This is a genomic window from Bradyrhizobium murdochi (assembly GCF_000472965.1).
GTDB classification, from domain to species: domain Bacteria; phylum Pseudomonadota; class Alphaproteobacteria; order Rhizobiales; family Xanthobacteraceae; genus Bradyrhizobium; species Bradyrhizobium murdochi.
In genome coordinates, this window is sequence record NZ_AXAU01000013.1 from 111,276 (window position 1) to 167,484 (window position 56,209).

Below are 56,209 nucleotides of genomic sequence, written 5' to 3' on the forward strand. Positions count from 1 at the left end.
GCGGCGGGCGCTGCCTTGCGGAAATCGGCGGACGGAATGGGCAAGCTGATCGGCGGGGTGCCCGGCGTGGCGCCAAGCAGGATCGCGGTGATCGGCGGTGGCGTGGTCGGCACGCATGCCGCGCGGATGGCCGCAGGCCTTGGCGCCGATATCGCGATCCTGGATCGCTCGCTGCCGCGCCTTCGCGTTCTTGACGAGATGTTCCAGGGCCGCGTCCGCACGCGCTATGCAACGCTGGAAGCGATCGAAGAGGAAGTCATTGCGGCCGACGTCGTCATCGGTGCCGTGCTGGTGCCGGGCGCCAGCGCGCCGAAGCTCGTCTCGCGCGCGCATCTCGGCCGCATGAAACGCCGTGCCGTGCTAGTCGATGTCGCGATCGACCAGGGCGGCTGCTTCGAGACGTCGCGGCCGACGACCCATCAGGCGCCGACCTATCTCGTCGACGAGATCGTGCACTATTGCGTCGCCAACATGCCGGGCGCGGTGCCGGTGACGTCGAGCCATGCGCTCAACAATGCCACGCTGCCGTTCGGCCTTGCGCTGGCTGAAAAGGGCATCCGCGCGCTGATCGAGGATCCGCATCTGCGCGCCGGACTCAACGTGCACCGCGGACAGATCACCAATCGCGCGGTCGCCGACAGCCAGAATTTGCCTGCAGCGGCACCCGAAAGGATTTTGGCGGCGTGACGCCGACTCGCCTTACGAAGATTCTTGGCCCGCCTTCACGCCGCCCAGCACTGTCCTCCGCCGTCCACGCGCAGCACCTGGCCTGAGACGAACGCGCCCAACGGACCTGCGAACACTTCGACGACGCGCGCGACTTCGTCGACGGTCGCGATGCGATCGAGTGTGCCGGCTTCCACCATCCGGTTCTGATCCACCGCGCGCGTGCCCATGAAGCGGCCGGTGCGGGTGTCGCCGGGGGCGATGCAGTTCACCGTGATGTCATAGGATCGGAGCTGATCGGCGAGGCAACGCGTGTAATGCGTCATGCCGGCTTTCGCAACCGCATAGATCGAGCCGTTTGTGCGGCCCTTGAAGGCTGCGACCGAACCGATGGTGACGATGCGGCCCTGACGCCTCGGCATCATTTCCTTGGCCACCGCCTGGCAGGTCAGGATGGTTGAGAGCAGGTTGCGATCGAGCACCGCGCGAACATCCTCTTCGTGAATGCCGACGGCGTCGTTCGGGTCCGGCTTGCCGCCTTTGGCCGCAATATCGCCACCTGCATTGTGGACCAAAATGTCGATCGGACCCAATTGCTTCGTCGTGGTCTCGACGACACGCGCGATGTCGGCGCCTTGCGTAAGGTCGCCGAGTACGCGGATGGTGCGTACCCCATGCGCCGCGGCCACCGCTTCCGCGACCGCCGTCAGCGTCGATCCCTCGCCGTATTCGGCTGGGCCGTGTTCGCGCATCCCGTGGATGGCGACATCGGCCCCCATGGCCGCCAGCCGTTCGGCGAACGCGCGGCCTAGCCCGCGGCCGGCACCGGTGACCAGCGCAACCTTTCCCTTCAGCGACCGCGCGTCGTCCCATGATGCCATGACGTTCTCCTGATTTTGCCGAAATGTCAGTCTGCGGCGAGATCGAGGCCAATCGCGAGCGCCTGCACGAGGCACATCGGCGCGACCAGAGTGCGCAGCGCCGGCTCCGGCATGTCCTGAATTTCGAACACGACCGAGGCGCCCTCAACGATCGGGCTCAGCAGACTGTCGGTGATGGAGATCGCCGGCACGTTGCGCGCCACTAGTTCGGGAAATAGGCGCGCCGTATCAGGGTAATAGTTGCGGAAGCTGATCGCGACCAGCGCGTCTTCGGAAGTGGCCGGATGCGATTGTTCGTGGATGCTGCCCCCGGTCCCGTCCAGCAACACCACGCGCCGCCCCAGTTTCCGCAGCACATAGGCCAGATGCGTTGCTACTGGAAACGAGCCGCCGAGGCCCAGCAGATAAATGTCGCGCGCCTTCGCCAATATCATGATGGCAGCTTCGAGTTGGCGCTCATGGGCGGATTGGCTGAGCGTTACCAGGGCCGATTGCGCTTCCGCCACGAAGCGCCCCAGCACTGCCGCGGGCTTGCGGCCGAGGGCGGATTTCTCCTCGCTCTTCATCCGCGCCAGCCGCGCCTTGTAGCTGGGCGCCACGCCGGCCACGAGGCGCGAGCGGAACACTTCCTGCATCTGACTAAAGCCGCCGAAGCCGAGGGCATGCGCGAAGCGGACGATGGCCGACGGCGGCACGCCGGAACGCTCCGCAATCTCCGCGACCGTGCCCAACGCGACATCGATCGGATGATCGAGCACGAATTCCGCGATCTGCTGCAGGCGTCCAGACAAGGCGCGATGCCGTTGGGCGATCGCCCCACGCAACTCGTCGTAACTGATCGCCGTACCGGCAGGCTTGTTCATGGTGTCAACCTTACCCGATTGCGGCCGTTTCGCCGCTTGGTTCTAGTCTCTGGTTCAAATATTCCACTTTACATTTAGAATAGAACGTTCATTCTATGAACCGCAACAACAAAATAAGCGGTTGGGAGGGAGCCATGAAACGACGTGAAATTTCGCGGCGGAGCGTTCTGAAGGGCAGCCTGATGGCCAGCGCCTTTGCCGGAACGGCGAGTTACTTCGGACCGTGGAAGGAAAACCGTGTCTGGGCGCAAGGCGCCGCCAAGCCGATCAAGCTCGGCCTGACCTGCGATGCCAGTGGTCAATACGGCAACAGCGGGCAGGACGATTTGCGCGGAATCCAGATGGCGATCGACGAGGCCAACGCCAAAGGCGGCGTGCTCGGCCGCAAGATCACCTGGATCACGGCTGATACCGAAACAACGCCGGCCACCGGCAGCCGCCTCGCCGAGCGGTTCATCACAAGGGAAGACTGCACCATCCTGATCGGCGCGGTGCATTCAGGCGTGGCCAATGCCATCACTCAGGTCGCTGCCAAGAATGGCGTCATCTACCTGAACACGAATTCGTCCGCCCCCAGCGAGGCAGGGGAGAACTGCTCGCGTATCAAGTTCGTCTGGGACGGCAACGGCACCAATTTCTCCAAGGCATCGGTCGCGAACGCCGTTAACTCGATCGGCAAGAACTGGATGCTGCTCACGAACGATTATGTGTGGGGCCATACCACCTCGGCGGCGACGAAAGCGCAGGTCGAAGGCGCCGGCGGCAAGGTCATCGACAATCTGCTGGTGCCGCAGAACACCCGCGACTTCACGGCCTATCTCTTGAAGATCCAGCAGGCGAAGCCGGATGTCGTGGCGACCGCCATCGGCGGCGACGACATCAAGGCGCTGCGCGAGCAGGTCGCCCAGCTCAAGCTCGACGGTAAACCTGCCTGGATCAACAACCAGCAGGACTGGCCTGACGTCTGGGGCTCGCCCGGCAGCCTGTTCGGCGTGTTCGGCACCACCTGGTATCACAAGCTGGCGCTGCCTGGCGTCGCTGACTTCGTCAAGAAATGGCAGGCCAATAACAAGGAGGGCTCGATTCCGGTACCCGGCAACGTTTCCTACAACGGCTACATGGCCACACGGGAATTGCTGCGCGCGATCGAGCGCGCCGGCTCGACCAACAACGTCAAGATCATCAAGGAGCTTGAGAATCTGAAGGTATCGGCGACTGACCGCATGCAGCATTTCGATGCCTATATGGATCCAGTGACGCACCAAATGCAGCAGACGATCTATCTGGCGCGGCGCAATCCCAAGCCTGCGGACAAGACCGATCTGTACGAAATCATCAGTTGGACCGAGCCAAAGGCTGTGGCCGATACCGATGCGCAGGCCAAGTGCAAGCTGGTCCCCTACGAGCAGGTTCCTACGGTTGATTCCTGAGTTCGCCGCTTGAATACGCAGCGGGCGCGTCGTGTGCCCGCTGCCCTGCAACAGCAATACGAGAACGCAGCTTGTTCGATCTTCTGCCGCACATCCTCAATGGCCTCACGCTCGGGCTCCTGTTCGCGTTAATCGCGCTCGGCTTCATGCTGATCGTAGGCCTCATGGAGCAGATCAATCTCGCGCACGGCTCGCTGTTTGCGCTCGGCGCCTATTTCGCCATGCAATTGATGGGGCCGCGCCCGCCGTTCCCAGCTGACCTTGCGCAGTCCTGGCTGGCATTGCCGCTCGGCTGGCGCTACGCCGCGACGCTGATCCTGGCGCCGGCTGCGGTCGGCCTCGTCGGGATCGCCATCGAATTCTGCATGCGCCGGACCTACGGCAAGGATCCGCTTTACGGTTTGCTGCTGACCTTTGGCGCTGCGATGGTGATCGAGGAGATGATCCGCCTGACCTGGGGCACGCGCGACTACGTGTTGCAGGTGCCGCAAGCGGTCAATGGCGGTTTTATCTTCGGCGATCTGATCTGGTCGACCTACCGCTTCTATGCTGCGGGCATAGCAGTCGCGGTGATCGGACTGGTCTGGCTCCTGATCGAAAAGACCTCGTTCGGCGCCACCGTGAAGGCGGGTGCGCATGACAGCGAAATCGTGCGCGCGCTCGGCATCGACCTGACGCGCCTGCGGCTGCTCGTCTTCGTGTTCGGCACTATGCTAGCGGCCGTCGCCGGCATTATCGTGGCGCCGATCTGGGGCATACGCCCGCACATGGGCGTCGACGCCGTCATTCCGGCATTCCTGGTAATCGTGCTCGGCGGCGTCGGCAGTTTCTGGGGCGCCGTCGTTGCCGGCCTTCTGGTCGGGCTCGCCGTCGGTCTGTCCGGCGCCTACGCCTCCGAGTGGTCGTTGCTATCGATGTACGTGTTGCTGGTGGCGGTCGTGACGTTCAGGGCGCGCGGGCTCTGGGGCAAGAAAAGCATGCTCGAGGCCTGAAGATGATCCCAACACCGCAATCCGATTCCGCGCGGCTCATCACGCCGACCATGCTGGTGCTGTGGCTGGTGCTGGCCACCGTGCCGTTCTGGATCGCGCGCGTCGGCCTCTATCCCTATCTCGGGATCGAGATCCTGATCTGGTCGCTCTATGCGCTCGCGTTCAATCTCGTGCTGGGCACCGCCGGCCTGCCGTCGTTCGGCCACGGCGCCTATTTCGGCATTGGAGCCTATGCTTTCGGCCTCTGCCAGTTCAATGTCGTCGCCAATCTCTGGGCCTGCCTTGCGGCTGCATTGGCGGTCGCGGGTTTGGCCGGCGCGCTGGTCGCGCTATTCATCTCGCACCGCCGGGGCATCTACTATGCCTTCATGACTATCGCCTTTGGCCAGATTTTCTGGACGGTCGCGATCAAGTCGCACAAGGTCACGGGCGGCGAGGATGGGCTATTGAAGATCGCGCGGCTGCCCGCCGATTTTGGGTTTGCGTCGTTCGATCTCGCCGGCAATGTGGCATTCTACTATTTTGTCCTCATGGTCTTCGGAATCGCTGTTATCGTGCTGTGGCGGCTGGTGCATTCGCCCTATGGCCGGGTTATCGCGGCGATCAAGCAGAGCGAAACCCGCGCTGCGCATCTCGGCTATAATGTGTGGCTCTACAAGGCGTCGATCTTCGCGCTGTCGGCGGCAGTATCAGGATTTGCCGGCGGCCTGTTCGCGATGGCGCAGCTTGCGGCGTTCCCTGATGTAATGAGCCTGCATCAGTCCGGCTACGTCGTGATGATGACGTTGGTCGGCGGCGGCCTCGTCAGCTTCTGGGGTCCTGTCATCGGCGTGTTTCTGTTCCTGATCGCGCGCGACGTGATCGGCGCCATGACGAACGCCTGGATGCTTTATTTCGGGCTGCTGTTCATCGCGGTCGTGCTCTTCCGGCCTGAGGGGGTTGCTGGAGCCATCATGGCCGCGTGGCAGAACCGGTCGCTGAATTCGATGCGGCAGCAAGGCGGCACTGCGCTGCGTCTCTTGCTCGGAGGCGGACGATGGCGCTGATCGAAGTTTCCGGCGTTCATGTTCGCTTCGGCGACCGCGTCGTGCTTGAAAGCATCGACCTGACAGTGCCCGAGGGGGAGTTCCACGGCCTGATGGGGCCGAACGGCGCCGGTAAGACCACATTCTTCAACGTGCTTACCGGCCGCGTCAAGCCGAGCCGTGGCTCGATCCGGTTCGACGGCGAGGATGTGACGGGGCTGAGCTCGCATCGCATTGCAGCCAAAGGCGTCGCCCGCTCGTTCCAGATCATGACACTGTTCGACGAGTTTTCCGCGAGCGAGAATGTCATCGTCGGCCTGCCGGGCTTTCGCGCCCGCGGATTCGATATGCACCACGCCGCTGCCGGCGATCGCGGGTTTGCCGAGAAGGCTTCCGAGATACTTGTTACCGTTGGCCTCGCCGCCAAAAGCGATACCCGCGCCAAGGATCTCAGCTATGGCGACCGCCGTGCGCTCGAGATCGCGGTCGCGCTGGGGCAGGGACCCCGCGTGTTGTGCCTGGACGAGCCAACCTCCGGGCTTGGCTCCGACGGCGTACAGCGCCTCGCGACGCTGGTCGGCCGGCTCAAGGGCAAGCTAACGATCGTGGCCATCGAGCACGACATGGAATTCCTGTTCTCGCTGGCCGACCGCATTTCCGTGATCCATTGGGGCCAAGTCGTCGCGCGCGGCACGCCGCACGAGCTGCAGCAGAACGAATGGGTCAAGCGCTCTAACCTCGGGCGGTTCGCATGATTCTCCAGGTAGAGGCGGTCGATACGTTTTACGGTGAGACGCAGGCGCTGTTTGGCGCATCGCTATCTGTCGAGCGCGGCAAGGTATTTGCGCTGTTGGGCCCTAACGGCGCCGGCAAGACCACGATGCTGCGCTCGATCCTGGGATTGACCCGTCCGCGCCGAGGCGCCGTCAGGTTCGACGGCCGCGAGGTCACGCATAGCCCGACGCATGAAATCGCGCGCGGCGGGATCGGCTGGGTGCCCGACGACCGGCGGCTGTGTCCGACGCTCTCGGTGGCGCGCAATCTCGGCATTGCGCAGAAGCGGACGAAATTCCGGAGCTGGACCGTCAAGGAGGCGTGCGAAATCTTCTCGCCGCTCGAATACCTGATGGAACGCGAATGCGAGAACCTGTCGGGCGGCGAGATGCAAATGGTGGCGATCGCGCGTGCGCTTGTCGGATCGCCCGGACTGATCCTGTTCGACGAGCCGAGCCAGGGGCTGGCGCCGAAAATCGTTGGTGACGTGCTTGCGACTATCCGCAGGCTGCGGAACGAGGGCGTCGCCTCGCTCGTGGTCGAGCAGAATGCCGAGATCGCGCTGTCGGTCGCCGACCAAGCCGCCGTTATCGATCGCGGCCGGATCGCCTGGAACGGAGAGGCCGCGACGCTTCGTGACGACCGCGGCTTGCGCCAACGCCTGCTTGGAGTTCACTGATGGCCTCGCCGCTGCTCGTCCTCGATCAGGTCCGCAAGGTCTACACGCGTGGCCACGTGGTGCGCCGCCCGACGTTCACACTTGAAGCCAATCTCGTGATCGACCGACCCGCTGTTATTGGCGTGGTCGGCCCGAACGGGGCCGGCAAGACGACGCTGTTCGAAATGATGACTGGTTCGAATGCGCCATCGTCTGGCCGCGTTTATGTCGCCGGCACAGATATCCATAAGGTCAAGTACCGCGAACGCGACCGCCTCGCGATCCATTATCACCAGACCTATCAGGTACGCCGCTTCCGCAAGCTGGTGCCATCGATACTCCTCGAAAAGTCGCCGACGCCGGCGCCGATGGTGCATCTGTTCGACGAGCCGCAATTCAACCTGCAGGACGGCTATATCGGTTTTATGCTCGATTTCTTCCGCAAACTGCGCGCGGAGGGACGGCTCGTGGTGGTGTGCCTGCATCCGACTGCGGCCTGGCACCTGGAAATCCTGGCCGAAATCGCTGAACAATATCTGCTGGTGGCGGACGGTGGCGTGACGCGACAGCCGGATTTTGCAACGCTCACCCGCGAGCCCCGGTTCCGGAGCTATCTGGGCTCGGAATTGACGCGGGCCGCGGAGGCGCTATGCGTCGGCCGCGCGGCCGCACACTCTTGAATCGGCTTTGCAATTCGATCGGGCTTCCATCATATAGGCGCCTGATTTCCGCCGCGCGCGCCATTTGGCGACTAATAAGCTCAGGGAGAAAGTCTCGTGGCATATTCGAATACCCAACTCTTCATCAACGGCAAATGGCGTCCAAGCCAGTCGGGCAAGACCATCGCCGTGCTCAACCCGGCGACCGAGGAGACGATCGGCACCGTTGCGCATGCCAGCCGTGCCGATCTTGACGAGGCGCTGGAAGCCGCCGCCAAGGGTTTTAAGGTCTGGCGCGCAGTGGCGCCGTTCGACCGCTGCAAGATCATGCGCAAGGCGGCCGCGATCATGCGCGAGCGCAATGAGGAGATCGCGCCGCTGTTGACGATGGAGCAGGGCAAGACGCTGGCCGAGGCGAAGATCGAAGCGATGGCGGCGGCCGACATCATCGAGTGGTTCGCCGAGGAAGCCAAGCGCGCCTATGGAAGGGTGATCCCGGCCCGTGGTCCCGGCATTTACCAGATCGCAGTCAAGGAGCCGGTTGGCCCGGTCGCGGCTTTTTCGCCCTGGAATTTCCCGATCAACCAGGTCGTTCGCAAGCTCTCCGCGGCTCTCGCAGCCGGTTGCTCCATTATCGTCAAAGCGCCCGAGGAAACCCCGGCATCTCCGGCGCAACTGATCAAGGCGTTCGCTGACGCTGGCGTGCCCGATGGCGTGATCAACCTGGTCTTCGGCGTGCCTTCGGAGATTTCGGAATATCTCATTCCGCATCCGGTGATCCGCAAGATTTCCTTCACCGGCTCCACCGTCGTGGGCAAGCAGCTCTCGGCATTGGCGGGCTTGCACATGAAGCGCGCCACCATGGAGCTGGGCGGCCACGCGCCGGCCATCGTGTTCAAGGACGCCGATGTGTCGTCGGCGGCGAAGATTCTGGCCGCAGCGAAGTACCGCAATGCCGGCCAGGTCTGCATCTCGCCGACGCGCATGCTGGTGCAGGACGACGTGTTCCGTGAATTCGTCGACAAATTTGTCGAGGGCGCCAAGTCGATGAAGGTCGGCAATGGTCTCGATCCTGACTCGAAGATGGGGTCGCTCGCCAATCCGCGCCGCGTCACCGCCATCGAGGGCATGGTGCAGGATGCGGTCGGCAAGGGCGCCAAGCTCGAGACCGGGGGTCACCGCGTCGGCAACAAGGGCTACTTCTTCGAGCCGACGGTCGTCAGCGACGTGCCGAAGGATGCGCGCGCCATGAACGAGGAGCCGTTTGGCCCACTGGCGCTGATCTCGCGGTTCTCGACCTTCGACGAGGTGGCCGAGGAGGCCAACCGCCTGCCGTTCGGTCTCGCGTCCTACGCCTTCACCAGCTCGACCAAGACGGCGACCGCAATCGGCGCGGCGATCGAAGCCGGCATGGTCTCGATCAACAGTTTTGGTCTGGCCCTGCCCGAAGTGCCGTTCGGCGGCGTCAAGGATTCCGGCTACGGCTCGGAAGGCGGCACCGAGGCGATGGAGGGTTATTTCAATACCAAGTTCATCACCCAGACCGGGGTGTGAACCAGGCTGGCGAAGCCAGCCCTGTTTGCTTCGCTCATGATATGGCCCGACGCTCCACCCCGAGCGTCGGGCTAATTTTTTACGATCCATGCAAGCAGCAGGATGACGAGCACGATCAGGCCCGCCGACAGGCTCTTCCAGAACACCAGCGGGTCGCGCTCGTAGAGCGAGCGCCGTGACGTGACGGCAGGTTTCGCCCACATCGCGCCGTTTTCGAGTTCGTGCGAGAATTCGATGACGTCGCCGTATCGTTGCGCACGATCGACGTTGAGCGCCTTGCCGACCACCGCGTCCAGCCAGGCCGGCAGATCGGGGCGATAGCGCGAGAGATAGGTCGGCTTGCCGAAGCGAGGTCGCGAGAACGGTTCGATTTCGCCGTAGGGATAGGCGGCAGTGAACATCCGGTACACGGTGACGCCGAGTGCATAGAGATCGGAAAATTCGTCGCCGGGCCGCCCGCCGAACAACTCCGGCGCCATGTAGCTTGGCGTGCCCGGAATATCCTCGGCCGGGAAGTCCTCGAGCAACGGCACGCGCGCGACGCCGAGATCGACCAGCCGCAATCCGCCGCCCTTCAACAGGATGACGTTGTCGGGCTTGATGTCGCGATGGATGATGCCGGCGCGGTGCAGGGTGGCAACCGCGCGCGCCAGCTTGGTCGCGATGCCGATGCCTTCGGCCAGCGAAAGCTGCGGCGAACGATTGAGGCGCTGTTCCAGCGTCTCGCCCTCGTAGAGCGGCATCACCGAATAGAGACGGGACTGCCGTTCGGCAGGCAGTTCGATGATCTCTCCGATCCAAAGGCTACGGACGCGGGCCGCGACCCATGCCTCGCGGACGAAGGCGAGGCGATAGGAGCCCTCACTGGCAACGCGCGGATGCGGAAACTTCAGCACGACTTCGCGGCCCTGCCGCTTGTCGATCGCCTTGAACAATCGGCTGTAGCGGCCGTCCGACAATACTTCGCCGAGCGTGAAATCATCGATCACGTCGCCCGTCTCGGGCAAATCCAGGATCGGCAACGTCGCGATCGAATGGGTGAGCTCGTCGCGGTCGGCGGGCGGCAGGTCGACGACATCGAGCACCAGTGCGGTCATGTTGTCGGTGGAGCCGGCATCCAGCGCCGCGTCGACGAGCGCGCGAGCGGATTCTTCCGGCGAGGTGCGCTCGCTCAATAGTAGCTGCAGGCGGTGATCGGCGAGTACTCCATGGACGCCGTCGCTGCAGATCAGCAGCCTGTCGTGCTGCCGTAACCCGACGGTGGCGTAGTCGAAGCGGGCAAAATCCTCGAAGCCGATGGCGCGGTTGAGCAGGTGAGCGAGATCGCCGCGTCCGGCGATGTGGTCGGTGGTCAGCCGCTCCAGCCGCCCCTCGCTCAGACGATAGGCGCGGGTGTCGCCGATGTGGATGATGTGGCAAAGCCGCCGCGACAGGATGATCGACGAGAAGGCGCAGCTCATGCCGCTCAGCCGGGGATCGGTGCGGCCTTGCGTATAGATCCAGCTATTGGCGGCTTCCAGCGAGCGTGACGCCCGGCGGCGTACGCCCAGCGTCTCGGGGAGGGAATAATAGGCGTCGATGAAGCAACGAACCGCGAGCTCGGCGGCTTCGCGTCCGCCCTTGTGTCCGCCGACACCGTCAGCAACGGCGGCGACGATGTCGCGGGTGCTTACACCAGACCGACCGAGACAGGTCCCGACATAATCCTCATTGGCGGAGCGCTTGCCGGTTTCGCTGACGAAGCCGACACGAACCCCGAGATTCCGCTGCGAACCGATTGTCACCCGCGCGACCTGTCAATTTAGCAGCGCGCGCCGTCAGACCCGCGCTCCCGATGCGGCGCCCCATGTGGTGCGCCAGCGCACCTTGACCATGGCAAGTCCGAGGAAACCAAGCAACGCCAGTAGGCCGAAAAACAGAAAGCCCGCGCCGAAGCCGCCGGTCATGCCCTTGGCGACGCCGAGGGCCTTGGCAAGGAAGAAACCGCCGATACCTCCGGCGCAACCCACCATACCGGTCATCAGGCCGATCTCCTGCCGGAAGCGGAGCGGAATAAGCTGGAACACGGCGCCATTGCCCATGCCGAGCGCAAGGACTCCGATCGAGAACAAGAGCACCGAGATCCAGGCAATCCGCGGCATTTCGGTGAGCGCCCAACCTCCAGCCGCCGGCGCGGCCGGCCCCTCCGGCATGAAGGCGATGACGAGATACGCTGCCACGACGACGCCAAAGAACATCGATAATGAACGGATGCCGCCGATGCGGTCGGCGATCAGGCCGCCGACCGGGCGGAAACCCGAACCGAAAGCAACGATCAAGGAAACCAGCAGACCCGCCGCGACGCCTGATACGTGATACTGCACCGTGAAATACAGCGGCAACGCGTTGGCCAGTCCGACGAAGCCGCCGAAGGTGATGAAGTAGAAGAACATGAACCAGCGGCTGTCGGGGTCGCGCAGCAGCGTGCCATAAGCCTTCAGCGAAATCGGTTTGCGCTCTCCGGGCGCGTCCTTGGCGGCATAGGCGTAGTAGGCGAGGATCAGCACCATCGGAACGAGCAGCACGCCGAACACGGCTTGCCAGCCCCACAGCTCGGCAATCGTCGGCGCGAACATCGTGTCGAGCACGACACCCATATTCCCGGCGCCGGCGATCCCCATCACCACGCCCTGATATTGCGGCGGATACCAGCGGCTCGCCTGTGGCAGCGCCACCGCGAACGAAGCGCCGCCGATGCCGAGCGCGAGACCGAAGATTTCGACCGACAGCTTGCTCGGGAGTCCGAAATAGCAGACCCAGGACGTCGCGGCGATGACGACGAGTTGCGCGACAATTCCGGTCCGCTTGGCCCCGAACAGATCGGCGAGAATGCCCATTGGCACGCGCAGCAATGCGCCGGCCAGAACCGGGATCGCGACGAGCGTGAACTTCTCGTCGACGGCCAGGTTCATGTCGTGCACGATGTAGACGATCAACGGACCGAGCGCGACCCAAGCCATGAAGCTTATGTCGAAATAGAGAAAGGCGGCGAGTAGCGTAGGCCAATGGCCGGCCTTCTTGAATTCAGCAAACTTCATCAAGCAGCCTCGAACAACGGCGTGTGACCCCGCGCGGGCCGCGCGGTAGTCTCGGCACAAAGAGACGGAATTTGGGAAGCGAGTCGGCTCGTCGTTGAGACGCACTCTAGGTCTCAGCGTCAGCAATTCACGTGCCAGACAAACAAGCGCGCCACTTAGCGTGTATTTGCAGTACCTTGTCAGGGCGCCCAAACTGCCGCGAATGCGGCCGCTGCTCCGTTTGTTGGCAAAACCAGCCGCTCGAACGTGCAGTGTGGTGTTTTATTATGCTGTGCGAAGTATTAACGGAGAAGGCTCTCCTGAAACCCGCCAGGCGGCGCCGTGCTATTTCCACAGGCATATTGCCATCGAGTCACGGTGAAGTATTCGCGTTGTGCACAATGGATAGCCCTTACGGGTGATTTTTTGGGCATCCATACGCACGCGAAGGTGCAGCCAGTTCACGATTTATAGGCTGAAGCGCTGTGTTGCGCCCGAAGAATTACGGGTTCGGCGTTGGCACGTCTCTTGAATACATGAGATATCGATCGTCATAGTCGACGATACTCTGCCCGCCGATGGGCGCTCCTCAATCATCAACAATTCTCGCCGATCGACGATGCAGAGTTGCGTCGCCGAGCGGGGCCATCGGAACCTGAATTAGAAGGCAGAGCATGCTCGACAAAGTAAACAAGCCGAAGTTGGTGGTGATCGGCAACGGCATGGCCGGCATCCGCACGGTAGAATTGCTGCTGGACCGTGCGCCCGATCTCTATGACATCACCGTGTTCGGCTCCGAGCCATACGGCAACTACAACCGAATTCTGCTGTCGCCCGTGCTTGCCGGCGAGAAGACCGTCGACGACATCATGCTCAACACGGAGCAGTGGTACGAGGACAACGGGATCACGCTGCGCAAGGGTGAAATGATCGAGATGATCGATCGGCGGACCTGTGAAGTCGTGACGAGAGAGGGCGCGCGGGTACCCTACGATCGCCTGCTGATCGCCACCGGCTCGAACCCGATCATGTTGCCGCTTCCGGGCAAGGATCTCCGGGGCGTCATTGGCTTTCGCGATATCCAGGACGTCGAGCATATGGTCCAGGCCTCGACGAACTTCAAGAACGCCGTCGTGATCGGCGGCGGTCTGCTCGGCCTCGAGGCCGCCAACGGCCTGATGAAGCGCGGCATGAACGTCACCGTCGTGCATCTGCTCGACACGCTGATGGAGCGCCAGCTCGATCAGGTCGCGGGCGGATTGCTGCGCAAGTCGCTGGAAGAGCGCGGCATGGTGTTCAAGATGCCGGCGCAAACGGAGGCTATTCTCGGCGAGGATCGCGTGACCGGTGTGCGCTTCGCCGACGGCGAGGAGATCCCTGCGGATCTGGTCGTGATGGCGGTCGGCATCCGCCCGAATGTCGAGCTGGCGCGCAAGGCAGGCCTCTATTGCGAGCGCGGCATCGTGGTCTCCGACACCATGCAGACCTACGATGGGCGAATCTACGCCGTCGGCGAATGCGTGCAGCACCGGCGCCAGACCTACGGGCTCGTGGCCCCCCTGTTTGATCAGGCCAAGGTCTGCGCCAACCACCTCGCCATGAAGGGATTCGCCACCTATGACGGGTCGGTGGTTTCGACCAAACTGAAGGTGACCGGGATCGACCTGTTCTCCGCCGGCGACTTCGCGCCGGGTGCGGACAAGGAAGAGATCGTCATGCAGGACGCCTCCCGCGGCGTCTACAAGCGCATCATCCTGCGCGATAAGAAGATCGTCGGCGCCGTGCTCTATGGCGATACCATCGACGGCCCGTGGTACTTCCAGCATCTGCGCGACGGCACCGACGTTTCGCAGATGCGCGAGCGGCTGGTGTTCGGCGCTGCCAATCTCGGCGACGGCGGCCATAGCGGCAAGAACTCGGTCGCCGCCATGAGCGATGATACGGAAATCTGCGGATGCAACGGCGTCTGCAAGGGGACGATCGTCAAGGCAATCAGCGAAAAGAAGCTCTTCACGATCGACGACGTACGTGCCCACACCAAGGCGTCGTCGTCGTGCGGCTCCTGTACCGGCCTGGTCGAGCAGGTTCTCGCTTTCACGCTCGGCGGCGACTATTCGGCGGCGCCGAAGGTCAAGCCGATGTGCGCGTGCACCGATCACAGCCACGATGACGCGCGCCGAGTCATCGTCGAGAATGGACTGAAGACCATCCCCGATGTCATGAAGTTCATGGACTGGAAGACGCCGAACGGGTGCCACTCCTGCCGGCCGGCCCTGAACTATTATCTGCTCGCCACCTGGCCCGGCGAGTATCGCGACGATCAGCAGTCGCGCTATATCAATGAGCGCGTTCACGCCAATATCCAGAAGGACGGAACGTATTCGGTCGTACCGCGGATGTGGGGCGGCGTCACGACGCCGGATGAATTGCGCGCCATCGCCGACGTCGCGGACAAGTTCAAGATTCCGACTGTCAAGGTGACCGGCGGACAGCGCATCGATCTTCTCGGCGTAAAGAAGGAGGACCTGCCCGCGGTCTGGGCCGATCTCAATAATGCAGGCATGGTGTCGGGCCATGCCTATGCCAAGGGATTGCGCACGGTGAAGACCTGTGTCGGATCGGAATGGTGCCGTTTCGGCACGCAAGATTCGACCGGCCTCGGCATCAAGCTCGAAAAGTTCATGTGGGGCTCGTGGACGCCGGCCAAGGTGAAGCTTGCGGTCTCCGGTTGTCCGCGCAACTGCGCGGAAGCGACCTGCAAGGACGTCGGCGTCGTCTGCGTCGATTCCGGATTCGAGATCCATTTCGCCGGCGCTGCCGGTCTTCACATCAAGGGAACCGAATTCCTGGCCAAGGCAGCGACGGAGGAGGAGACGCTCGAAATCATCGCTGCGCTGACGCAGCTCTATCGCGAACAGGGCTGGTATCTGGAGCGCATGTACAAGTGGTGCGATCGGGTCGGCCTCGATGCGATTCGCAAGCAGGTGGTCGACGATGTGGCCAACCGCAAGGCGCTGTTCAGCCGCTTCGCCTATTCGCAGCAATTCTCGCAGAGCGATCCGTGGGCGGCGCGCGCCCAGCGCGGCGTCGACCGTAACGAATTCACCCCGCTGGCGGAGCTCGAACTCGCATGACCAAATGGATCGAAATCGGGGCGTTGAACGACATTCCCGTTCTCGGCTCGCGCGTGGTGAGGACGGCCTCCGGAGACATTGCGGTATTCCGGACCAGCGAGGACGAGGTGTTCGCGCTCGACGATCGCTGTCCGCACAAGGGCGGACCGTTGTCGCAAGGCATCGTCCACAACAAGCGCGTCACCTGTCCGCTGCACAATTTCGTCATCGAGCTCAGGAGCGGCATGGCGGTCGCGCCCGACGAGGGATGCACGCGCGCGCATCCGACCAAGGTGGAGAACGGCATGGTCTGGCTTAGCGTCCAAACGGCAGCGGTTGTGCCCGCCGAGTGAGGTGATCGTCCGTGGCAGTGAAGACAACCTGTCCGTATTGCGGGGTCGGCTGCGGCGTTGTCGCTGACAGAGGTCCCGCCGGCGCCGTGACCGTCCGGGGCGATCCGCTTCATCCCGCCAATTTCGGGCGGCTGTGCGCGAAAGGCTCGGCGCTCGCCGAGACCATCGGCCTCGAGGGGCGGCTGCTCGCCCCTGTGGTCAACGGGCAGGAAGCGAACTGGGATACGGCGCTCGACCATGTCGCGGAGGGATTTGGCAGAATCATCCGCGAGCATGGACCGGATTCGATCGCGTTCTACGTCTCCGGCCAGATTCTTACCGAGGACTATTACGTCATCAACAAGCTCGCCAAGGGCTTCATCGGCACTGCGAACATCGACACCAACTCGCGGCTGTGCATGGCCTCGAGCGTGGCGGGCCACAAGCGTGCGTTCGGCAGCGACACCGTTCCGGGTTGCTATGAGGACCTCGAAACCGCCGATCTCCTGGTCCTCGTAGGCTCCAATGCCGCCTGGTGCCATCCGATCCTCTACCAGCGCATGGTGGCGGCCAAGGCTAGCAACCCCGCGTGCCGCATCGTCGTGATCGACCCGCGGCGGACCGCGACATGCGACGGCGCCGATCTGCACCTGCCGCTTCGCTCGGGCAGCGACTCCGTGCTGTTCAACGGGTTGCTCGCGCATCTTACATCGCGCAATGCCATCGATCGCGCATTCGTGGATGGCTTCACCACCGGCGCCGAAGCAGCCCTGCGGCAGGTAGCCGGCCAGACGGTCGCGCAGACGGCCGACATCTGTGGCCTGGGCGAGGGCGCCGTGGCGTTGTTCTTCGACTGGTTTGCCAAAACCGAGCGGGTCGTCACGCTCTATTCGCAAGGTATCAACCAGTCGAGCAGCGGCGTCGACAAGGTCAATTCGATCATCAACTGTCATTTGTTGACCGGCCGCATCGGGCGGCCCGGTATGGGGCCGTTCTCGCTGACCGGACAACCCAACGCCATGGGCGGCCGGGAAGTCGGCGGGCTGGCCAACCAGCTCGCCGCCCATATGGAGGTCGAGAACCCGCAGCATCGCGACATCGTTCAACGCTTCTGGCAATCGCCTGTGATCGCGGACAAGCAGGGCCTCAAGGCCATCGACATGTTCGACGCGATTGCCGATCAGCGCATCAAGGCGGTCTGGATCATGTCCACCAATCCGCTGGTCAGCCTGCCGGAGGCCGATCGTGTACGCCACGCGCTCGAGGCATGCGAGCTTGTCGTCGTGTCCGATTGCATGCGGCATACCGACACCACGCGTCACGCTCACGTGTTGCTGCCGGCGCTTACCTGGGGCGAAAAGGACGGCACCGTCACCAATTCCGAACGCCGCATTTCCCGGCAGCGATCGTTCCTGCCGGCGCCCGGCGCCGCAAGGGCCGATTGGCGGACCGTCTGCGACGTCGCCCGGCGCATGGGCTTTTCGGGGTTCGACTATCCGAGCGCTGCGGCGATCTTCCGCGAGCACGCCGGGCTTTCGAGTTTTGAGAATAACGGGACGCGCGATTTCGATCTGTCCGCCCTAAACACGCTCGACGACCGCGCTTACGATGCGCTTACTCCGATCCAATGGCCTGTGACGCGCGAATATCCGACCGGCACGCCACGGATGTTCGAAACGCGCGAATTCTTCACTGCCGACCGCAAAGCCCGGTTCGTGCCGGTGACGCCGCGCGCTGCCGTCAACGCGACCAGCCGCGACCATCCGCTGGTGCTCAATACCGGGCGGGTCCGCGATCAATGGCACACCATGACGCGGACCGGGAAATCGGCGCGGCTGCTGGCGCATGTTTTCGAGCCGCATGCCGAATTCCATCCCGATGACGCGCGCATGGCCGGCGTCGAGAATGGCGGGCTTGCGCGGCTGACCAGCCCGTGGGGCGAGATGGTGGCGCGCGTCGTCGTCACCGCCGAGCAGCGGCGCGGCTGCGTGTTCGTACCGATGCACTGGAACGGTGAGTATGCCGGCGAGGGCCGGGTCAACGCGCTGGTCAATCCGGCGACCGATCCGATCTCCGGACAGCCAGAGTCCAAGCATACGCCGGTCAAGGCAGCCGCTTACTTGCCGAAATGGCATGCCTTCATCCTCAGCCGTCGGGAGATCGAGCGTCCCGCCGCGGGTTACTGGGTCGGCGGGCTTTCAGGGACGTGCTGGCGGATGGAGCTCGCCGGCGACGAGCGGCCGCAGAGCTGGCGCGATTGGGCGCGGGCGCAACTCCGCGTCGGGCACGACATCGAATGGATCGCCTATCGCGATCCGAAGGTTGGCCGCTTCCGCTACGCCGCTGTTCGCGACGGCCGGCTGGAAGGCTGCGTGTTCATTGCGCCCGATCACAGGCTGGTTTCGCGGTCGTGGCTCTCCGGCCTGTTCGCGGAACAGGAATTGTCACCGAGTGCGCGGATGTCGCTGCTGACGGGGCAGCCGCTCGATGCCGCTCAGGACGTCGGGCCCATCGTCTGCTCGTGCTTCGGTGTCGGGCAGCACCAAATCTCGGCCGAAATCCAAAAGGGAGCGGCTAGCGTCGATGACGTCGGCCGGCGCCTGAAGGCCGGCACAAATTGCGGCGCCTGCAAGCCGGAGATCGGGAAGCTTTTGCGCGGCGCGGCCGTGCGCGACCCGCATCCGGCATGAAACCGGCCGCACCCGCCGCTAATTCTTGATCGCGTAGAGCGGTGTTCGGACCGTTAGCTGATAGGATGGCTTCGGCGTCCAGGCGATCTGCGCGGTGATGCCGAACAGCCGATTATCGTCGTCATCCATGCGGTCGAGGTCGAACCGCACGATCGGCTGCGTGAACGCGGGAAACGGCGTCAGGTTCAGAAGCTGCGCCCCGCCGAAGGATTGCACGCCGAAGCGGCCCGTTAGCTTCCAGTTGTTGTCCCACTGATAATAACCGCCGACATAGCCCATGACATCGGGGCTGACGCGAGCGAGCGGGGTATCGACGAAGACTCTGGCGTATTGCGCGCCAGCGAGCAGCCCGCGCGTCTCATCCGCGTTCAGTGCGTAGTCCGCCTCGAGGATGGTGTTGTAGGCCGTCGTGGCCAGCGGCGCGTCGGAAATCGATCGCGTCGCGTTGGCTTGGATGGTGATGGTCGGAAACGTTCCGCCGTTCTGCTGATAGATGTCGGCCTGAAATCCGACGGTGAAGGCGTAGATCGAGAACGTCGTCCAGGGATCGGTACCCGCCTGCGAGGTGGCACCGCTGACGCCGCCATAGACCGAGAGCCGATCGTTGACATCGACGGTCAAGGGCAGGTCGATCGAGAGGCTTTGGCTGGACGGCGAGGTAAGGGTTCGGAGCGAGGAAAGGTTCGCCAGCCTCGATAACAACGGAGGCGCGCTGAATCCGATCGAGAGCGAGCCGGCGGGCAGCGTCGAGTAGATGGTTCTCATGTCGAGGTAGAAGTTCGGCAGGGCGGGCTTGGTTGTTGCCGCATCTTCTTCATCGTCGTCTTTGTCTTTTCCGAGGGCCAGACCTGAAAGGCAGAACGACACCAGCACGCCGAGAGCCACGCTTCTGACAGATCGCGCTGGCGCGAACCTCAGCCGCCGAGGTGCAGTGGACTTGGTAATATTCGTGCTCAATCGACGCCGCCTTTGACCGGCCCACATGACCATTTGGTCGCGGCGAATACAAGCAGCGGTCGTCGCGCGGGCCCTCGATCTTGCGGCAGGTGTGGCGCGTTTGCTCCGCGTGACAAACCGAGCTGGCGCCCGGGGCAGGGCAAGGACGTCATGCGTCGGTGACGAGTTCGCCGGATATTTCCGTCATTTCGAAGAAATTCCGCTGGACTTCCCGATGATGGAGAACATCACGGCCGCTATGATGCCAGACAGCAGAGATGCCAAGAGAACGCCGAGCCGGACCTGCGCGAGGACGGTTTCGTCGTCGAACGCCAGCGTTCCGATGAAGAGGCTCATGGTGAAACCGATGCCGGTCAGGATGGCCGTGGCATAGAATTTCGCCGTCGTGGCCCCACCCGGCATCGCAGCGAGGCCCAGCCTGACGGCGAGCAGCGAAGCGCCGAAGACGCCGAGCTGCTTGCCGATGAACAGCCCCGCGATGATCCCAAGTGGTATCGGCCCTGTCAGCTTTTCCAGGGTCAGCCCATGAAACGATACGCCTGCATTGGCGAAGGCAAAGAGCGGCACGATGGCGAAACTCACCCAGGGCTTGAGTGCATGTTCGGTGTCCTCGAGCAGGCTGTGGCCATTATGCCGGGTCAGCGGCATCGCGAAGCCGACAGCGACACCGGCAAGTGTCGCATGCACGCCGGATTTGAGTACGCAGACCCAGGTGAAAAGGCCGGCGATCAGATAGAAAGCGGGCCTTCGCACGTCGAGCAGGTTGAGGACCACGAGCGCAGCGATGCCGAGTGCGCCGAGCCCCAGCGCCAGAACCGAAAGGTCGGCAGCATAGAACATCGCGATGACGATGATAGCCATGAGGTCGTCGATGATCGCAAGCGCCAACAGAAAAGTCTTTAGCGAGGCTGGTACCTTGCGTCCCAGCATGGCGCAGACGCCGAGCGCAAAGGCAATGTCGGTGGCTGCAGGTATGGCCCAGCCGCGCAACGCCTCGGCATCGCTCCAGTTGATCGCGGCAAAAATGGCGGCCGGCGTGACAAAGCCGCCGAACGCGGCGATCACGGGCAATGCCGCTTTCTTCGGGCTCGCCAGCGCACCCTCGATCGCCTCGCGTTTGATCTCGAGGCCGACCAGCAGAAAGAATACCGCCATCAAGCCGTCGTTGATCCAGTGTTCGAGCGTCTTGCTCAGTCCGATCGATCCGATCCGCACCTCGCCGGTCGTATGCAACAGCGCCTGATAGTGCGGCCCGAGCGGCGAGTTAGCGACGATGAGCGCTGCGGCTGCGGCGATGCCAAGCGCGATACCGCCATAAAGGTCGGTATTGTCGGCAATGTGAGGTGTGGCCGTCGGAGTCTTGGCCGTCATGAGCCAGCCTTGCTGGCCTTCTCGATGGCAACGGACAGCGCGAGCTTGGTTTCCTGCACGATGTCCTCGACCAGTTCTTCCCGGCTGACATGGGCAGCCTGGCCGGTGAGCAATCCCTGTTCGGCGAGCATGACCACGCCGTGTAGCGAGGCCCAGATCTTGAGAGCGCTCCGCTCGCGCAACAGTTCTACAGCGGGCGCCTCCAACGCCTCTACCAGGAGCTCGAAGGTCTCCATTGCTGCACTATGCAGCTCGCTGCCTTTCGGCGCGCATGCCATGGTTCGAGACGCGAACATCAGGCGATAGATGCCGTTGCGGCGCAGGCCGAAATCAAGCGTGAGCTGCGCGAAGCGCGACAGCTTCGACTGCTTCGACGGCTTTTCAAGCGCCGTACGCATCATGGCGCTGAACTGACGGAACGCTTCGGCCGTCACAGCCGTCAGCAGCGTCTCGCGATCGGCAAAATGCTTGTAGGGCGCCGGCTGCGAGACGCCGAGTTTCTTGGCCAGCGCGCTGATGCTGATCGCTTCGGGGCCGCCCAGTTCCACTTCATGCAACGCGGCTTGAACCAGGGCATCACGAAGATCCCCATGGTGGTAGGCTTTCAGCGCTTTACGTGCGGGTCGAGGCGACATTCAGTTCCATGATCTATAACTTTTGCCTTGACAGCACAACGGCAACGCGAATGTAATATGATATAACTTCGCGGTGCTGCGGCCGATCTGCGCTGCTGCGCCGACAGAAAGGCAGCGCGAGACAATGCGCGCCACAAAGAGGGGAACGCTGCGATGGCTGCAAAGCTGAAGGTCCGCGTCGACCAGGACAAATGCCAGGGACACGCGCGCTGTAAATCACTGGCCCCCGAACTGTTCGACCTCGACGAATTCGGCAACGCGCACGAAACAGGCGACGGTTCTGTGCCTGCGGGCCTGGAAGACAAGGCCTGGCTCGCCCAGAGTAACTGTCCGGAAATTGCCATCGAGGTGACCGAAGAATAATCCGGTCGCGGATCTTTCATCCATCACGATCTGAACGAACCAAGCAGAGGAATTGCTCCGATGTCCGATTCCGCCAGCATCATGCCCGAGCATCCGCCAGTCACCGACTGGATCAACGATTTCGACCATACCGACCCGGTGTGGACGGAAGATCCATTTCCGATCTGGGAAAAGCTGCGCGCGGCTTCGCCGGTCGTTCATACCGAGCGCTTTCTCGGCTGCTACATGCCGACCACCTACCAGGCGGTGAAGGAAATCGCCTACGACACCGAGCACTTTTCTTCCCGACGTGTGATCGTGCGCGACGTTCGTCCGGAGATCACGGCCCGCGCGCCGCCGATCACCTCTGACCCGCCCGAGCACAAGCCGGCCAAGCAAATTCTGCTGCCGCCCTTCACCCCGGACGCGATGAAGAAGCTGGAGCCGCGGGTCCGCGCGATCTGCAACGAGCTGATCGACGAGTTCATTGCTGACGGCAAATGCGACGCCGCCGCCCGCTACACCAAGCACATTCCGGTGCGCGCCATCGCGCACATGCTTGGGATTCCCGAGAAGGACGGCGATCTCTTCATCAAATGGATTCACGGCATCCTTGAACTCGGCATCAAGGACGATAACGCGCTGATGGAGGCGGTGAAGGAGATGACCGGCTATTTCGCCGGCCATCTCGAGCAGCGCAAAAAGCAACCGACCGACGATCTGATCTCGACCTTGATGAAGGCAAAGGACAAGGACGGAAACCCGCTCACGGACGAACACGTGCTGGGTTCGCTGCGGCTGCTGTTGATCGCCGGCATCGACACCACCTGGAGCGCGATCGGCTCCTCGCTGTGGCATCTGGCGAAAACGCCCGCGGACCGCGAGCGCTTGGTCAAGGAGCCGGAGCTGATGCCGCTCGCTGTTGAGGAATTGCTGCGCGCCTACTCGCCGGTGACGATGGCGCGCGAGGTGATGAGGGAGACGACGGTCAGTGGCTGCCCGGTCAAACCCGGCAACATGGTGCTGCTGTCGTTCCCGGCCGCCAACCGCGATCCCGCCATGTTCCCCGATGCCGACAAGGTGGTCATCGACCGCAAGGAGAACCGCCACGCCGCGTTCGGCCTCGGCATTCATCGCTGCGTTGGCTCCAATCTCGCTCGCATGGAAATGACGGTTGCGATCGAGGAATGGCTGAAACGGATTCCTGAGTTCAGGCTCGATCCGGCCGGCAAGGTCACATGGTCGGAAGGCACCGTTCGCGGCCCCCGTCAGTTGCCCCTGCTGTTCGGGAAGGCGAACTGAGCATTCGGTGCTAGATAGGCATCGTGTCCCGGACGCAGCGCCGAACAGGCGCGGCACCGCGTCCGGGATAGCGGTGCTCTGAACGGCAGGATCAAGACACATAGAAGATACACCGCCGGCAGCAGACGGGAGGTCGTGATGAGCCGTATCTTTGGTGCAGTCTGCCAGAACGGATATGTCGTCCGCGATATCCGCGCCGCCATGGATCATTGGATCAATGTGATGGGCGTCGGGCCCTGGTACTACATCGACAAGGTCAAGACCGATTACTTTCGCCACCGCGGCCAGGACGCCGCCATGGAGATGAGCGTAGCGCTTGCCAATTCCGGCGATCTCCAGATCGAGCTGATCCAGCAGCGCAACGACGCGCCCTCGATGTACAAGGAGTTTCTCGATTCCGGCCGCGAGGGCTTGCAGCACATGTCGTACTGGACCCGCGAATATCAGGTCCTCTACGACCGCGCGCTGTCGCTTGGCTATAAAGTGGGACACGAGGGCCAGATCGGCGGCGAAAAAGGCCGCTTCGCCTATTTCGATACCCAAGCCCATCCCGGCACCGTGGTGGAGATTTCAGACATCAGCGGAAGCAAGGGAAGTTTCTTCGAGCACATCCGCCGGGTTGCCGCCGATTGGGACGGCTCCGATCCGATCCGCGAAGTCGGCGGCCGCTGAGCGATGCGCGATCCGGCAACCGTGAAGCAACCAGAGCGCGAAAGCGTCCGCAATGGCAATAAGAACGGCAAGAAGGAGAGGCGAATGGCCAGACTTCCCCTGATCGATCCGGCGACAACCAGCGGTGACGTGCGTGCGTCCTTCGATCGGATGCCGGTCGTATTGAATATCTTTCGCATGATGGCGCATGCCGAGGCCAATTTCATTCCGGCGATGCGGTTCGCCAATTCGATCCTGCACCGCCAGAAGCTCAGCCACGTCAATCGCGAATTGCTGATTCTTCAGGTCGCGCAATGGGAGCACGGCGAATATGAGTGGCGGCAGCATGTTCCTATAGCACTCGGCGTCGGCGTTACCCAGCGGCAGATCGACTGCATCGAACAGGGCAAATACGAGGACGCCGCCTTCAATGCTGCCGAAAAGGCGCTGCTGGCGTTCGGCCGCGAAGTGATCGAGAACGTGCGCGTTTCAGAACCGGTCTTCGCCGCTATGCGCAGGCATTTCAGCGAGCAGGAGATCGTCGAATCGATTCTCGCGATCGGCTTCTACATGACGATGGCGCGGCTGACGGAAGCGACCGAGGTTGATCTCGACCTCGCCGCTGGTATGACCGTCTTCGAGGGCGGCCAGAAGCGAACGGGCTGACATTGACCACGCCCCCGGTTGCAGCGATCATCGGCCGGTCCAATGATAGCGTGGAGCACAGAGATGATGAGTGAGCCCGGTTCGAGCGGTCCGCGACCACTAGGCGAAATCGCCAGCTATCACGCCCACATCTACTACGATCCGGCGACCACGCGGGCCGAGGCCGAGCAACTGCGCACGTGGATCGGCGAGCGCTTTTCGGTCACGCTCGGACGGTGGCACGACGTCAAGGTCGGCCCGCACGATCAGGCCATGTACCAGGTCGCCTTTGCCCGCGAGGTATTTTCTGAGCTGGTCCCTTGGCTGATGCTCAACCATGGCAAATTGAGTGTCCTGGTCCATCCGAATACGACCAATCCGCGGCGGGACCATCTCGCCGATCCGGTCTGGATCGGGCCGGCGCTGGCCGTACATGGCGATAAGCTGCCAGAGCACGCCGAGATGGAAGAGGCGCCGGCACCGAATACCAATCCAATTCTCCGGCCTTGAGCCGCGGCTCCGCCGGTCGAAAACCCCGGCCCGTTTACCAATACAAGGCTTGAACCTGTGAATTCGGCCGGTCATGATGGCCGTGAGCGCCTGTCTCGATTATGCCTTACTTTGGTTTGCATTATGGTGGGACTTATTCGGTGAATCCCTTAGGAGTCATTCGATTCCGAAGCGCCGATCCGGGGACGAATGGATAGAGTCAAGACCAGCACAGCCGGGCTTGCGTCAAGCCGCGGTACCCGATTGCTCCGTGAGATGGCATTCGGGACGGCGGCGCTTGCCATGGCATTGGGGTTGGCCGCCTGGGTGACCGATTTCGATGTGGTCGCCTTGATCAAGCCCGCATCCGCGAATGTCGGCAGCACATCCTCGTTCGACGAGCGCTTCGGCACCGCCTCGGTGCGGCGTTCGCTGACCATCAACTATCCCTGGCGTGCCGCCGCCCGCCCCCAGCGCGCGGACTTCGATGCGGAGTTCGCCTACATCGAAATCCTGTTGGGCGGACAATCGCGCGAGGAGCAATCGCGTGAGGAGAACGTGCAGTCCCCGCCGCCCGCCCCGACGGTCGAGGCAGCCATCCCGCTCCCGAGGTCCCGGCCGGTCCTGGCCAACCTTCAGTCGGCGAGAAACGATCCGCCGCCGGTCTCGTCCGACAACCGCACCATGTTCGACAAGCTTGCCGATCTGGTGCCGATGCGCTTCTCGCTAGCCTCGTTGACGCCGGGGGATGGGCTGCTCAGCGAGCGCAAGGATCTGGCGGCGCTAGGCTATGACAGTCAGACCGCCGTCTATGACATTTCGGCCCGCGCCGTTTACCTGCCGAGCGGCACCAAGCTCGAGGCACACTCAGGGCTGGGCAGCCTGATGGACAATCCGGCACATGTCGACCAGCGCATGGTCGGCGCGACGCCGCCCAACGTCTACGATTTGAAGCCGCGCGAGAAACTGTTTCACGGTGTCGCGGCGCTGCGCATGACCCCGATCGGCGAAAACGAAATGCACGGGCGGACGGGCCTGCTCGTGCACAGCTACCTGCTCGGGCCCAACGGCGACTCCAACGGTTGCGTCTCGATCAAGGACTACGACAGGTTCCTGCAGGCCTACCGGAACGGCGAGGTCAAGCGCCTCGTCGTCGTGCCGAGTCTGCGCGAAGGCCTCACCGCGTCGCGGCGTTCGCCATCTCCGTCATGACCGCAGTTGCGGGCGATGCCGCCGATTCCGACACCCCGCTGCGGGCGGTCTTCAACATCAGCCTGAACGGCAGGACGGTCTCGATCGCCACCGTCGGTCAGGCCTATCGCTTCATCACCAATCTCTCATCGATCGAATGGATCGAATTCCGCGCGCTGCACGCCAATGCAGTGCAAGCACTGCAGGGCGCCGCTGATAACGCGATGCTGACCGTACAGGCGACCAACGCCTTGCGTGCGCTGTTCGTCCGCGCGAAGCTGTTGTGAAGGCGCCGGCCTGTCAGTGGAAGCCCCATGGTTATGGCTCATGGACGCTTGAGAAAATATGTCCCAAGGGAAAATGCCCGCATGCCCGTAAGTCACGCCGAGATTGAAGACGATCGCCTGATCCGGGAATTGGTGCAGAACTGGGCGATCTGGCGCGATGCCGGAGATTGGGAGCGTTTCCGCACGGTCTGGCATCCGGACGGCCGCATGATGGCGACCTGGACGCAGGGCACCGGTGACGAGTTCATCGAAATCAGCAAGCAGGCCTGGGCCAAGGGCGTCAGCATCCTGCATTTTCTCGGCGGCATCTCGGTCGACTTGGCGGGAAATCGCGCGATTGCGCAGACCAAGATGACGATCTCGCAGCGTGCCGAGGTCGAGGGCGTGCTGTGCGACGTGCTCTGCACCGGGAGATTCTACGACTTCCTCGAAAAGCGGGAGGGACGCTGGGGCATCGTGCTGCGCCAGCCGATCTATGAGAAGGACCGTATGGATCCCGTCACGCCGGGTACGGCGCCGGTGCTGGACAAGGCTCTCCTCGAGCAATTCCCGCCGGGCTACCGCCATCTCGCCTATTTGCAGACCCGCATCGGCTACACGGTCAAGCGCGACATGCCCGGCCTGAAGGGACCCGAGGTCGAGGCCTTGTATGCGCGCGGCGCGGCGTGGCTGCAGGGCAGGCCGCTTAGCTGACCTCCTTGCGCACCGTCGCTGCGGCGCCGCACATCGCCTTCAATTTCCCAAACGCGACATGGCGCGGCATGTATTTCATGCCGCAATCGGGCGCGATGACCAGCCGGTCGGCGGCGACGTGCTTGAGGCCGTTGCGGATGCGGCCGGCCACCACATCGGCAGATTCGATCTCGGGATTACCGAGGTCGAGTACGCCAAGCATGATCTTCTTCGACGACAGGTCCTTGAGCACGCCGAGATCGAGTTTCGGCTGCGCCGCCTCGATCGAAATCTGCTCGGCACTGGTGTCGGCGAGCTCGGCGAGGAACGAATAGCCGGCCGGCTTGGTCGAGCCGGGGACGACCGCGGCATAGCCGAAGCACAGATGCACAACGGTCGGCACGGTGATGCCTTGCAGGGCGCGGTTGATTGCCTTGACGGCGTAGCGGCGGGCAAGGTCCGGGTTGTTGCGCACCCAGGGTTCGTCGAGCTGGATCACGTCAGCGCCGGCCTTTTGCAGATCGAGCGCTTCGGCGTTGACGGCTTCGGCAAATGCCATCGCCAGCTCTTCATCGTCCTTGTAGTACTCGTTCTTCGCCTGCTGGCTCATCGTGAACGGGCCAGGCAGGGTGATCTTGGCCGCGCGATCGGTATTCTGGCGCAGAAATTCCATGTCGTGCAGCTCGACCGGGCCGCGGCGTTTTACCGGACCGACCACACGCGGCACCGGCGTTTCGTGTCCGCTACGCGAGGTGATCATCGCCGGATTTTCGTCATCGATGCCTTCAAGCGCGGTGGCGAAGCGATTGGAATAGCTCTCGCGGCGGATTTCGCCGTCGGTCACGATGTCGATGCCGGCGCGCTCCATGTCCCTGATCGCAATGATGGTGGCGTCGTCCTGCGCTTCTTCCAGGTGCTCCGCAGGCAGCCGCCACATCGCGTGCAGGCGCGTGCGCGGCACCACTTTTGACAACATCGCGCGATCGACCAGCCATTCCGGCTGCGGGTAACTGCCGACGACGGTGGTCGGCAGAAGATGTTTCGGCAGGTTCATCAGTATCTCCTTGCTCTTATTGTTGTTCCTCTCACATCAAGCCGCGCGTGTCGCAGCCGCCGCAACCTCGTCCTTTACGGGATTGCGCAGCACGCCGATGCCGGATACCTCGATCTCGACCACGTCGCCATCCTTCATCCACAGCGGCGGCGTGCGGTAGGCGCCGACGCCGCCGGTGGTGCCGGTGACGATGACGTCGCCGGGGACAAGTTCGGTGAAGGTCGAGCAGTAGGCGATCAGGGCAGGGACGTCGAACACGAGGTCCGAGATCGGCGCGGCCTGCACTTCGACGCCGTTGAGGCGGGTCGCAATGGTCTGCTTGCTGATGTCGGGGATTTCGTCCGTCGTGACCATCCATGGGCCGAATGCGCCGGTGCCGACAAAATTCTTTCCCGGCGCGAACTGCGAGGTGTGGCGCTGCCAGTCGCGGATGCTTCCGTCATTGTAGCAGGCATAGCCCGCAACATGCGCCAGCGCCTCTTCCCGCGAAATCCGGCGGCCGGCCTTGCCGATGATCACGGCCATCTCGCCCTCAAAGTCGAAACGTTCGGATTCCAGCGGCCGGATCATCGGCTGGCCACCGCCGACCTGGCTATTGGCGAAACGCGTGAAGATCATCGGGTGCGGCGGCGTGGGGTGGCCGCTTTCGGCAAGGTGCGTAGCGTAGTTGACGCCGATGCAGAAGATCTTGTCCGGGTCGGGCACGGTCGGAAGCAGCTCGATTTCGGCCAATGCATAATCGGGACGCTCACCCTGCAGCGCTTTCAGTTCGTCGAGCAACCCCTTGGCGAGCAGCGACTTCAGGGTCGGATAAGCCTTAAGCCGTTTTCCGGCATCGATAATGCCTGCGTTCGTGACCAGGCCGTAGGTTGCCGTTTGACCTGCCTTGAAACTCGCGATCCTCATGTTGTGACACTCTCTTCGATGTTGGAAACGTAGGGCTGTATGGGCAGCACGATCTTACCCGACCGGATCGGGACGCAGTCGGGCGGAAAGTCCTGGTGGAAGCGCGCGCCGGCTTCCTCTACTCGGTCGAGAAAGCACTCAAGGTGATCCATGGCACCGCCAGGCAGATCGTGCAGCACCATCAGGCTCCACGGCTGCGAGCGGCACAGGTCGAGGGCTCGATCGACCCAGCCATCGGGATCAACCCAATCGCGCGGGATGGCGTTCCAGAGCACGCAGCTATGCCTGTTGCGGATGAGGTAGTCGACCACGGAGGGCTTCAACAGCCGCCGATCGAGATTGCCGCCGCCGCCGAACGGCCTGAACCAGCGCTCTGCATGGGCGAGGTTGCCGATTGCATCTTGCGTCCGGCCGATCTCGCTTTGTGCCGCGTTCGGATCGCGTTGCTGCCCGAGCGGCACGGTGTGCGTAAAGGTGTGATTGCCGATCCAGTGGCCTTCATCATGCGCGCGTGCGGCCAGCCGGCGGCGCTCGCCATCGCCGAGCTTTTCGCCGATCACGAAGAACGTCGTCTTGATACTGCGCTCGCGTAAGATATCGAGTACGCGCGGCGTGACGCCGGGCTCGGGACCGTTGTCGAATGTCAGCGTCAGGTCGAACACGCTTGCACTCCGTCAGGTCGCAGGCTGCAGGGCAGCGGGCGCGACTTCGCCCGCGGAGTCTTGCCCGGCGCGTGTGCCGGTCTGCCAGATCGCGGCCTTGCGCTCGATCCATTTGATGGCGGCGTTGAAGGCGATCGCCATCGCCAGAACCAGCAATACGCCGGCGAAAACGTGCGGGCTATCGAGGATGGTGCGATAGCGCGAGATCAGATAGCCGATGCCCGCCGACGAGATCAGCATTTCCGACACCACCACACCGACGATCACAAGCGCGCCACCGACGCGCAGTCCCGACAACACGGTCGGGATCGCCGCCGGGATGATAACGCGAACCAGCCGCTGGCTCAGCGTCGCGCCCATGCTGCGGGCGGCCAGCAGCAATTGCGGATCGATGGTCTGGATGCCTGCGGCAGTCGCCAGCATCGTCGGCAGAAAACCATAGATCGAAGCGAAGGCGATCTTGGATTCCGAGCCGATGCCGAGCCAGACCGTGAAGACGGGATAGAGGATGACCAGCGGCACCGCATAGAGGCTTGAGACCATCGGCATGATCAGGATGCGCGGCCGCGGCAGGCTGCCGACGATGGCGCCGAGCAGGATGCCACCGCCGCAGGCGAATGCCATCGAGATCGCGACCTCGTAGAGCGTGACGGCAAGGGCGTGGCCGTATTCGCCAGCCTCGTTCCATCCAGCCGCGAGCGTCGAGGACAGCGACGGCAGAAATAGTTCCGGAATGAAGCCGGCACGCGGCAGGATTTCCCACAGCGCAATGAGCCCGAACACGATCAATCTGCGAAGTGTTGCCGCGCTCATGCCTACCTCACGCCGATTTGCGGATGTGCCGCCAGATGCGGTCGCGCAGGCTGCCGAACGCGTCGCCGCTCAGCATCTCATAGGTGCGCGGGCGGGGCAGCGAGACCTGCAGATGATCGACGATGCGGCCGGGGCGCGGCGACATCACGATCACCTCGTCGGCGAGATAGACCGCTTCCGTCAGGCTATGGGTCACGAATACCACCGTCTTGCCGGTCGCCGCCCAGATCCGCAGCAGCTCGTCGCCCATGGTCATGCGGGTCTGTTCGTCGAGCGCCGCGAACGGCTCGTCCATCAGCAGCACCGGCGGATCCTGCACCAGGCCGCGCGCAATCGAGACGCGCTGCTTCATGCCGCCCGACAGCTCATGCGGATGGCGCTTGCCGAAGCCGTCAAGTCCAACCAGCTTCAGCGCGTCTTGCGCCCTGGCGCGGCGATCGCTTTTTGTAACGCCGCGCAGCGCCAGCGGAAACTCGACGTTTTCTTCCGCCGTCAGCCAGGGAAACAGGCTGGCCTCCTGAAATACCACGCCGACCCGGTTCGGATCGGGCTCGGGGATCGGCGCGCCGCTGATGGTGATGGTGCCGGAGGTCTGCTGGCGCAGGCCGGCCATCATCATCAGAAGCGTCGACTTGCCGCAGCCGCTCGGGCCGACCAGCACCACGAAGCGGCCGGGCCTGACGTCGAGCGAAACGTCTTCCAGCGCGACGACGTCCTGCGTCGTGGTCTTGAAGATTTGCCCGACATTGCGGACTTCGATCGCGCCGGCCGGCTTCAGCGGGGTTATGTTCGCCAATGGCTGCATCGTGTCTCCACCCATCTGACCAGTTCATTGAAGGCAATCGCGATGGCGGCGATCATCACCACGCCGGCCAGCAATTGCTTCATCTGGAAGTTCTCGCCCCAAGTCGCAATCTGATGCCCGATGCCGTCGCGCGAGGCGTACATCTCGGCGAGAATGACGCCGGTGAGGTTGAAGATCATCGAGATCCGCAGCGCTTCCAGCAGGACGGGGAGCATGCTCGGCAGGTAGACGCGGAACGCGGTCTGAACAGGCGTCGCGCCATAGGAGCGGGCGACCGTCAAATGCTCGACCTTGACCGACTCCACCGCCGTCGTGGTCGACATGATCACAATGAAGATCGTAGAGAAGAAACCGAAGCCGACCTTCTGCGAAAAGCCGACCCCGAACACCAGGATGAACATCGGCAGGAAGATCGACTTCGGAATGCTGAAGGCGAAGAACAGCAGCGGCTTTGCCACCTCGGCAAAATAGCGGTTCTCTGCGATCAGGAAGCCGATCAGCGCTCCGACGGGAACGGCGAGGGCGAATGCGGTTACCACCTCGGTTGCGGTGACCGCGAGATCCTTGCGCACGCTCGCGCGCTGCAAGAGTTCGCCAAGCGTTGACAGCGTGTCGGAGGCGGAGGGGAGCAGGCGCGGATTGACGATGCCCGTCCGCGACAGGATTTCCCATATCGCAAACAGCGCCACCACAATGGCGACCCGCGCCGCCTTTACCGCTAGCCCGCTTTGCATCGCGCGTGTCTCAGAACTTGGTCGGAACCGGCTTGAACTGCGTCGAGATAATTTCCGCGGCCGGCCCAAGATCCTTCATGCCGCCCGCCTTGGCCATGTCGAGCGCGAGCTGGAGCTGTTCCGGAATTTTCGGACCGTCCATGCTGCCGTCGGTTTCCAGCTTCATGATCGTGTTCTCATATTCCAGCGCCGCGATCTCGGCGGGAATTTCATAGAGTTCGGTAATCAGCTTGACGGAAGCGTCCTTGTTGGCGCGCATGTACATTAGTGCGCCATAGAGCGCGTTCAGCGTCTTCTGCACGAGCTGCGGCTTGTCCTGCACGTATTTATCGAGCGCGATCCAGCCGGCGGCGAGGTTCGGCGGCACTTCCTTGGAGAAATCGAGGATGGTGCGCGCTTCGCCCGATCTGGAGATCTGGAAGCTCAGCGGCGAATAGACGACGGCCGCGTCGACGTTACCGGCGAGCAGGTTCGGAACCAGGCCGCCGCCGCCGACGGGAACGCGGGTGAATTCGATCTTCTTGTCCTGCTGGGTCCATAGCGCCAGCAGGTCGGAGCCGGAGCCGGCCGAGGTGATGGCGACCTTCTTGCCGTTCAGGTCCTTCACCCCAAGCGTCGATTTCGAAAGCGTCATCAACTGCCAGCCGTAGTAGCCCGTGGCTGCGCTCGCGAGCACCTTCGAATTCACGCCCTTCTTGCGCCCGGCCGATACCAGCGAAGTCGCGTCGAGGATCACGTCGGCGGCGCCCGCCGCCATCGCCTCGAAGGTCTCGGCGCCGCCGCGATAGATCGTGAGTTCAGCCGCGATGCCTTCCTTCTGGAACAGTTTTTGGCGCACCGCGGTTTCCGCGATCGTCGTGGGCCAGTAGGTTTTCGTCGGAAGCCCGATGCGCACGGTATCGGCAGCTTGCGCCATGCCTGATGCGCCAAGCACGGTGGCGGCCGCAATCGTTCCCAATATTTGGCGTCGCGTGATTTTCATTTGTGACGTTTCCCTTTGCTTTTCTTGATTTGATTTTCGAACGGTCGATCAGGCCGGGTCGCCACCTCCGAACGGTTTCGGTGTCGCGAGCTCGACGAGATGCATGGTCGTCATGAAATGCTTCGAGAGCGCCGCGACCGCGGCATCGCCATCGCGCTTGAGAACGGCATGCACGATTGCCGCGTGTTCGGCCTCGACATTGCGGGATTCTTCGCTGTTGCGCCGGATCGCAAGCCTTCGATAGCGTTCGCTCTGCTCGTGCAGGACGTCGCGAAAACCGAGCAACCATTGCGAGCCGCAGGCGTTCACCAGCGTACGGTGAAAGACTCTATGCCGCACCACCCACTCCTCATAGTGATGGGTCGGATCATCGGGGTAGGTGTAAGGCACGGCGCAGAGTGCCGCGAAAGATTTCTCCACCGAGGCAAGCCATGCCGCATCGCCACGCTCGATCGAACGGCGCAACGCCAGCCCTTCGATATCGACGCGGGTTTGCGTCACGTCTCTGAGGTCGGCGGGCGAAACCGGGCTGACACGAAAGCCGCGCTGGTCGGATGCCTGCACCAGCCCGTCCGCGACCAGCCGCGACAGCGCCTCGCGCACCGCGGCGAGGCTGACCGAAAACTGCTTGGCGAGACCGGCGATGTGCAGCTTCTGGCCAGGTAGTAGCCGGGTCGAGAGAATATCCGCGCGCAGCCGTTCCTGAACGGCGGACGTCAGGCTTCGCGGCCGTTCGTCGGCAAGGCGCTCGCCAAAACTCAACCCGATACTGCTCATGGCGGGCAGCTTGGCGAGAGTAGGTGAGATCGTCAATCGAAAATCGATTTTTTAGCTAAACCACTGTCGATACTTAATTTTCTTCCTCGCCAGCCCGTTTCAAGCCGCCGAGCCCCGAATATCTCTCGATGAGCCGGATCAAAAATCGTCGTGACAAACCTCCTTGCAATTGCTTAGATAGTTCGCATGCGAAATAAATTGATCTCATCGACATGAGCCCGCGTCGCGAGCACCGGCTGGTGTTCCTGCTCACCGTCGCGCAGCGCCGGCTGCAGCGCTGGATGGCGGCGCGGTCCCCGCACACCGGCGTGACCGCCGCGCAGTCCGGCCTGCTCTTCGTCCTGGGCCAGCGCGACGGCGTCCTGATGGGCGAGGCGGGTGCGGCGCTCGATCTTGGACCACCTGGCATCAGCGGATTGGTGGACCGGATGACGGCGGCGAACCTGATCGAGCGGCGGGCCGATCCGGATGACGGGCGTGCGTGGCGTCTCTGGCTAACGCCGGCCGGCCGCGCGGCGATGGCGCAGTCGAAGGCTGGGCTCGCCGACGTCAATGCGCGGCTCACAGAAGGGTTTACCGACGCCGAGATCGATGTCGTTGCGCGCTGGCTTACCACCATGCAGAGCAGATTTCCCAAAGGAGAAGACGAATGACCGAGCACATCAAGATCGAGAAGAGCAACGGGATTTTAAGCCTGACGATGGCTCGGCCCGACAAGAAGAACGCGCTGACGAATGCGATGTATGGCGCGCTTGCGGACGCGATCGAAGCCGCCGAGACGGATTCATCCGTCCGCGTGCTGCTGATCCGCGGCGAGGGCGACATGTTCACCGCCGGCAACGACGTCGGCGAGTTTGCAGCCATTGCGACCGGCGCACTTCAGGGCGAGCGCCATGTCGGCCGCTTCCTGCAGGCGCTTGCACATTCGAGCCGCCCGCTGGTCGCAGCCGTTCAGGGACGCGCCGTCGGTATCGGCACCACGATGCTCTTGCACTGCGATCTGGTTGTGCTGGCCGAGAATGCGCTGTTGTCGACGCCGTTCGTTAATCTGGCGCTGGTGCCGGAAGCCGCTTCCAGTCTGCTGATGCCGCTCCGCATCGGCTATGCCCGCGCCTTCGAGATGTTCGCGCTCGGTGAGGCGGTCGATGCAAAGTCCGCATTCGCCTGGGGACTTGCCAGCCGCGTGGTGCCGCTCGACAAGCTCGATGCGGAAGCGAAGGCTTTCGCATCCCGGTTGGCGAAACTGCCGGCGGGCGCCGTCAGCACGACCAAACGGCTGATGCGCAATCCGGAACTTCTGATGGCGCAGATCAAGGCCGAGAGCGAGCAGTTCGCGGCTCGCCTGAAGACGATGGAGGCGCGTGAGGCTTTCGTCGCGTTCGCCCAGCGCCGGCCGCCGGACTTTTCGAAACTGGCAAGCTAACCGGCGCCGGCCGCATTGAAGATGGTTTTTCGTCGCCTGCGACTGCGAGGCAATTGACCGCCCGTGGCGGCCCAGCTACCTCTTTGGGCCGCCCGCGGGGGAAACAAATGAACAAGAACAATGACACTTCCGAATTCGATTACGTGATCGTCGGCGCCGGCTCGGCCGGATGCGTGCTCGCCAATCGATTGACGGCCGACGGCAAGCATTCCGTTTTGCTCTTGGAGGCCGGACCGAAGGACACCAATCTCTGGATCCACGTGCCGCTCGGCTACGGCAGGCTGTTCAAGGAAAAGTCCGTCAACTGGATGTACCAGACCGAGCCCGAACCGGGATTGAACGGGAGGCAAGTGTTCCAGCCGCGCGGAAAAGTGCTTGGCGGCTCCAGTTCCATCAACGGCCTGCTCTATGTGCGGGGCCAGCATGAGGATTACGATCGATGGCGGCAGCGCGGCAATGCCGGCTGGGGCTATGACGACGTGCTGCCCTATTTCAAGAAGGCCGAGAACCAACAGCGCGGCGCCGACAAATATCACGGCGCCGATGGTCCGCTGCCGGTGTCCGACTGGCGGCATCACGATCCCCTGTCGGAAGCCTTTGTGATCGCTGCGGCCGAGACCGGTATTCCGACCAATCCCGATTTCAACGGCGCCACGCAGGAGGGCGCGGGATTTTTCCAGACCACGACAAGGCGTGGGCGCCGGGCCAGCACGGCGTTCTCCTACCTTCGTCCCGCCAGGAAGCGGCCTAACCTGCACATCGAGACTTCCGCGCTGGCGCAGCGCATCCTGTTCGAAGGACGCCGCGCCAAGGCGGTCGAGTACAAGCAGGAAGGCCGCGTGCGTACCGCACGGGCGCGCAAAGAAATTCTGGTCTCCAGTGGCGCATACAACTCGCCGCAACTACTGCAGCTCTCCGGCGTCGGACCAGCGGATCTGTTGAAGCAGCACGGCATCGAGATCGTGCTCGACGCGCCCGGCGTCGGCAGCGATCTGCAGGACCACATGCAGGTCCGCCTGATCACCCGCTGTGCGCAAAAGTGCACGCTCAACGATGTCGTCAACAGCCCGATCCGCACGATGATGGCGGGCATTCAGTACGCAGCCCTGCGCAAGGGGCCGCTGACGATCGCGGCCGGCACGTCAGGCGCTTTCTTCAAGACCAGCCCACGGCTGGCGTCGCCCGACATCCAGATTCACTTCCTGCCGTTCTCGACCGACAAGATGGGCGAGAAGTTGCACGCGCTTTCCGGTTTCACCGCCTCCGTCTGCCAGTTGCGCCCCGAAAGCCGCGGCTCGCTCCGTATCAGGAGCGCGGACCCTTCAGTGCCGCCGGAGATTCGCATCAATTACCTCGCCACCGAAACCGATCGCCGCGCTTTCATCGACGGCATCCGCATCCTGCGCAAGATCCTCGCAGCCCCAGCGCTGAAGGCTTACGCGGTCTCAGAAGTCGATCCGGGTTCGAAGGTGCAGAGCGACGACGAACTGCTGGATTTCTGCCGCCGCACCGGCAGCACGGTCTATCACCCCACCTCGACCTGCCGGATGGGCAGCGATGCGCTCGCGGTCGTCGACCAGCGCTTGCGCGTGCCCGGCATCGAGGGCCTTCGCGTCGTCGATGCGTCGATCATGCCGGACCTGATGTCGGGCAATACCAACGCGCCGACGATTATGATTGCAGAAAAGGCGTCCGACATGATTCTGGAGGATGCAAGGTAGTTTTCTTAACCTCGCCCCGCTTGCGGGGAGAGGTCGGCGCGAAGCGCCGGGTGAGGGGGTACAGGTCTATCAACTCGCACTACCTGGTGGAGACCGCCCCTCACGCCAACCCTCTCCCCGCAAAAGAGCGGGGCGAGGGACAGACCTCAGCCCTTATACCCCCGCACCCGCTTGAGCATTTGCTCGACATGGGCGATCGGGGTTTCCGGCTGGATGCCGTGGCCGAGGTTGAAGATCAGCCGTCCTTGCGCGTAGTTCGCCAGCACGTCGTCGACGGCGCGGTCAAGCGCGGCGCCGCCTGCGATCAACGCCAGCGGATCGAGATTGCCCTGCACGGCGACACGGTTCTGCACGCGCTCACGGATCATGGAAGGCTCGGCCGCCCAGTCGATGCTGACCGCGTTGACGCTTGTTGCCTCCACATAGGCCGGCAGCAGCGCGCCAGCGCCGCGCGGAAAGCCGATGATCTTGGCGTCCGGCACTTGCGCGCGCACGCCGGCAACGATGCGCTTCGTCGGCTCGATCGACCAGCGCTCGAATTCACGCGGCGGCAGCACGCCGGCCCAGGTGTCGAAGATCTGCAAGCAGTCGGCGCCGGCCTTGAGCTGGCCGAGCAGATACTGGATCGAATTCTCCACCAGCACGTCGATGATTTCAGCGAACGCCTCGGGATGACGGTAGGCCATCATCCGCGCCGGCGCCTGGTCCGGCGTGCCCTGTCCTGCAACCATGTAGGTTGCCACCGTCCAGGGCGCGCCGCAGAAGCCGATCAGCGCGATCTCAGGTGCAAGCTCGCGCTTCACGCGGCGTAACGCTTCATAGACCGGTTCGAGTTTGCCGAAATCGGCATGGCGCGCGAGCGCCGTCACTTGCTCCGGAGTATCGAGCGGATCGAGCCGCGGACCTTCGCCGGCCTCGAAGCGCACGGAGCGGCCGAGCGCGTAGGGGATGACGAGAATGTCGGAAAAGATGATCGCCGCATCGAAGTTGAAACGGCGGATCGGCTGCAGCGTTACCTCGGCGGCATATTCCGGCGTGAAGCACAAATCGAGGAAACTCCCCGCCTTGGCGCGCAGCTCGCGATACTCCGGCAGATAGCGGCCGGCCTGTCGCATCATCCAGACCGGCGGCACCTTCTGCCTGCGGCCGGAGAGCACTTCGACAAAAGGTTTCACGACGGATTTCTGAGACAAAACGTGGATTCCTGCGGGCGCGGCTGATGCGCCTCTGATACACGCAGGTTCCCTCGAGGCCAAGGACGGATAGCAAGGGCAAACGTGGAACCGGCGTAAAACGGGCCCGTTATCTCATTCATGGAGGTTCCTATGGCCCAGAAGTTCAATCCTGCTGCGCATGACAAGCACGCCGACGATCCCCGCGAAGCGCTGAAGGCCGACCGGGAAATCCATGAACAACTCGAGGCCGGGCTGGTCGACACGTTTCCGGCATCGGACCCTGTGAGCGCTGCGCAACCGGCGCCGTCGAAAGCCGATCACGAACATCAGAATCCATCGCGCTAATGCAAGAATGGCGCGAATTGTTTCGCGTGGCGAACGGCCTCCCCAAGGGAGGCCGTTTCTGTTTGTACTTCAATAATGCGGCGGCGGCTCGTTCGCCGGGCCGGGCAAGTTGCTTTCGGCTTCGCGCAGGCGCTCCTTCAGTTCAGCCAATTGGCGCGTCAAGGAATCGATCTGGTGCCACTGTGCGGTAATCGTGTGATTCAGCACCTCGATCGTCTCATCCTGGAACGTCGCCCGTATTTCCAGTGCGTCGAGGCGCTCGCTCAGTGCGGTGACGTCATTCGTGCGCGCCATCGTTCCCTCGTCGCTGCCGTAGGCCGTGGCCCAGCGCCACGCGTTCGTCGAACACGAAGCATTCGCCGCGCCAGCGGCTCTCATTCTCCGGTACGCCTTCGAGATAGCGGAGGATGCCGCCCTTGAGATGATAGACCTCGTCAAATCCATGCGCCAGCAGATAGGCGCTGGCCTTCTCGCATCGGATACCGCCGGTGCAGAACATCGCAATCTTCCTGTGCTTCGCCGGATCGAGTTTCTGTGCGGCGAATTCCTTGAACTGCCCAAAGCTCTTGATGCCGGGGTCGACCGCGCCTTCGAACGTGCCCATCGCCACTTCGAACGCATTGCGGGTGTCTATCACCAGCGTGTCGGGCGCTGCGATCAGTTCGTTCCAGTCTGACGGCTCGACACAGGTGCCGACCTGTCGGGTCGGATCGACCGCCATATCTCCGAGCGTAACGATTTCCTTCTTCAGCCGGATCTTCAGACGCCGAAACGGCATCTCGGAAGCGGTCGAGAACTTGAGTTCGAGATTGCTGAGCCGCCCGCCGAAAAGGGCGCCGCGCTGCAATTCGCCGACGAACGCGTCGATGCTCGCATCGCCGCCCGCAACCGTGCCGTTGATGCCCTCATGCGCCAGCAGCACGCTGCCCTTCAGCCCGAGGCCTGCAGCAAACGAGCGCAGCGGTTCGCGCAACTCCCGGAAGTCCGATAGCGCGGCGAATTGATAGAAGGCGGCGACTTTGAGCAGCATGGCGATCGTTTATCAGGCGGGCCGCGCAGGGGAAACCCCGTAAAGCCCTGCATATTCCGCGCATTGCCCCTGACGTCCCATTGGCATGCCAGCCATTGCCCTGCCGGGGATGAATATGCCAAAGAACCGTCTGTAAACCCGCCCGATGCTTCCGCGGGATGCTCAAGAAACGCTGAAAAGAAAGCACTCGCGATGAGGAATTTCCATTTCGCCGGCCGCTCCACGGTCCATGCCCAGAACGCGATGGTGGCAACGTCGCATCCGGAGGCCGCATTGGCCGCAATCGACGTGATGCGGGCGGGTGGCACGGCGGCGGACGCCGCGGTCGCGGCTTGCGCGTTGCTCGGCGTCATCGAGCCGCAATCGACGGGTATCGGGGGCGATTGCTTCGCGCTGATCCAACCCAGGGGCGAGGGCAAGATCGTCGCCTATAATGGCTCCGGCCGCGCGCCGATGGCGGCCAAGGCCGAATGGTACCTCGAACGCAAGATCCATTCTGTACCGCTGACCTCGGCGCATGCGGTCAGCATTCCCGGCGCGATCGACGCCTGGGAGACGATCCTGCGCGACCACGGCAAGATGGGACTCGACACGCTTCTGCAGCCCGCGATCAAGGCTGCCGAGGAAGGCTACGTCGTCGCGCCCCGTATTGCCTTCGACTGGAAGAACCAGTTCGAGAAGCTGAAGAACGGCACCAACACCGAGCGCTATCTGCTGCCGCATGGCAAGCCAGCGGTGGCCGGCGACGTGATCCGCCAACCCGAACTGGGCAAAACCCTGCGTGCGATCGCCAAGAGCGGCCGCGATGCGTTTTATGCCGGCGAGATCGCCGAGGACATGGTCGAGACCTTGCGCGGCATCGGTGGCCTGCACACGCTGGAAGATTTCGCCGCACATTCGACCGAGGCGACGTCGCCGATCGGCACGATGTACAAGGGCCACGATGTCTGGCAGTGCCCGCCAAACGGCCCGGGCATCACCATGCTGGTGATGCTGAATATCCTTTCCCGCTTCGACCTGACGAAGTTTCCCGCGCTCAGCGTCGAGCGTTTCCATCTGGAGGCGGAAGCCGCGCGCATCGCCTACATGATGCGAGAGCAGCACGTCGCCGATCCGCAGCATGTTCATGTCGATGTCGCCGGAATCCTCGCCAAGGAATTCGCCGAGGAGCACATCAAGAACATCCGGATGGACCGGCTGCTCGATCTGCCGAACGTCGCGCCACCGATGAATCCATCGACCGTCTACATCACGGTGGTCGACAAGGACCGCAACGTCTGCTCGTTCATCAATTCGATCGCGCATTCGTTCGGCTCGGCGATCGTGTCCAACAAGACCGGCATCCTCCTGCAGAACCGCGCCGGCGGCTTCCGGATTCAGCCCGGCCATCCCAACTGCATCGCGCCGGGCAAGCGGCCGCTGCATACCATCATCCCGTCGCTCGCGACCAAGAACGGCCGCGCGGTGATGCCGTTTGGCGTGATGGGCGGCCAGTATCAGCCGGTGGGACAGACCCACGTGCTGACCAATATGCTGGACTATGGCTGCGATGTGCAGGAAGCCATCGATATGCCGCGCGGCCTGCATTACGAAGGCGTCTACCAGCTCGAGGACAGCGTGCCGGCCGAGATCGTCGAGGGCCTGAAAAAGATCGGCCACAAGACTACCAGCGTGGTCGGTCCGCTCGGCGGCGGCCAGGCGATCTGGATCGACTGGGACAAGGGTACGCTGACCGGCGGTTCCGATCCCCGCAAGGACGGTTGCGCGCTAGGCTACTGAGCGTCTAGAAGCTCCGTCTCTCCAAAAAGAGGTTCAACAGATGCGCTTCTCGCGACGCACGATCTTCCGAGCCGCATTTGCCGCCATGGCAGCCGCGGTTTCAACGCCCGCTGCCATCAGGATGGCAGCGGCCCAGACCGCAGGAAAACCCATGACCGCAGCTTCAGGCTTGCAAATTATTGACAGCAAGGTCGGCACCGGCGCCTCGCCCAAGACCGGCCAGACCTGCGTCATGCATTACACCGGCTGGCTCTACGAGAACGGCCAGAAGGGCAAGAAGTTCGATTCCTCCGTCGACCGTAACGAGCCGTTCGAGTTCAAGATCGGCCAGCGCCAGGTGATCGCCGGCTGGGACGAAGGCGTCGCATCGATGAACGTCGGCGGCAAGCGCACGCTGATCATTCCGCCCGCACTCGGCTATGGCGCGCGGGGCGCCGGCGGCGTTATTCCACCGAATGCGACGCTGATGTTCGACGTCGAATTGCTGGCGGTGAAGTAACCGCACACTGAACGAGGGAGCGCGTCGTGAAGGTCTCGATCCTCGACGATTATTTCGACACGCTGCGCACCCTCGATTGTTTCGGCAAGCTGGCCGGGCATGACGTCACCATCTGGAACGATCATGTCCAGGATGTCGATGCGCTGGCGGAGCGCCTGCGCGAGACCGAGGCGTTGGTGCTAATCCGCGAGCGCACGCAGATCCGGACGCCGTTGCTGGAGCGTCTGCCGAAACTGAAGCTGATCAGCCAGCGCAGCGTCTATCCGCATATCGACATCGACACCTGCACCCGGCTCGGCATCGTCGTGTCGTCGAGCCAGCATGCCGATACGCCGTCCTATGCGACCGCCGAATTTACCTGGGGCCTGATCCTGGCGGCGATGCGCGCCATTCCGCAGCAGATGGCGGCGCTCAAGGCCGGCAAATGGCAAATCGGCGTCGGCCACACGCTGCGCGGCAAGACGCTCGGCATTTATGGCTATGGGCGGATCGGTGCTGTTGTAGCGGGCTACGGCAAGGCGTTCGGCATGAACGTGCTGGTATGGGCGCGCGAACCAGCCATGGCGAAGGCCCGCGCCGACGGATACGAGACTGCGGCAGGCAAGGCTGCTTTCTTCGAACGATGCGACGTCCTTTCGCTGCACATGCGGCTCGTCGATGCCACGCGCGGCATCGTAAAAGCGGAAGATCTCGCGCGCATGAAGCCGTCGGCGCTTCTGGTCAACACCAGTCGTGCGCCGCTGATCGAGCCGAACGCGCTGGTCAACGCACTGCGCGCCGGAAGACCTGGCATGGCGGCGGTGGACGTCTACGAAAAAGAGCCACTCCGCGACGTCAACGATCCGCTCCTGAACATGGACAACGTGGTCTGTACGCCGCATCTCGGCTACGTCTCGCGCGACGAATACGAAATCCAGTTCACGGATATCTTCGATCAGATCGTTGCTTACGCCGCCGGAACACCGACGAATGTCGTCAATCCGGATGTGATGTCGAGACGGCGTTGAATAGGCGGGGTGCGCCCTGGCCATGACGAAAACCGGGACGCCCATGCGCCGCCGGCTCCCTTAATGTTCTGGTTTGCGGCCCCGGTTTTCGATACCGTTGGGGACGAACGATCTTTCGAGAAAGCTCCCAATGACCGGCACGCATGACCACACCCATTCGCACCACTCCCACGATCACGACGAGCGCTGGAAGCATGACGGCGTCCGCGTGATTCCCGGCAATCAGCTCGATCCCAATGTGCCCTCGACCGCGGGTATGGACCGCAAGGCCGCGATCAATTTCGCCCGCGTCGGCGCGCAGAAATTGTGGGCGGGCACGGTGACGATCCGGCCCGACGCCAAGACAGGCGCGCATCACCACGGCCATCTCGAAAGCATCATCTATGTCGTGAAGGGCAAGGCGCGGATGCGCTGGGGCGAACATCTTCAGTTCACCGCCGAGGCCGGCCCCGGCGATTTCATCTTCGTGCCGCCCTACGTGCCGCATCAGGAGATCAATGCCAGCCGCGACGAGGTGCTGGAATGCGTGCTGGTGCGCTCTGACGGCGAGGCGGTGGCGATCAATCTCGACATCGAGCCGGTGGAAAAGCCGGAGACCGTGTTGTGGGTCGATCCCGTGCACCGCGATCCCGCCGAGAAGAAGTAAGAACAACGATCACCGCATCGTGCGGATGTCGCGGGGGAATGCCATGAAGCTTGTTCGCTACGAGAGCGCAGGCCACGTCGCTACTATCACGATGGATCGCGCGTCTGCCCACAACGCGCTCAACAACGCCTTGTGCGATGAGCTGCGCGAAGCCTGGCTCCGCTTTCACGAAAGCGAGGATCGCGTTGCGGTGCTAGCGTCGTCCGAAGAGAAATATTTCTCGGTCGGCGCCGACGTGAACGATCTCCCTGTCAACATGTGGCACGCGGTGCCCGGCTTGGGCGTTGAGCTGGACAAGCCGGTCATTGCCGCGACCTCGGGATGGGTCGTCGGCGGTGCCTTCGTGCTGGTGCAGATGGCCGACATGTGCGTGGCCTCGGAGACGACGCGCTTCATCTACCCCGAGGGCAAGATCGGCACCACCGCCGGCGGCGTCTCCTCGGTGATGGCGCGCATGCCGCACAAGATCGCCATGGAATTCCTGCTGGTCGGTGAGGAAATGTCGGCGGAGCGGGCCTATCAGATTGGCTTCGTCAACAAGGTCGCGCCGAAGGGGCAGCATGTCGTGCTCGCCCAGGAGATGGCGGCAAAGATCGCCGCCAACGCGCCGCTGGTGGTTCGGGCCCTGAAGAAGCTCGCCCGCGAGGCGATGCCAAAGGGGCCCCTGGAGACGGTCGCCGAGGTGCGCCGGCTGCTCGACGTCGTGCGCGACAGCGACGACCTCAAGGAAGGCGTCAAGGCGTTTGCCGAAAAGCGCAAGCCTGACTTCAAGGGCAGGTAGCGGCCATTCGCCGCCGAACACTGGCGAACCACGCGCCCTTTCCCAGCGCGAAAAATAATTCGAGAAGGGATGTCGGGTCTGTTCTAGCCCGCTCGTCCTTGGCACGAACCCCGCGAAAAAAGGAGCCCCTTATGGCTAAAATGATCTTCGTCAATCTGCCGGTCAGCGATCTCGCCCGCTCGACCGCCTTTTATCAGGCGATCGGCGCTGAAAAGAACCCGCAATTCTCCGACGACACCGCATCCTGCATGGTGGTGTCCGAAAGCATTTACGTGATGCTGTTGACCCACGACAAGTATCGCCAGTTCACCTCGAAGAAGATTGCCGACGCCAAGGCCACGAGCCAGGTCCTGCTCTGCCTTTCCGCCGACAGCCGCAACGCAGTGGACGATATGGTCGGAAAGGCGCAAGGCGCCGGCGGCGGAGCCGATCCGGGTCCGAAGCAGGATTACGGCTTCATGTATGGCCGCAGTTTTGAAGATCCCGACGGCCACCATTGGGAAGTGATGTGGATGGATGTCGCGGCCGCGACCGCTGCGCAGTCCGCCACTGCGTGACAGGTCGAACCCGTCAGCAAGCCGGCTGCAACTCTCTACGTCTCGTAGCTCGCCCCAGTGTGTCATCGCCCGCACATCGACCGGGCGATCCAGTAAGCCGTGCTGCCGATTGTTGCGAAGGAATTGACGACGCGAAGTACTGGATGCCCCGCTTGAAGCGGGGCATGACTGCAGGCGCACGCGGCTACTCGCCCGCCGGTTGGTGGTCGCGATCGAAATGCGTTCAACGCGATGGACATAAAAATCTGGAGCGGTCACACTAAATTGTGCCGCAATGTCATTCCGTGATTCCGTGCCAGATTGTCCGTGAAGCCATTGGCCCCATCACATTCTGTTCTGTCCGGTTCGATGATGCGCACGGGCATCACCGCGGCAGTCCTTTTTGTTCTCGCGCACTTTGCGATGCTGATCGGCGTCGCCGCACCGGAAAAGTTCTATTTCGACGAGGTGCATTACGTCCCGGCGGCGCGGCAGATGCTTGAGCCGGTGATGCGAGAGCCGATGCTCAACCCGATGCATCCACCGCTCGCCAAGCAGTTCATCGCTCTGTCGATCCATTCACTAGGCGACGGACCGCTAGGCTGGCGCTATCCGGCCGTGTTGTTCGGATCGTTTGCTATTGTAGCGGTGTATCTGTGCGGCCTGACGCTGTTTGCCGCTCAGGGCCCGGCGATTGCGGCGAGCCTGCTCGCCTTTTTCAATCAGATGCTGTTCGTGCAATCGCGGATCGCGATGCTGGATATTTTTGCGCTCGCTTTCGGCCTGTTCGCTATCGCGGCATTCATGCATTGCTTTCGACGAGAGCGGCCGCATCTGTGGTTCGCGCTTGCCGGGATCGGCTTTGGCCTGTCGGCCGGCTGCAAATGGAGCGGGCTGTTCGCGCTCGCAGTCTGCATCGCCATCATAGCCGTGATCCGCTTGATGCAAAGCTGGCGCACTCACTTCGCGGATGCCCGGCCGGAGGATTGGTACCGGCCCGATCTCTGGCCCGGTTTCAAGGCCTGGCATTTCGCCGTCTGCTTCGTACTAATTCCGGCCGTCGTTTATCTTGCCACCTACATTCCGCTCTACGGATTGTCGGTTTCGGATATCCTGCAGGCGCAGCGGCGCATCTTCAACGATAACACGACGAGTGCGATTGCAGGCCACACCTATATGAGTTCATGGCCGTCCTGGCCGTTCCTGGTGCGCCCGGTCTGGTATCTCTTCGACAAGGTCGACGAAGACCATATCGCCGCCGTGGTTCTCCTCGGCAACCCGCTGATCCTGTGGCCGGCGCTGATTGCGGTCGCGATCTGCCTGCGCGACTGGATCGTGACGCGGCGGGTCGACGCCTTCCTGATACTGGCGTTCTATTTCGGCCCATACCTCGCATGGGCATTGCTGCCGCGAACGCTCGGCTTCATCTATTACTATCTGCCGGCGGCGACCACGGCGAGCCTTGCGCTGGTGTATGCCTTGAAACACGGCAGCATGCCCGGTTGGGTGCTATGGGCCTATGTTGCAATCGGCTTTGCCGGCTTTGTCGCAATGTTGCCGATATCGGCCGCGTTCATAGGCACTTCGATGGCGACGTTCAGCCGCCTGATGATCTTCCAGAACTGGATTTGAGGCGGCCATTCGCGCCGTTTAGCCAATAGAAAATCCGCCTGCCGCTGGCGGCAGGCGGATCGGCTTTCAAGACCTCGCCTTTCAAAACCTTACTTGGAGGCGGTCTTGCTATCCATGTTGACGACCTGAACGCGGCGGTTGGTGGGATCCGTCGGCGCGTTCGCATCCTTCAGCTTGGTCTCGCCGTAACCGACCGTCACGAGATTGGAACCGGCGATGCCGTACTTCTCGGTCAGGTACTTCTTGATCGTATCGGCGCGGCGCTCGGAAAGATCCTGGTTGTAGGCCTCGCTGCCGATCGCGTCGGTATGACCGGCGACCACGAAGGTCGAACCCTTCAGGCTCGAATCAGAGAGCGCCTTGCCGAGTTCCTGCACCGCGGAAACCGAGTTCTTGCTGATATCGGCCGAATTGTAGTCGAACTGAATTTCGAGATCGATCTTCGGCTTGCTCGCGGCAAGTTCCGCGATTTCCTGGCGCTCGCCGAGCGACAGCGACCGGGTCTTGCGGTTGCGTAGGGTGTCGACGAAGCCGATTTCCTTGGCCTTTGCGGCAGCATCCACCGGCTGCTGCGGGCCGGTCGAAAGGCCGCGGGTCGCGCCCGGCTTCGGCTTCAGAGCGTCCAGGATCTTGTCGGCCGAGACGGTGTCGCCGGCGACGGCCAGCCCCGCCGTCATCGACAGCGCGGCGCCGATAGTCATGATCGAGAGAAAGCGGGTCATTGTCGTAATCCTCACTGTTAACGCCCTGCAAACTGGCGTGCATGACGTTTTGATGCAGCGACGATAGGACGGGTTCAAAGCAGGCAATGTGATTCAAATCACATTGGTAAAGGCCGTCTGATGTCCAAGTCGACGCTGATGGCGCCGGAGGTCGCGGCGCTAGCTGCGCTGTCGGGACTGAACGGTCCAAGCAAGTGCAACGACACTTCGCCGGATAACGGACCGCTCCGTCACTTCCCGCCGCTGACTTTGGAAAAGAAAAAAGCGGCTCGTCGCGCCGGCGCCGATCTGTGGACAACAAATCGGCCAGATGCGCGTCTAGCAAAACTACTCGCAAAAAATCTGAAGAAGAATTCGTTCGGGGCAACCAAACGGGCGGGCCGGGTGTTACAGTCAGTCAAACGTCAGCGTGAGTATCTGGGTCATCGCACCAGCGCATCGGAGCCAGCCGGTTCCGGAAGTTCAATGCCAACACTGATCGGCGCGGCGATGATCGCCGCTGCAATCTTGCTGTCGACGCTGCTCAACGCGCTCGGCAGCCGCTATGTCGGGTTTGAAAGCCCGACGGAGGAGAGCGCGTGGCTGGTCGATCGCCTCACCGGCCATGTCTACAAATGCCATGCGCCGCAGCCCGGCCGCGCCTCGTGCGAGGCCGAGATCGCAACCGGCAGCGTTGGAGAGCAGCAGAAGCGGTGAGGTGATTCGCGCCGCGAGGCGGCGGTCAGGGAACCCGGGACTCCCCACACGCGCGAATCCCGCTACATTGCCGTGCGATGCCCCGCACGACTAAGCCCCATCCCCTGACCAAGCTGGAAGCCCGGCGAATCTGGCTGCACGCTCAACGGCTCGACACCAGCGAACCGTTCGGCGCCGGACCGCAGGCGGTCGCGGCCGCGGTGGACCATCTCGGCTATGTCCAGATCGACACCATCCACGTCATCGAGCGCTGCCATCACCACATTCTCTATAGCCGCATCCCGGCTTACGCCCGTGCCGACCTGCGCCAGGCGCAGAGCGTCGACAAGAGCGTGTTCGAATACTGGACCCACGCTCTGTCCTATGTGCCGGCGAAGGATTTTCGCTTCTTCGTTCCGGCGATGCGAGAGCACCGGCGCGAAGGCCACCGGTGGTTTGCTTCCGTCAAGCCGGAGGACACCCGCAAGGTGATGCGGTTGTTGCGGCGCGACGGCGCGCTCACGATCCGCGACATCGAGGACGACGTTCTGACCGAAAAAGAGCATCTATGGCAGAGCCGAAAACCCTCGAAACGGGCGCTGCAGCTCGCGTTCTATACCGGCGAGGTGACGATTTCCGAACGCACCGGCATGCTCAAGACCTATGAGCTGATGACGCGGCATTTCGGTTGGGACAAGCCGCCAAAGCCGGCTCCCTCGGTGGAGATCACCGCCTATGTCCTCGACCGCGCGCTTCGCTCCCAAGGCGTCGTCAGCCTGGATTCCGTCTGCCATCTCGATGCGCCGAACAAGCCCGCGGTGCGGCGCCTGATCGAGGCGCGGGTGCGGCGCAAGGAACTGGTGCCGGTCGCTCTCGAAGGCGCCGGCAAGCAGGAGCATTGGGCCCGGCCGGAAGTGCTGGAGGCGAATGGGACGGCGGATGTAAGCGATGGCCCGGTGCACATTCTCTCGCCGTTCGATCCCCTGATCATTCAGCGCAAGCGTACCGAACTGTTCTTCGATTACGGCCACCGCTTCGAGGCCTATGTGCCGAAGGAGAGGCGCCTGTTCGGCTATTTTGCGCTACCGGTGCTGGTCGGCGAAGACATCGTCGCCGCCATCGATCTCAAAACCGACCGCCAGAACAAGAAACTCCTGATGCAGAAATGGAGCTGGGTCGGTAAGGGCGCGGTAAGGGCGGCGCGCAAGGATTACAAGCGGCGCATCGAGGAAGAGCTGGATCGCTTCGAGCAGTTTCAGTTGGGGGAGTAGCGTTTGCGTTCGGGAACCCGACTCCGCTTCATCGGTTAGTTCCATGTGCCACAGCCCAGGAGGGCGACATGGGCAAGCATAAATCGGTTCTGGAGAAATTCACCGACACGGTGAAGGAGATTGCGAACACCGCAACGGAAGCTGCCAGCCAGGCGCTGAAAGCCGACGAGCCGGGATTCAAGGCCGATGAACGCGCGGCAGCCTACGTGCCGCTTGCTGCCGATGGTCTCGTGTCCGATCCGCTGATGGTGCCGCCGACCGCAGCCCCGCCCGCACGGCGGAAGCGCGCAACGAATAAGCGGCGCAGCGTGCCGGCGGCCAGGGCCAGGAAAGCCGGAGCTGCCAAGTCTCGAAGTGCGAAGTCTCGGACTGCGAAGACTCGAACTGCAAAGGCCGGAGCCGCCAAGACTCGAACCGCACAGGCGCGGAGCGCCAAGAAGACGGCCAAAAGGTCAGCCGCAAGGAAATCGAGCAGCCAGAAATCAAGGCCGGCGAGCAAGGCCGCGAGAAGCGCGAAGAAGATCACCGCAAAGAAGTCTCGCAAGAAAGCTCGACGTGCTTAATGCGGGCAGGGCGAAGAGCGGGCCGGTCCGGAGCCAATTCCTCTTAGGAGGGTCATTAACTCTTACTTCATCTTTCTTCACGAATTCATGATCGCTGACGAATATTGACATTCATCAGTCGCCATTCGATACTCCTCATCGGTTTCCGCGATGGAGAGTTCGATGTTCGCCCGGTCCATTTTCTCTAGCTATTACAGGCTCTTGACGGGAGCTTTGTTGGCGCTTGCGGTGTTCGTGCTGGCTGGCTGCAATGAAAAAGCGACTGAGGCGGCCGCTCCCGGGCGCCCGGTTTTGGTTGCCACCGTGCATTATGCGGCTGAGACGCCGGAGCGCAGTTTCGTTGGCACCATCCGTCCCCGGATCGAGACCGACATGGGTTTCCGCGTCCCCGGCAAGGTCGCCCGGCGCCTGGTCGAGGTCGGCCAGACCGTAGATGTCGGCCAGCCGCTCGCCACCCTCGATGAAGTCGATCTGAAGCTGCAGGCCGAGCAGGCGGAGGCCGAATTCCGCGCCGCTACTGGCGTGCTGGCGCAGGCTGGCGCTGCCGAGCAGCGCGCCAAGGATCTGCGTGCCAAGGGCTGGACCACCGACGCCCAGATGGATCAGAGCCGCGCCGCCGCCGATGAAGCGCGCGCACGCCTCAATCGCGCCGAGCGGCAGGTCGAACTCACCAAGAACTCGTTGTCCTATGCAACGCTGGTCGCCGATACCCGCGGCGTGGTCACCGCGACCTTGATCGACCCCGGCCAGGTCGTCGCTGCTGGCCAAACCGCGGTCCGAGTCGCCCGCTTTGCCGAGAAGGAGGCCGTGGTCGCGATTCCCGAGACGCTGGTCGGCCGCGCCAAGTCCGGCACCGCCACCGTGACGCTGTGGACGGATTCGGAAAAGAAATATGCCGCAAAGCTGCGCGAGATTGCGCCTTCCGCAGACCCCGCGACGCGGACTTATTTGGCCAAATTCTCGCTACCGGATGCCGACGACAAGGTCTCGCTTGGCATGACCGCCACCCTGACGCTTGCCGATGCCGCCAGCGAGCGCGTGGCAAAACTGCCGCTGTCGGCGCTGTTCAGCCAGGGCAGCAATCCCTCGCTCTATATCGTCGACGATTCCGGCGCGATCGCACTGAAGCCGGTCGTCGTGAAATCCTACGAGAGCAATGCCGTCGTGATTTCAGGCGGCGTCAACGAAGGCGCCAAGGTGGTTGCGCTCGGCGTGCAGAAGCTCGATCCGGCCCAGAAGGTCCGGGTGGTCTCGTCGCTGTCGTTCTAGCCCTGTCAATTAACCCCGCGCCGTCATTGCGAGGAGCGAACGCTCGCAATGACGGTGGAAGTGCAAACGTATTTCGAAGTTGGAGAGTGACATGAAGCGCTTCAATCTTTCGGGCTGGGCGGTGAGCCATCCGACCCTGATCCTGTTCCTGATGATCGCGCTCGGCGTCGCCGGCTTCTTCTCCTATCAGCGGCTCGGCCGCGCCGAGGACCCGTTCTTCACGGTGAAGGTGGTGAACGTTTCTGCGATCTGGCCGGGCGCGACCGCGCACGAAATGCAGACCCAGGTCGCCGACCCCATCGAGAAGAAGCTGCAGGAATTGCCGTTCTTCGAAAAGGTGCAGACCTATTCCAAGCCGGCGTTTACGGCGCTGCAGGTCACCTTCAAGGATTCCACTCCGCCGAAGGACGTGCCCTATCTGTTTTATCTGCTGCGCAAGAAGCTCGCCGACGTGCAGGGCCAGTTGCCCGCAGGGCTGCTCGGGCCGAACGTCAACGACGAATTCTCCGACGTCGATTCCATTCTCTACATGATGACCGGCGACGGCGCCGACTACGCGCAATTGAAGAAGGCTGCCGAAGGCATGCGCCAGCGGCTGCTGAAAGTTAAAGGCGTCACCAAGGTCAATCTTTACGGCACCCAGGACGAGCGCATCTTCGTCGAGTTCTCCCACGCCAAGCTCGCAACGCTCGGCATCACGCCGCAGGCGCTGTTCGATTCGCTCGCCAAGCAGAACAACGTCACGCCCGCGGGCACGGTGGAGACTTCCTCGCAGCGCGTGCCGTTGCGCGTCACCGGCGCGCTCGATGGCGTCAAGGCCGTTGCGGAAACCCCGGTCGAAAGCAACGGCCGCGTGTTCCGGCTTGGCGATATCGCGACCGTCAGCCACGGCTTCGTCGATCCCCCGACCTTCGTCGCCCGCCAGGAAGGCAAGCCCGCGATCGGCATCGGCGTCGTCACCACCAAGGGCGCCAACATCCTCGAGCTCGGCGAGGATGTCGAGAAGGCGACTAACGATTTCATGAAAGCGGTGCCGCAGGGCATCGAGGTCGAACAGATCGCCGACCAGCCGAAGGTGGTCGAGCGCGCGGTTGGCGAGTTCGTGCATTCCTTCATTGAGGCGCTGGCGATCGTGCTGTTCGTCTCGTTCGTGGCGCTCGGCTGGCGCACCGGCATCGTGGTGGCAACGTCGGTGCCGCTGGTGCTCGCGATCGTCTTCATCGTCATGAATGCGATGTCGATCGACCTGCACCGCATCACGCTTGGCGCCTTGATCATTGCGCTCGGCCTTCTGGTCGACGACGCCATCATCGCCGTCGAGATGATGGTGGTGAAAATGGAGCAGGGCTGGGACCGCGTTCGCGCGGCCGCCTTTGCCTGGGAATCAACTGCGTTTCCGATGCTCACGGGAACGCTGGTCACGGCCGCTGGCTTCCTCCCCATCGGCTTTGCCAATTCGGCGGTCGGCGAATATGCCGGCGGCATCTTCTGGATCGTGGCGATCTCGCTGGTCGCCTCCTGGTTTGTGGCGGTGATCTTCACGCCCTATATCGGCGTGAAGCTGTTGCCTAACATCGCCGTGCACCACAACCACGATCCGCACGCGATCTACGAGACGCGGATGTATCGCGGCTTGCGCGCCGTGGTGCAGTGGTGCGTCGACCACCGGATCAAGGTGGTGGCAGCGACGGTCGGCGTGTTCGCGCTGTCGATTGTGGGCTTCGGCAATGTGCAGCAGCAGTTCTTCCCGCTTTCCGAACGGCCTGAGCTGTTCCTGCAGCTACGCCTGCCGGAAGGAACCGCCTTCAACGTCACGGAAAAGTCCGTCAAGAAGGCCGAGGCGCTCTTGAAGGACGACAAGGATATCGCGACCTACACTGCCTATGTCGGTCAGGGTTCGCCCCGCTTCTGGCTCGGCCTCAATCCGCAACTGCCCAACGAGGCCTTTGCCGAGATCGTGATTGTCTCCAAGGACGTCGAGGCCCGTGAGCGGATCAAGGCGCGGCTGGAGAAGGCGGTCGCCGAGGGCGAACTGTCCGAAGCGCGCGTTCGCATCGACCGCTTCAATTTCGGCCCACCGGTCGGTTTCCCGGTCCAGTTCCGCGTGATCGGCCCCGACGCCAATTCCGTGCGTGACATCGCCTACAAGGTCCGCGATGTCATGAGGCAAAATCCCAATGTCGTGGAACCGCAACTCGATTGGAACGAGCAGTCGCCTTACCTGAAGCTCGTGGTCGATCAGGACCGGGCGAGGGCGCTCGGCCTCACCCCGCAGGACGTCTCGCAGGCGCTCGCCATGCTGATCTCGGGTGCGCCGGTCACCACCATCCGCGACGGCATCGAGAAGGTCGGCGTGGTCGCGCGCGCGGTACCGTCGGAGCGGCTGGACCTCGGCCGTGTCGGCGAACTGACCGTGACGTCGCGCAACGGCGTCGCCGTGCCGCTGCAGCAGATTGCCAGGATCGAATATTCCCATGAGGAGCCGATCATGTGGCGGCGCAACCGCGATATGGCGATTACGGTGCGTACCGACGTCGTCGACGGCGTGCAGGCGCCCGACGTCACCAACCAGATCTGGCCGAAACTGAAGGAAATCCGCGATCAACTCGAGCCGGCCTACCGGATAGAGCCGGGCGGCGCGTTCGAGGAATCCGAGAAGGGCAACGCTTCGATCGCCCTGCTGTTTCCGCTGATGGCGCTGGTGATGCTTACTCTGCTGATGATCCAGTTGCAGAGCTTCTCGCGTCTGATCCTGGTGTTCCTGACTGCGCCGCTCGGCATCGTCGGCGCCTCGCTCGGTCTCAACATTGCCAACCAGCCGTTCGGCTTCGTGGCGCTGCTCGGACTGATCGCGCTGGCCGGCATGATCATGCGCAACGCCGTCATTCTGGTCGATCAGATCGAGGCCGACGTTTCCCAAGGCCTGACGCGGAAGGAAGCCATCGTCGAAGCCACCGTCCGGCGCGCCCGGCCGGTGGTGCTGACGGCGCTGGCGGCGATTCTGGCCATGATCCCGCTGTCGCGTTCCGCCTTCTGGGGGCCGATGGCGATCACCATCATGGGCGGATTGTTTGTCGCAACCTTCCTGACCTTGCTGTACCTGCCGGGCCTTTACGCCCTGTGGTTCAGGAAGAGCCTGGAAGAAAGCGGACAGGCTGAGCACCCCGATCTTGCGGCGCAACATCAGGCCAGGGAGCATCCGAAGGGTCCGCACGCAATTCCGCTTGCCGACGCCGCAGAATAATTGAACATTGAGAGCTGACATGACGCTGATTTCGGAACACATCGAGACTGACACCCGCGAGAAGATCCTCGTGGTGGCGGAGCGTCTGTTCAGGCAGATCGGCTACCAGAAGACGACGGTCGCCGACATTGCCAAGGAATTGCGGATGAGCCCCGCCAACGTCTATCGCTTCTTCGATTCGAAGAAGGCGATCCACGAGGGCGTGGCGCGGACCCTGATGGGCGAGGTCGAGGTCGAGGCGCAACGGATTGCGCAGGCGGCCGGGCCGGCGTCGGTCCGCCTCCGCGAGATGATCAAGACCATCAATCGCATGAACACCGAGCGCTATGTCGGCGATTCCAAGCTGCATGAGATGGTCGAGATCGCGATGCAGGAGGACTGGGGCGTCTGCGTCGCTCATATGGAGATGATTGCCCGGACCATCGGCCAGGTGATCGGGCAGGGCGCCGCCTCCGGCGAGTTCGAGGTTGCCGATTTGCAGCTCGCCTCGCTTTGCGCCTGTACCGCGATGATGCGCTTCTTCCACCCGCAGATGATCGCGCAATGCGCCACCAAGCCCGGCCCGACGATCGACGAAATGATCGATTTCGTCATTGCCGGCCTCTCGCCGCGCGCCAAGGCGAATTGAGCTCTCCGCCACTTGACTCCACCGTCATTGCGAGCGAAGCGACTTGTCCGCCGTAGCTTTAACGAAGGCGGAAGCAATCCATCGCGCCGCGTGCCGTGACTGGATTGCTTCGTCGCAAGCGCTCCCTTGCGCAAACGCTTCGCGTTTGTCGCAGGCAATGACGAAGAAGGACGAGGTGGAATGGACGCCAAGAGCCCAAAAGACCTGCATTTCTACGAGCCGAAGAACGGCCACGGCCTCAAGCACGACCCCTTCAACGCCATCATCGCGCCGCGCCCGATCGGGTGGATTTCCTCGCGCGATGGCAAGGGCAACATCAATCTGGCGCCTTACAGCTTCTTCAACGCCTTCTGCTATCACCCGCCGATTATTGGCTTTTCCTCCACCAACTGGAAAGACAGCGCGGGCAATATCCAGGAGACCGGGGAGTTCGTCTGGAATCTCGCCACGATGGATCTGGCGAAGCAGATGAACGCGACGGCGGCCCACGTTGCCCCTGAAGTCGATGAGTTCAAGCTCGCAGGCCTTACAGCCGCGTCATGCAAGCTCGTCAACGTGCCCCGGGTGGCGGAAAGCCCCGTTGCCTTCGAATGCAAACTGACGCAGATCATCCAGTTGCAGGGCAAGGACGGCGAAAAGGCACAGGCCTGGCTGACGCTCGGCGAAGTCGTCGCCGTCCACATTGACAAGGCCTTCATCAAGGATGGCGTCTATCAGACCGGCCTCGCCTATCCGATCGTCCGCGCCGGCCGCCGCGGCGACTATTTCGAGATCAAGCCGGAAAACATGTTCGAGATGATCCGGCCGGATTAAGCGAATCTAGTCCGGATGCAGCCTACGGTCGCGCGCATGCGCGCCCCACGGGCAACACGGAACTCCGACGCGCCGAAATGCTTATCGTTTGTATTTCGGAGATTGCCGATGATCCGCTTGTTTGCCGGGCTGACCGTGCTCGCCTGCCTTGTCCACCCGGCCTTCGCAGGCCTCGATGCGGCGGCGGTCAACAACGCTGAGTTCAGGGGCAAGCCGCCGGCCAACGATAAGATCGATCCCACTGTCGTGAAAGCCCAGGTGCTGCTCGACCGCGCTAATTTTTCGCCGGGCGAGATCGACGGCAAGCTCGGCGAGAACGCCCAGAAAGCCTTGCGGGCGTTCGCCGAAGCCAAAGGCCTCATCGTCAACAAGCAGCCGCTGACCCCGGAGGTCTGGAGCGCTTTGATCGCGACCAGCGCGGATGCCATCATCGTCGACTACAAGATCGCAGCGGCAGACGTGAAGGGGCCGTTCCTAAAGAA

57 protein-coding genes (2 of these 57 only partly in view) are annotated in these 56,209 nt (G+C 62.9%); 38 read left to right on the forward strand and 19 right to left on the reverse strand.

Annotated features, from left to right (window positions below; all coding sequences use genetic code 11):
* Nucleotides 1–687: the 3' portion of an alanine dehydrogenase gene (gene ald / locus YUO_RS0123525; protein WP_028349484.1), read on the forward strand. Its footprint begins 429 nt before the window's first position; only the last 687 of its 1,116 coding nucleotides appear in the window; its start codon lies beyond the left edge, outside the window; it ends in the stop codon at nt 685–687.
* Between the two features lie 35 nt (nt 688–722).
* On the opposite strand, the gene YUO_RS0123530 is transcribed toward ald, so the two are convergent.
* Nucleotides 723–1,547 (reverse strand): SDR family NAD(P)-dependent oxidoreductase, encoded by an 825-nt coding sequence (locus tag YUO_RS0123530; RefSeq protein WP_028349485.1) that lies wholly within the window; start codon nt 1,545–1,547, stop codon nt 723–725.
* Nucleotides 1,548–1,573: 26 nt separating this feature from the next.
* Complete coding sequence (locus tag YUO_RS0123535; protein ID WP_028349486.1) at nt 1,574–2,410, reverse strand: MurR/RpiR family transcriptional regulator; 837 nt, start codon at nt 2,408–2,410, stop codon at nt 1,574–1,576.
* Between the two features lie 134 nt (nt 2,411–2,544).
* On the opposite strand from YUO_RS0123535, the gene YUO_RS0123540 reads away from it, so the two are divergent.
* The 7 genes from YUO_RS0123540 to YUO_RS0123570 all read left to right on the forward strand — a co-directional run bounded on the left by YUO_RS0123540 (nt 2,545) and on the right by YUO_RS0123570 (nt 9,502).
* On the forward strand, nt 2,545–3,840 hold the full coding sequence (locus YUO_RS0123540; RefSeq protein ID WP_028349487.1) for an ABC transporter substrate-binding protein: 1,296 nt from the start codon (nt 2,545–2,547) through the stop codon (nt 3,838–3,840).
* 71 nt (nt 3,841–3,911) lie between these two features.
* Nucleotides 3,912–4,832, forward strand: a complete 921-nt coding sequence (locus YUO_RS0123545; protein WP_028349488.1) for a branched-chain amino acid ABC transporter permease — start codon at nt 3,912–3,914, stop codon at nt 4,830–4,832.
* A gap of 2 nt (nt 4,833–4,834) precedes the next feature.
* Complete coding sequence (locus tag YUO_RS0123550; protein WP_028349489.1) at nt 4,835–5,878, forward strand: branched-chain amino acid ABC transporter permease; 1,044 nt, start codon at nt 4,835–4,837, stop codon at nt 5,876–5,878.
* A complete protein-coding gene (locus tag YUO_RS0123555; protein ID WP_028349490.1) occupies nt 5,869–6,612 on the forward strand; it encodes an ABC transporter ATP-binding protein in 744 nt (247 codons plus the stop codon). Before YUO_RS0123550 ends, YUO_RS0123555 begins: the two co-directional genes overlap by 10 nt.
* Entirely contained in the window at nt 6,609–7,310 is a 702-nt protein-coding gene (locus YUO_RS0123560; protein WP_028349491.1) for an ABC transporter ATP-binding protein, read from the forward strand. The genes YUO_RS0123555 and YUO_RS0123560 overlap by 4 nt, the downstream gene beginning before the upstream one ends.
* Nucleotides 7,310–7,969 carry an ATP-binding cassette domain-containing protein gene (locus YUO_RS0123565; protein WP_028349492.1) on the forward strand — a complete coding sequence of 220 codons (660 nt, stop codon included), beginning with the start codon at nt 7,310–7,312 and terminating at the stop codon, nt 7,967–7,969. The genes YUO_RS0123560 and YUO_RS0123565 overlap by 1 nt, the downstream gene beginning before the upstream one ends.
* 96 nt (nt 7,970–8,065) lie before the next feature.
* Nucleotides 8,066–9,502, forward strand: a complete 1,437-nt coding sequence (locus tag YUO_RS0123570; RefSeq protein ID WP_028349493.1) for an NAD-dependent succinate-semialdehyde dehydrogenase — start codon at nt 8,066–8,068, stop codon at nt 9,500–9,502.
* A 71-nt stretch (nt 9,503–9,573) separates the two neighbouring features.
* Here the strand turns inward: YUO_RS0123570 and YUO_RS0123575 are convergent, their stop codons facing one another.
* Nucleotides 9,574–11,286: a bifunctional protein-serine/threonine kinase/phosphatase gene (locus tag YUO_RS0123575; protein WP_028349494.1), complete on the reverse strand. Its 1,713-nt coding sequence runs from the start codon at nt 11,284–11,286 to the stop codon at nt 9,574–9,576.
* Nucleotides 11,287–11,319: 33 nt separating this feature from the next.
* Nucleotides 11,320–12,579, reverse strand: a complete 1,260-nt coding sequence (locus YUO_RS0123580) for an MFS transporter (RefSeq protein ID WP_028349495.1) — start codon at nt 12,577–12,579, stop codon at nt 11,320–11,322.
* Nucleotides 12,580–13,232: 653 nt separating this feature from the next.
* Between YUO_RS0123580 and nirB the strand changes: the two genes are divergently transcribed.
* From nirB to YUO_RS0123595, 3 genes are read left to right on the forward strand one after another with little or no spacing between them, the layout of a single operon-like run.
* On the forward strand, nt 13,233–15,692 hold the full coding sequence (gene nirB / locus YUO_RS0123585; protein WP_028349496.1) for a nitrite reductase large subunit NirB: 2,460 nt from the start codon (nt 13,233–13,235) through the stop codon (nt 15,690–15,692).
* A complete protein-coding gene (nirD, locus tag YUO_RS0123590) occupies nt 15,689–16,024 on the forward strand; it encodes a nitrite reductase small subunit NirD (RefSeq protein WP_028349497.1) in 336 nt (111 codons plus the stop codon). Before nirB ends, nirD begins: the two co-directional genes overlap by 4 nt.
* 11 nt (nt 16,025–16,035) lie before the next feature.
* Nucleotides 16,036–18,693: a nitrate reductase gene (locus YUO_RS0123595; RefSeq protein ID WP_028349498.1), complete on the forward strand. Its 2,658-nt coding sequence runs from the start codon at nt 16,036–16,038 to the stop codon at nt 18,691–18,693.
* Between the two features lie 18 nt (nt 18,694–18,711).
* Here the strand turns inward: YUO_RS0123595 and YUO_RS0123600 are convergent, their stop codons facing one another.
* The 3 genes from YUO_RS0123600 to YUO_RS0123610 form a co-directional block, all read right to left on the reverse strand.
* Nucleotides 18,712–19,578, reverse strand: a complete 867-nt coding sequence (locus tag YUO_RS0123600; RefSeq protein WP_235782801.1) for a hypothetical protein — start codon at nt 19,576–19,578, stop codon at nt 18,712–18,714.
* A 255-nt stretch (nt 19,579–19,833) separates the two neighbouring features.
* Nucleotides 19,834–21,021 carry a Na+/H+ antiporter NhaA gene (nhaA, locus tag YUO_RS0123605; RefSeq protein ID WP_051379602.1) on the reverse strand — a complete coding sequence of 396 codons (1,188 nt, stop codon included), beginning with the start codon at nt 21,019–21,021 and terminating at the stop codon, nt 19,834–19,836.
* On the reverse strand, nt 21,018–21,656 hold the full coding sequence (locus YUO_RS0123610; RefSeq protein WP_028349501.1) for a TetR/AcrR family transcriptional regulator: 639 nt from the start codon (nt 21,654–21,656) through the stop codon (nt 21,018–21,020). Before YUO_RS0123610 ends, nhaA begins: the two co-directional genes overlap by 4 nt.
* 153 nt (nt 21,657–21,809) lie before the next feature.
* On the opposite strand from YUO_RS0123610, the gene YUO_RS0123615 reads away from it, so the two are divergent.
* From YUO_RS0123615 to YUO_RS0123650, 8 genes are all read left to right on the forward strand, one after another.
* Entirely contained in the window at nt 21,810–22,019 is a 210-nt protein-coding gene (locus YUO_RS0123615; protein ID WP_028349502.1) for a ferredoxin, read from the forward strand.
* A 60-nt stretch (nt 22,020–22,079) separates the two neighbouring features.
* Nucleotides 22,080–23,300, forward strand: a complete 1,221-nt coding sequence (locus tag YUO_RS0123620) for a cytochrome P450 (protein ID WP_028349503.1) — start codon at nt 22,080–22,082, stop codon at nt 23,298–23,300.
* Between the two features lie 138 nt (nt 23,301–23,438).
* A complete protein-coding gene (locus YUO_RS0123625; RefSeq protein WP_028349504.1) occupies nt 23,439–23,972 on the forward strand; it encodes a VOC family protein in 534 nt (177 codons plus the stop codon).
* Between the two features lie 84 nt (nt 23,973–24,056).
* Entirely contained in the window at nt 24,057–24,617 is a 561-nt protein-coding gene (locus YUO_RS0123630) for a carboxymuconolactone decarboxylase family protein (protein WP_028349505.1), read from the forward strand.
* 66 nt (nt 24,618–24,683) lie between these two features.
* Nucleotides 24,684–25,106, forward strand: coding sequence for a DOPA 4,5-dioxygenase family protein (locus YUO_RS0123635; RefSeq protein WP_028349506.1), 423 nt, complete (start codon nt 24,684–24,686; stop codon nt 25,104–25,106).
* Between the two features lie 282 nt (nt 25,107–25,388).
* Entirely contained in the window at nt 25,389–26,297 is a 909-nt protein-coding gene (locus YUO_RS0123640; RefSeq protein ID WP_235782802.1) for a DUF2778 domain-containing protein, read from the forward strand.
* Nucleotides 26,294–26,563: a hypothetical protein gene (locus tag YUO_RS0123645; protein ID WP_028349508.1), complete on the forward strand. Its 270-nt coding sequence runs from the start codon at nt 26,294–26,296 to the stop codon at nt 26,561–26,563. The genes YUO_RS0123640 and YUO_RS0123645 overlap by 4 nt, the downstream gene beginning before the upstream one ends.
* Nucleotides 26,564–26,644: 81 nt before the next feature.
* Nucleotides 26,645–27,256, forward strand: a complete 612-nt coding sequence (locus YUO_RS0123650; protein WP_028349509.1) for a nuclear transport factor 2 family protein — start codon at nt 26,645–26,647, stop codon at nt 27,254–27,256.
* Here YUO_RS0123650 and YUO_RS0123655 read toward each other — a convergent pair.
* The 8 genes from YUO_RS0123655 to YUO_RS0123690 are packed head-to-tail and all read right to left on the reverse strand — an operon-like array spanning nt 27,249 to nt 33,968.
* A complete protein-coding gene (locus YUO_RS0123655; protein WP_198028075.1) occupies nt 27,249–28,289 on the reverse strand; it encodes a 5-methyltetrahydropteroyltriglutamate--homocysteine methyltransferase in 1,041 nt (346 codons plus the stop codon). The two genes, YUO_RS0123650 and YUO_RS0123655, sit on opposite strands and share 8 nt — an antisense overlap.
* 36 nt (nt 28,290–28,325) lie before the next feature.
* Nucleotides 28,326–29,195 (reverse strand): fumarylacetoacetate hydrolase family protein, encoded by an 870-nt coding sequence (locus YUO_RS0123660; RefSeq protein WP_028349511.1) that lies wholly within the window; start codon nt 29,193–29,195, stop codon nt 28,326–28,328.
* A complete protein-coding gene (locus YUO_RS0123665; RefSeq protein ID WP_028349512.1) occupies nt 29,192–29,857 on the reverse strand; it encodes a polysaccharide deacetylase family protein in 666 nt (221 codons plus the stop codon). The genes YUO_RS0123660 and YUO_RS0123665 overlap by 4 nt, the downstream gene beginning before the upstream one ends.
* Before the next feature lie 12 nt (nt 29,858–29,869).
* Nucleotides 29,870–30,670: an ABC transporter permease gene (locus YUO_RS0123670; RefSeq protein ID WP_028349513.1), complete on the reverse strand. Its 801-nt coding sequence runs from the start codon at nt 30,668–30,670 to the stop codon at nt 29,870–29,872.
* A gap of 7 nt (nt 30,671–30,677) precedes the next feature.
* A complete protein-coding gene (locus YUO_RS0123675) occupies nt 30,678–31,475 on the reverse strand; it encodes an ABC transporter ATP-binding protein (RefSeq protein WP_235782803.1) in 798 nt (265 codons plus the stop codon).
* On the reverse strand, nt 31,454–32,209 hold the full coding sequence (locus YUO_RS0123680; protein WP_028349515.1) for an ABC transporter permease: 756 nt from the start codon (nt 32,207–32,209) through the stop codon (nt 31,454–31,456). The genes YUO_RS0123675 and YUO_RS0123680 overlap by 22 nt, the downstream gene beginning before the upstream one ends.
* 10 nt (nt 32,210–32,219) lie before the next feature.
* On the reverse strand, nt 32,220–33,191 hold the full coding sequence (locus YUO_RS0123685; protein ID WP_028349516.1) for an ABC transporter substrate-binding protein: 972 nt from the start codon (nt 33,189–33,191) through the stop codon (nt 32,220–32,222).
* 48 nt (nt 33,192–33,239) lie between these two features.
* The gene (locus YUO_RS0123690; protein ID WP_035727416.1) at nt 33,240–33,968 is read right to left on the reverse strand and encodes a GntR family transcriptional regulator; all 729 of its coding nucleotides are present in this window, start codon (nt 33,966–33,968) and stop codon (nt 33,240–33,242) included.
* A 212-nt stretch (nt 33,969–34,180) separates the two neighbouring features.
* Here YUO_RS0123690 and YUO_RS0123695 point away from each other — a divergent pair, with 212 nt between their 5' ends.
* The 3 genes from YUO_RS0123695 (at nt 34,181) to YUO_RS0123705 (ending at nt 37,112) form a co-directional block, all read left to right on the forward strand.
* Nucleotides 34,181–34,621 (forward strand): MarR family winged helix-turn-helix transcriptional regulator, encoded by a 441-nt coding sequence (locus YUO_RS0123695; RefSeq protein ID WP_028349518.1) that lies wholly within the window; start codon nt 34,181–34,183, stop codon nt 34,619–34,621.
* Nucleotides 34,618–35,391, forward strand: coding sequence for an enoyl-CoA hydratase (locus YUO_RS0123700; RefSeq protein ID WP_028349519.1), 774 nt, complete (start codon nt 34,618–34,620; stop codon nt 35,389–35,391). The genes YUO_RS0123695 and YUO_RS0123700 overlap by 4 nt, the downstream gene beginning before the upstream one ends.
* 107 nt (nt 35,392–35,498) lie before the next feature.
* Nucleotides 35,499–37,112 (forward strand): GMC family oxidoreductase, encoded by a 1,614-nt coding sequence (locus tag YUO_RS0123705; RefSeq protein ID WP_028349520.1) that lies wholly within the window; start codon nt 35,499–35,501, stop codon nt 37,110–37,112.
* 146 nt (nt 37,113–37,258) lie between these two features.
* Here the strand turns inward: YUO_RS0123705 and hemE are convergent, their stop codons facing one another.
* Entirely contained in the window at nt 37,259–38,305 is a 1,047-nt protein-coding gene (gene hemE, locus YUO_RS0123710; protein ID WP_028349521.1) for a uroporphyrinogen decarboxylase, read from the reverse strand.
* Nucleotides 38,306–38,437: 132 nt separating this feature from the next.
* Between hemE and YUO_RS0123715 the strand changes: the two genes are divergently transcribed.
* The gene (locus YUO_RS0123715; protein ID WP_028349522.1) at nt 38,438–38,632 is read left to right on the forward strand and encodes a hypothetical protein; all 195 of its coding nucleotides are present in this window, start codon (nt 38,438–38,440) and stop codon (nt 38,630–38,632) included.
* A 69-nt stretch (nt 38,633–38,701) separates the two neighbouring features.
* Here the strand turns inward: YUO_RS0123715 and YUO_RS0123720 are convergent, their stop codons facing one another.
* Together YUO_RS0123720 and trhO are read right to left on the reverse strand one after the other, a co-directional pair.
* Complete coding sequence (locus YUO_RS0123720) at nt 38,702–38,926, reverse strand: SlyX family protein (protein WP_028349523.1); 225 nt, start codon at nt 38,924–38,926, stop codon at nt 38,702–38,704.
* Entirely contained in the window at nt 38,910–39,662 is a 753-nt protein-coding gene (gene trhO / locus YUO_RS0123725) for an oxygen-dependent tRNA uridine(34) hydroxylase TrhO (RefSeq protein WP_035727417.1), read from the reverse strand. The genes YUO_RS0123720 and trhO overlap by 17 nt, the downstream gene beginning before the upstream one ends.
* Before the next feature lie 192 nt (nt 39,663–39,854).
* Here trhO and ggt point away from each other — a divergent pair, with 192 nt between their 5' ends.
* From ggt to YUO_RS0123765, 7 genes are all read left to right on the forward strand, one after another.
* A complete protein-coding gene (gene ggt, locus YUO_RS0123730) occupies nt 39,855–41,441 on the forward strand; it encodes a gamma-glutamyltransferase (protein ID WP_028349525.1) in 1,587 nt (528 codons plus the stop codon).
* Between the two features lie 85 nt (nt 41,442–41,526).
* Nucleotides 41,527–41,940 (forward strand): FKBP-type peptidyl-prolyl cis-trans isomerase, encoded by a 414-nt coding sequence (locus tag YUO_RS0123740; protein ID WP_235782806.1) that lies wholly within the window; start codon nt 41,527–41,529, stop codon nt 41,938–41,940.
* Nucleotides 41,941–41,966: 26 nt separating this feature from the next.
* Nucleotides 41,967–42,947, forward strand: coding sequence for a D-2-hydroxyacid dehydrogenase family protein (locus YUO_RS0123745; protein ID WP_028349527.1), 981 nt, complete (start codon nt 41,967–41,969; stop codon nt 42,945–42,947).
* A gap of 130 nt (nt 42,948–43,077) precedes the next feature.
* Nucleotides 43,078–43,593: a cupin domain-containing protein gene (locus tag YUO_RS0123750; RefSeq protein WP_028349528.1), complete on the forward strand. Its 516-nt coding sequence runs from the start codon at nt 43,078–43,080 to the stop codon at nt 43,591–43,593.
* A 43-nt stretch (nt 43,594–43,636) separates the two neighbouring features.
* Nucleotides 43,637–44,374: an enoyl-CoA hydratase/isomerase family protein gene (locus YUO_RS0123755; RefSeq protein WP_028349529.1), complete on the forward strand. Its 738-nt coding sequence runs from the start codon at nt 43,637–43,639 to the stop codon at nt 44,372–44,374.
* A 131-nt stretch (nt 44,375–44,505) separates the two neighbouring features.
* On the forward strand, nt 44,506–44,931 hold the full coding sequence (locus YUO_RS0123760) for a VOC family protein (protein WP_028349530.1): 426 nt from the start codon (nt 44,506–44,508) through the stop codon (nt 44,929–44,931).
* Between the two features lie 351 nt (nt 44,932–45,282).
* Nucleotides 45,283–46,542 carry a phospholipid carrier-dependent glycosyltransferase gene (locus YUO_RS0123765; protein WP_430649557.1) on the forward strand — a complete coding sequence of 420 codons (1,260 nt, stop codon included), beginning with the start codon at nt 45,283–45,285 and terminating at the stop codon, nt 46,540–46,542.
* A gap of 89 nt (nt 46,543–46,631) precedes the next feature.
* Here the strand turns inward: YUO_RS0123765 and YUO_RS0123770 are convergent, their stop codons facing one another.
* Nucleotides 46,632–47,264 (reverse strand): OmpA family protein, encoded by a 633-nt coding sequence (locus tag YUO_RS0123770; protein ID WP_028349532.1) that lies wholly within the window; start codon nt 47,262–47,264, stop codon nt 46,632–46,634.
* 465 nt (nt 47,265–47,729) lie between these two features.
* On the opposite strand from YUO_RS0123770, the gene YUO_RS0123775 reads away from it, so the two are divergent.
* From YUO_RS0123775 to YUO_RS0123810, 8 genes are all read left to right on the forward strand, one after another.
* Nucleotides 47,730–47,960 (forward strand): hypothetical protein, encoded by a 231-nt coding sequence (locus YUO_RS0123775; protein ID WP_028349533.1) that lies wholly within the window; start codon nt 47,730–47,732, stop codon nt 47,958–47,960.
* Between the two features lie 77 nt (nt 47,961–48,037).
* Nucleotides 48,038–49,210, forward strand: coding sequence for a winged helix-turn-helix domain-containing protein (locus tag YUO_RS0123780; protein WP_028349534.1), 1,173 nt, complete (start codon nt 48,038–48,040; stop codon nt 49,208–49,210).
* A 68-nt stretch (nt 49,211–49,278) separates the two neighbouring features.
* Nucleotides 49,279–49,773 (forward strand): hypothetical protein, encoded by a 495-nt coding sequence (locus YUO_RS43900; RefSeq protein WP_051379603.1) that lies wholly within the window; start codon nt 49,279–49,281, stop codon nt 49,771–49,773.
* Nucleotides 49,774–49,935: 162 nt separating this feature from the next.
* Complete coding sequence (locus YUO_RS0123790) at nt 49,936–51,042, forward strand: efflux RND transporter periplasmic adaptor subunit (protein WP_028349535.1); 1,107 nt, start codon at nt 49,936–49,938, stop codon at nt 51,040–51,042.
* A gap of 91 nt (nt 51,043–51,133) precedes the next feature.
* Nucleotides 51,134–54,286 carry an efflux RND transporter permease subunit gene (locus YUO_RS0123795; RefSeq protein ID WP_028349536.1) on the forward strand — a complete coding sequence of 1,051 codons (3,153 nt, stop codon included), beginning with the start codon at nt 51,134–51,136 and terminating at the stop codon, nt 54,284–54,286.
* Nucleotides 54,287–54,305: 19 nt separating this feature from the next.
* Nucleotides 54,306–54,914: a TetR/AcrR family transcriptional regulator gene (locus YUO_RS0123800; RefSeq protein ID WP_028349537.1), complete on the forward strand. Its 609-nt coding sequence runs from the start codon at nt 54,306–54,308 to the stop codon at nt 54,912–54,914.
* 180 nt (nt 54,915–55,094) lie between these two features.
* Nucleotides 55,095–55,727: a flavin reductase family protein gene (locus tag YUO_RS0123805; RefSeq protein WP_028349538.1), complete on the forward strand. Its 633-nt coding sequence runs from the start codon at nt 55,095–55,097 to the stop codon at nt 55,725–55,727.
* A 108-nt stretch (nt 55,728–55,835) separates the two neighbouring features.
* On the forward strand, nt 55,836–56,209 hold the beginning of the coding sequence (locus YUO_RS0123810) for a L,D-transpeptidase family protein (RefSeq protein WP_035727427.1). The gene runs 619 nt beyond the window's last position; the window shows 374 of its 993 coding nt (coding positions 1–374); it begins with the start codon at nt 55,836–55,838; the stop codon falls past the right edge of the window.

Excerpts from the sequence above, each read along its gene's own strand:
- YUO_RS0123530 (WP_028349485.1), bottom strand. The coding sequence starts at position 1,547 with ATGGCATCATGGGACGACGCGCGGTCGCTGAAGGGAAAGGTTGCGCTG.
- YUO_RS0123535 (WP_028349486.1), bottom strand. The coding sequence starts at position 2,410 with ATGAACAAGCCTGCCGGTACGGCGATCAGTTACGACGAGTTGCGTGGG.
- YUO_RS0123540 (WP_028349487.1), top strand. The coding sequence starts at position 2,545 with ATGAAACGACGTGAAATTTCGCGGCGGAGCGTTCTGAAGGGCAGCCTG.
- YUO_RS0123550 (WP_028349489.1), top strand. The coding sequence starts at position 4,835 with ATGATCCCAACACCGCAATCCGATTCCGCGCGGCTCATCACGCCGACC.
- YUO_RS0123555 (WP_028349490.1), top strand. The coding sequence starts at position 5,869 with ATGGCGCTGATCGAAGTTTCCGGCGTTCATGTTCGCTTCGGCGACCGC.
- YUO_RS0123560 (WP_028349491.1), top strand. The coding sequence starts at position 6,609 with ATGATTCTCCAGGTAGAGGCGGTCGATACGTTTTACGGTGAGACGCAG.
- YUO_RS0123565 (WP_028349492.1), top strand. The coding sequence starts at position 7,310 with ATGGCCTCGCCGCTGCTCGTCCTCGATCAGGTCCGCAAGGTCTACACG.
- YUO_RS0123580 (WP_028349495.1), bottom strand. The coding sequence starts at position 12,579 with ATGAAGTTTGCTGAATTCAAGAAGGCCGGCCATTGGCCTACGCTACTC.
- nirB (WP_028349496.1), top strand. The coding sequence starts at position 13,233 with ATGCTCGACAAAGTAAACAAGCCGAAGTTGGTGGTGATCGGCAACGGC.
- nirD (WP_028349497.1), top strand. The coding sequence starts at position 15,689 with ATGACCAAATGGATCGAAATCGGGGCGTTGAACGACATTCCCGTTCTC.
- nhaA (WP_051379602.1), bottom strand. The coding sequence starts at position 21,021 with ATGACGGCCAAGACTCCGACGGCCACACCTCACATTGCCGACAATACC.
- YUO_RS0123610 (WP_028349501.1), bottom strand. The coding sequence starts at position 21,656 with ATGTCGCCTCGACCCGCACGTAAAGCGCTGAAAGCCTACCACCATGGG.
- YUO_RS0123615 (WP_028349502.1), top strand. The coding sequence starts at position 21,810 with ATGGCTGCAAAGCTGAAGGTCCGCGTCGACCAGGACAAATGCCAGGGA.
- YUO_RS0123620 (WP_028349503.1), top strand. The coding sequence starts at position 22,080 with ATGTCCGATTCCGCCAGCATCATGCCCGAGCATCCGCCAGTCACCGAC.
- YUO_RS0123625 (WP_028349504.1), top strand. The coding sequence starts at position 23,439 with ATGAGCCGTATCTTTGGTGCAGTCTGCCAGAACGGATATGTCGTCCGC.
- YUO_RS0123630 (WP_028349505.1), top strand. The coding sequence starts at position 24,057 with ATGGCCAGACTTCCCCTGATCGATCCGGCGACAACCAGCGGTGACGTG.
- YUO_RS0123635 (WP_028349506.1), top strand. The coding sequence starts at position 24,684 with ATGAGTGAGCCCGGTTCGAGCGGTCCGCGACCACTAGGCGAAATCGCC.
- YUO_RS0123640 (WP_235782802.1), top strand. The coding sequence starts at position 25,389 with ATGGCATTGGGGTTGGCCGCCTGGGTGACCGATTTCGATGTGGTCGCC.
- YUO_RS0123645 (WP_028349508.1), top strand. The coding sequence starts at position 26,294 with ATGACCGCAGTTGCGGGCGATGCCGCCGATTCCGACACCCCGCTGCGG.
- YUO_RS0123650 (WP_028349509.1), top strand. The coding sequence starts at position 26,645 with ATGCCCGTAAGTCACGCCGAGATTGAAGACGATCGCCTGATCCGGGAA.
- YUO_RS0123655 (WP_198028075.1), bottom strand. The coding sequence starts at position 28,289 with ATGAACCTGCCGAAACATCTTCTGCCGACCACCGTCGTCGGCAGTTAC.
- YUO_RS0123660 (WP_028349511.1), bottom strand. The coding sequence starts at position 29,195 with ATGAGGATCGCGAGTTTCAAGGCAGGTCAAACGGCAACCTACGGCCTG.
- YUO_RS0123670 (WP_028349513.1), bottom strand. The coding sequence starts at position 30,670 with ATGAGCGCGGCAACACTTCGCAGATTGATCGTGTTCGGGCTCATTGCG.
- YUO_RS0123675 (WP_235782803.1), bottom strand. The coding sequence starts at position 31,475 with ATGCAGCCATTGGCGAACATAACCCCGCTGAAGCCGGCCGGCGCGATC.
- YUO_RS0123680 (WP_028349515.1), bottom strand. The coding sequence starts at position 32,209 with ATGCAAAGCGGGCTAGCGGTAAAGGCGGCGCGGGTCGCCATTGTGGTG.
- YUO_RS0123685 (WP_028349516.1), bottom strand. The coding sequence starts at position 33,191 with ATGAAAATCACGCGACGCCAAATATTGGGAACGATTGCGGCCGCCACC.
- YUO_RS0123690 (WP_035727416.1), bottom strand. The coding sequence starts at position 33,968 with ATGAGCAGTATCGGGTTGAGTTTTGGCGAGCGCCTTGCCGACGAACGG.
- YUO_RS0123695 (WP_028349518.1), top strand. The coding sequence starts at position 34,181 with ATGAGCCCGCGTCGCGAGCACCGGCTGGTGTTCCTGCTCACCGTCGCG.
- YUO_RS0123700 (WP_028349519.1), top strand. The coding sequence starts at position 34,618 with ATGACCGAGCACATCAAGATCGAGAAGAGCAACGGGATTTTAAGCCTG.
- YUO_RS0123705 (WP_028349520.1), top strand. The coding sequence starts at position 35,499 with ATGAACAAGAACAATGACACTTCCGAATTCGATTACGTGATCGTCGGC.
- YUO_RS0123715 (WP_028349522.1), top strand. The coding sequence starts at position 38,438 with ATGGCCCAGAAGTTCAATCCTGCTGCGCATGACAAGCACGCCGACGAT.
- YUO_RS0123720 (WP_028349523.1), bottom strand. The coding sequence starts at position 38,926 with ATGGCGCGCACGAATGACGTCACCGCACTGAGCGAGCGCCTCGACGCA.
- trhO (WP_035727417.1), bottom strand. The coding sequence starts at position 39,662 with ATGCTGCTCAAAGTCGCCGCCTTCTATCAATTCGCCGCGCTATCGGAC.
- ggt (WP_028349525.1), top strand. The coding sequence starts at position 39,855 with ATGAGGAATTTCCATTTCGCCGGCCGCTCCACGGTCCATGCCCAGAAC.
- YUO_RS0123740 (WP_235782806.1), top strand. The coding sequence starts at position 41,527 with ATGGCAGCCGCGGTTTCAACGCCCGCTGCCATCAGGATGGCAGCGGCC.
- YUO_RS0123750 (WP_028349528.1), top strand. The coding sequence starts at position 43,078 with ATGACCGGCACGCATGACCACACCCATTCGCACCACTCCCACGATCAC.
- YUO_RS0123755 (WP_028349529.1), top strand. The coding sequence starts at position 43,637 with ATGAAGCTTGTTCGCTACGAGAGCGCAGGCCACGTCGCTACTATCACG.
- YUO_RS0123760 (WP_028349530.1), top strand. The coding sequence starts at position 44,506 with ATGGCTAAAATGATCTTCGTCAATCTGCCGGTCAGCGATCTCGCCCGC.
- YUO_RS0123765 (WP_430649557.1), top strand. The coding sequence starts at position 45,283 with ATGCGCACGGGCATCACCGCGGCAGTCCTTTTTGTTCTCGCGCACTTT.
- YUO_RS0123770 (WP_028349532.1), bottom strand. The coding sequence starts at position 47,264 with ATGACCCGCTTTCTCTCGATCATGACTATCGGCGCCGCGCTGTCGATG.
- YUO_RS0123775 (WP_028349533.1), top strand. The coding sequence starts at position 47,730 with ATGCCAACACTGATCGGCGCGGCGATGATCGCCGCTGCAATCTTGCTG.
- YUO_RS0123780 (WP_028349534.1), top strand. The coding sequence starts at position 48,038 with ATGCCCCGCACGACTAAGCCCCATCCCCTGACCAAGCTGGAAGCCCGG.
- YUO_RS43900 (WP_051379603.1), top strand. The coding sequence starts at position 49,279 with ATGGGCAAGCATAAATCGGTTCTGGAGAAATTCACCGACACGGTGAAG.
- YUO_RS0123790 (WP_028349535.1), top strand. The coding sequence starts at position 49,936 with ATGTTCGCCCGGTCCATTTTCTCTAGCTATTACAGGCTCTTGACGGGA.
- YUO_RS0123795 (WP_028349536.1), top strand. The coding sequence starts at position 51,134 with ATGAAGCGCTTCAATCTTTCGGGCTGGGCGGTGAGCCATCCGACCCTG.
- YUO_RS0123800 (WP_028349537.1), top strand. The coding sequence starts at position 54,306 with ATGACGCTGATTTCGGAACACATCGAGACTGACACCCGCGAGAAGATC.
- YUO_RS0123805 (WP_028349538.1), top strand. The coding sequence starts at position 55,095 with ATGGACGCCAAGAGCCCAAAAGACCTGCATTTCTACGAGCCGAAGAAC.